The organism is Labedaea rhizosphaerae (assembly GCF_004362825.1).
In the GTDB taxonomy this organism is placed as follows: Bacteria; Actinomycetota; Actinomycetes; order Mycobacteriales; family Pseudonocardiaceae; genus Labedaea; species Labedaea rhizosphaerae.
In genome coordinates this window covers 454,317-498,874 of sequence record NZ_SNXZ01000006.1, presented here as the reverse complement: position 1 = coordinate 498,874, position 44,558 = coordinate 454,317, and the positions used below count along the sequence as shown (strand labels likewise).

51 protein-coding genes (1 of these 51 only partly in view) are annotated in these 44,558 nt (G+C 70.4%); 31 read left to right on the top strand and 20 right to left on the bottom strand.

Features of this window, described 5'->3' with window-relative positions; genetic code table 11:
* Nucleotides 1-126: 126 nt before the first annotated feature.
* Genes ligD through EV186_RS31385 form a run of 5 tightly spaced genes read right to left on the bottom strand, consistent with a single transcriptional unit; the run spans nt 127 to nt 4,603 of the window.
* Entirely contained in the window at nt 127-1,683 is a 1,557-nt protein-coding gene (gene ligD / locus EV186_RS31405) for a non-homologous end-joining DNA ligase (protein ID WP_133853073.1), read from the bottom strand.
* A gap of 20 nt (nt 1,684-1,703) precedes the next feature.
* Nucleotides 1,704-3,308 carry a phytoene desaturase family protein gene (locus tag EV186_RS31400; protein ID WP_133853072.1) on the bottom strand — a complete coding sequence of 535 codons (1,605 nt, stop codon included), beginning with the start codon at nt 3,306-3,308 and terminating at the stop codon, nt 1,704-1,706.
* A 9-nt stretch (nt 3,309-3,317) separates the two neighbouring features.
* Nucleotides 3,318-3,767 carry an SRPBCC family protein gene (locus tag EV186_RS31395; protein ID WP_133853071.1) on the bottom strand — a complete coding sequence of 150 codons (450 nt, stop codon included), beginning with the start codon at nt 3,765-3,767 and terminating at the stop codon, nt 3,318-3,320.
* Nucleotides 3,757-3,963, bottom strand: a complete 207-nt coding sequence (locus EV186_RS31390) for a CDGSH iron-sulfur domain-containing protein (protein WP_133853070.1) — start codon at nt 3,961-3,963, stop codon at nt 3,757-3,759. Before EV186_RS31390 ends, EV186_RS31395 begins: the two co-directional genes overlap by 11 nt.
* Nucleotides 3,944-4,603 carry a HemK2/MTQ2 family protein methyltransferase gene (locus EV186_RS31385; protein WP_133853142.1) on the bottom strand — a complete coding sequence of 220 codons (660 nt, stop codon included), beginning with the start codon at nt 4,601-4,603 and terminating at the stop codon, nt 3,944-3,946. The genes EV186_RS31390 and EV186_RS31385 overlap by 20 nt, the downstream gene beginning before the upstream one ends.
* Before the next feature lie 64 nt (nt 4,604-4,667).
* On the opposite strand from EV186_RS31385, the gene EV186_RS31380 reads away from it, so the two are divergent.
* Both EV186_RS31380 and EV186_RS31375 read left to right on the top strand, forming a co-directional pair.
* Nucleotides 4,668-5,801, top strand: coding sequence for a carboxylate-amine ligase (locus tag EV186_RS31380; protein ID WP_133853069.1), 1,134 nt, complete (start codon nt 4,668-4,670; stop codon nt 5,799-5,801).
* Complete coding sequence (locus EV186_RS31375; protein WP_133853068.1) at nt 5,798-6,805, top strand: iron-containing redox enzyme family protein; 1,008 nt, start codon at nt 5,798-5,800, stop codon at nt 6,803-6,805. The genes EV186_RS31380 and EV186_RS31375 overlap by 4 nt, the downstream gene beginning before the upstream one ends.
* Here EV186_RS31375 and EV186_RS31370 read toward each other — a convergent pair.
* On the bottom strand, nt 6,782-8,365 hold the full coding sequence (locus EV186_RS31370) for an MDR family MFS transporter (RefSeq protein ID WP_133853067.1): 1,584 nt from the start codon (nt 8,363-8,365) through the stop codon (nt 6,782-6,784). The genes EV186_RS31375 and EV186_RS31370 overlap by 24 nt on opposite strands.
* A 94-nt stretch (nt 8,366-8,459) precedes the next feature.
* Here EV186_RS31370 and EV186_RS31365 point away from each other — a divergent pair, with 94 nt between their 5' ends.
* From EV186_RS31365 to EV186_RS31330, 9 genes are all read left to right on the top strand, one after another.
* Nucleotides 8,460-8,909: a MarR family winged helix-turn-helix transcriptional regulator gene (locus EV186_RS31365; protein ID WP_208115869.1), complete on the top strand. Its 450-nt coding sequence runs from the start codon at nt 8,460-8,462 to the stop codon at nt 8,907-8,909.
* A 54-nt stretch (nt 8,910-8,963) separates the two neighbouring features.
* Nucleotides 8,964-10,373 carry a PI-PLC domain-containing protein gene (locus tag EV186_RS31360; RefSeq protein ID WP_133853066.1) on the top strand — a complete coding sequence of 470 codons (1,410 nt, stop codon included), beginning with the start codon at nt 8,964-8,966 and terminating at the stop codon, nt 10,371-10,373.
* Between the two features lie 66 nt (nt 10,374-10,439).
* A complete protein-coding gene (locus tag EV186_RS31355) occupies nt 10,440-10,961 on the top strand; it encodes a hypothetical protein (RefSeq protein ID WP_133853065.1) in 522 nt (173 codons plus the stop codon).
* A 52-nt stretch (nt 10,962-11,013) separates the two neighbouring features.
* Nucleotides 11,014-11,853, top strand: coding sequence for a DUF4097 family beta strand repeat-containing protein (locus EV186_RS31350; RefSeq protein WP_133853064.1), 840 nt, complete (start codon nt 11,014-11,016; stop codon nt 11,851-11,853).
* A gap of 3 nt (nt 11,854-11,856) precedes the next feature.
* The gene (locus EV186_RS31345) at nt 11,857-12,783 is read left to right on the top strand and encodes an ATP-binding cassette domain-containing protein (protein ID WP_133853063.1); all 927 of its coding nucleotides are present in this window, start codon (nt 11,857-11,859) and stop codon (nt 12,781-12,783) included.
* 1 nt (nt 12,784) lies between these two features.
* The gene (locus EV186_RS31340) at nt 12,785-13,552 is read left to right on the top strand and encodes an ABC transporter permease (protein WP_133853062.1); all 768 of its coding nucleotides are present in this window, start codon (nt 12,785-12,787) and stop codon (nt 13,550-13,552) included.
* Between the two features lie 8 nt (nt 13,553-13,560).
* On the top strand, nt 13,561-13,698 hold the full coding sequence (locus EV186_RS39150) for a hypothetical protein (RefSeq protein ID WP_166659407.1): 138 nt from the start codon (nt 13,561-13,563) through the stop codon (nt 13,696-13,698).
* A gap of 126 nt (nt 13,699-13,824) precedes the next feature.
* Nucleotides 13,825-15,219 carry a nitrilase-related carbon-nitrogen hydrolase gene (locus EV186_RS31335; protein WP_133853061.1) on the top strand — a complete coding sequence of 465 codons (1,395 nt, stop codon included), beginning with the start codon at nt 13,825-13,827 and terminating at the stop codon, nt 15,217-15,219.
* A complete protein-coding gene (locus EV186_RS31330) occupies nt 15,216-15,587 on the top strand; it encodes a VOC family protein (protein ID WP_133853060.1) in 372 nt (123 codons plus the stop codon). Before EV186_RS31335 ends, EV186_RS31330 begins: the two co-directional genes overlap by 4 nt.
* On the opposite strand, the gene EV186_RS31325 is transcribed toward EV186_RS31330, so the two are convergent.
* Entirely contained in the window at nt 15,560-16,162 is a 603-nt protein-coding gene (locus EV186_RS31325) for a TetR/AcrR family transcriptional regulator (RefSeq protein WP_133853059.1), read from the bottom strand. The genes EV186_RS31330 and EV186_RS31325 overlap by 28 nt on opposite strands.
* 445 nt (nt 16,163-16,607) lie before the next feature.
* Here EV186_RS31325 and EV186_RS39145 point away from each other — a divergent pair, with 445 nt between their 5' ends.
* From EV186_RS39145 to EV186_RS31265, 11 genes are read left to right on the top strand one after another with little or no spacing between them, the layout of a single operon-like run.
* The gene (locus EV186_RS39145) at nt 16,608-17,129 is read left to right on the top strand and encodes a hypothetical protein (RefSeq protein ID WP_166659406.1); all 522 of its coding nucleotides are present in this window, start codon (nt 16,608-16,610) and stop codon (nt 17,127-17,129) included.
* A 6-nt stretch (nt 17,130-17,135) separates the two neighbouring features.
* Nucleotides 17,136-18,260, top strand: a complete 1,125-nt coding sequence (locus tag EV186_RS31310) for an SRPBCC family protein (RefSeq protein WP_133853056.1) — start codon at nt 17,136-17,138, stop codon at nt 18,258-18,260.
* Complete coding sequence (gvpJ, locus tag EV186_RS31305) at nt 18,257-18,679, top strand: gas vesicle protein GvpJ (RefSeq protein WP_133853055.1); 423 nt, start codon at nt 18,257-18,259, stop codon at nt 18,677-18,679. Before EV186_RS31310 ends, gvpJ begins: the two co-directional genes overlap by 4 nt.
* 1 nt (nt 18,680) lies before the next feature.
* Nucleotides 18,681-19,445 carry a GvpL/GvpF family gas vesicle protein gene (locus EV186_RS31300; protein WP_243754394.1) on the top strand — a complete coding sequence of 255 codons (765 nt, stop codon included), beginning with the start codon at nt 18,681-18,683 and terminating at the stop codon, nt 19,443-19,445.
* A 3-nt stretch (nt 19,446-19,448) separates the two neighbouring features.
* Nucleotides 19,449-19,694, top strand: coding sequence for a gas vesicle protein GvpG (locus tag EV186_RS31295; protein ID WP_133853053.1), 246 nt, complete (start codon nt 19,449-19,451; stop codon nt 19,692-19,694).
* 3 nt (nt 19,695-19,697) lie between these two features.
* Nucleotides 19,698-20,048, top strand: coding sequence for a gas vesicle protein GvpO (gene gvpO, locus EV186_RS31290; protein ID WP_133853052.1), 351 nt, complete (start codon nt 19,698-19,700; stop codon nt 20,046-20,048).
* Entirely contained in the window at nt 20,049-20,462 is a 414-nt protein-coding gene (locus tag EV186_RS31285) for a gas vesicle protein (protein ID WP_424983730.1), read from the top strand.
* On the top strand, nt 20,459-21,217 hold the full coding sequence (locus EV186_RS31280; RefSeq protein WP_341815763.1) for a GvpL/GvpF family gas vesicle protein: 759 nt from the start codon (nt 20,459-20,461) through the stop codon (nt 21,215-21,217). The genes EV186_RS31285 and EV186_RS31280 overlap by 4 nt, the downstream gene beginning before the upstream one ends.
* On the top strand, nt 21,214-21,405 hold the full coding sequence (locus EV186_RS31275; RefSeq protein ID WP_208115867.1) for a gas vesicle protein: 192 nt from the start codon (nt 21,214-21,216) through the stop codon (nt 21,403-21,405). The genes EV186_RS31280 and EV186_RS31275 overlap by 4 nt, the downstream gene beginning before the upstream one ends.
* 4 nt (nt 21,406-21,409) lie before the next feature.
* Nucleotides 21,410-21,694, top strand: coding sequence for a gas vesicle protein K (locus EV186_RS31270; protein WP_133853051.1), 285 nt, complete (start codon nt 21,410-21,412; stop codon nt 21,692-21,694).
* Nucleotides 21,695-21,753: 59 nt separating this feature from the next.
* A complete protein-coding gene (locus tag EV186_RS31265) occupies nt 21,754-22,032 on the top strand; it encodes a GlsB/YeaQ/YmgE family stress response membrane protein (RefSeq protein WP_133853050.1) in 279 nt (92 codons plus the stop codon).
* Nucleotides 22,033-22,131: 99 nt separating this feature from the next.
* Here the strand turns inward: EV186_RS31265 and EV186_RS31260 are convergent, their stop codons facing one another.
* The gene (locus EV186_RS31260; protein ID WP_133853049.1) at nt 22,132-22,680 is read right to left on the bottom strand and encodes an NUDIX domain-containing protein; all 549 of its coding nucleotides are present in this window, start codon (nt 22,678-22,680) and stop codon (nt 22,132-22,134) included.
* The gene (locus EV186_RS31255) at nt 22,677-23,768 is read right to left on the bottom strand and encodes an epoxide hydrolase family protein (RefSeq protein ID WP_133853048.1); all 1,092 of its coding nucleotides are present in this window, start codon (nt 23,766-23,768) and stop codon (nt 22,677-22,679) included. Before EV186_RS31255 ends, EV186_RS31260 begins: the two co-directional genes overlap by 4 nt.
* A gap of 116 nt (nt 23,769-23,884) precedes the next feature.
* On the opposite strand from EV186_RS31255, the gene EV186_RS31250 reads away from it, so the two are divergent.
* Nucleotides 23,885-24,379 carry an ATP-binding protein gene (locus EV186_RS31250; protein ID WP_133853047.1) on the top strand — a complete coding sequence of 165 codons (495 nt, stop codon included), beginning with the start codon at nt 23,885-23,887 and terminating at the stop codon, nt 24,377-24,379.
* A 70-nt stretch (nt 24,380-24,449) separates the two neighbouring features.
* Here the strand turns inward: EV186_RS31250 and EV186_RS31245 are convergent, their stop codons facing one another.
* From EV186_RS31245 to EV186_RS31235, 3 genes are read right to left on the bottom strand one after another with little or no spacing between them, the layout of a single operon-like run.
* Nucleotides 24,450-25,079 carry a DUF427 domain-containing protein gene (locus EV186_RS31245; RefSeq protein ID WP_133853046.1) on the bottom strand — a complete coding sequence of 210 codons (630 nt, stop codon included), beginning with the start codon at nt 25,077-25,079 and terminating at the stop codon, nt 24,450-24,452.
* A 5-nt stretch (nt 25,080-25,084) separates the two neighbouring features.
* Nucleotides 25,085-26,737 (bottom strand): DUF885 domain-containing protein, encoded by a 1,653-nt coding sequence (locus EV186_RS31240; RefSeq protein WP_133853045.1) that lies wholly within the window; start codon nt 26,735-26,737, stop codon nt 25,085-25,087.
* 32 nt (nt 26,738-26,769) lie between these two features.
* Nucleotides 26,770-27,213, bottom strand: a complete 444-nt coding sequence (locus EV186_RS31235; RefSeq protein ID WP_243754382.1) for an SRPBCC family protein — start codon at nt 27,211-27,213, stop codon at nt 26,770-26,772.
* 208 nt (nt 27,214-27,421) lie between these two features.
* On the opposite strand from EV186_RS31235, the gene EV186_RS31230 reads away from it, so the two are divergent.
* The 4 genes from EV186_RS31230 to EV186_RS31215 all read left to right on the top strand — a co-directional run bounded on the left by EV186_RS31230 (nt 27,422) and on the right by EV186_RS31215 (nt 33,460).
* On the top strand, nt 27,422-28,753 hold the full coding sequence (locus tag EV186_RS31230) for a hypothetical protein (RefSeq protein WP_133853044.1): 1,332 nt from the start codon (nt 27,422-27,424) through the stop codon (nt 28,751-28,753).
* A 396-nt stretch (nt 28,754-29,149) separates the two neighbouring features.
* On the top strand, nt 29,150-30,298 hold the full coding sequence (locus EV186_RS31225; protein ID WP_133853043.1) for a ScyD/ScyE family protein: 1,149 nt from the start codon (nt 29,150-29,152) through the stop codon (nt 30,296-30,298).
* A gap of 79 nt (nt 30,299-30,377) precedes the next feature.
* Nucleotides 30,378-31,922 carry an ATP-grasp domain-containing protein gene (locus EV186_RS31220; protein ID WP_133853042.1) on the top strand — a complete coding sequence of 515 codons (1,545 nt, stop codon included), beginning with the start codon at nt 30,378-30,380 and terminating at the stop codon, nt 31,920-31,922.
* A gap of 11 nt (nt 31,923-31,933) precedes the next feature.
* Entirely contained in the window at nt 31,934-33,460 is a 1,527-nt protein-coding gene (locus EV186_RS31215) for an ATP-grasp domain-containing protein (RefSeq protein ID WP_133853041.1), read from the top strand.
* 63 nt (nt 33,461-33,523) lie between these two features.
* On the opposite strand, the gene EV186_RS31210 is transcribed toward EV186_RS31215, so the two are convergent.
* From EV186_RS31210 to EV186_RS31175, 8 genes are read right to left on the bottom strand one after another with little or no spacing between them, the layout of a single operon-like run.
* Nucleotides 33,524-33,760 carry a hypothetical protein gene (locus EV186_RS31210; protein WP_133853040.1) on the bottom strand — a complete coding sequence of 79 codons (237 nt, stop codon included), beginning with the start codon at nt 33,758-33,760 and terminating at the stop codon, nt 33,524-33,526.
* Between the two features lie 17 nt (nt 33,761-33,777).
* On the bottom strand, nt 33,778-35,046 hold the full coding sequence (locus tag EV186_RS31205) for an ATP-grasp domain-containing protein (RefSeq protein ID WP_133853039.1): 1,269 nt from the start codon (nt 35,044-35,046) through the stop codon (nt 33,778-33,780).
* A complete protein-coding gene (locus EV186_RS31200; RefSeq protein WP_133853038.1) occupies nt 35,046-36,281 on the bottom strand; it encodes an ATP-grasp domain-containing protein in 1,236 nt (411 codons plus the stop codon). The genes EV186_RS31205 and EV186_RS31200 overlap by 1 nt, the downstream gene beginning before the upstream one ends.
* Nucleotides 36,278-36,607: an avidin-fold protein gene (locus EV186_RS31195; protein ID WP_243754381.1), complete on the bottom strand. Its 330-nt coding sequence runs from the start codon at nt 36,605-36,607 to the stop codon at nt 36,278-36,280. The genes EV186_RS31200 and EV186_RS31195 overlap by 4 nt, the downstream gene beginning before the upstream one ends.
* A 2-nt stretch (nt 36,608-36,609) precedes the next feature.
* Nucleotides 36,610-37,896 carry a SidA/IucD/PvdA family monooxygenase gene (locus EV186_RS31190; protein ID WP_133853036.1) on the bottom strand — a complete coding sequence of 429 codons (1,287 nt, stop codon included), beginning with the start codon at nt 37,894-37,896 and terminating at the stop codon, nt 36,610-36,612.
* Entirely contained in the window at nt 37,893-38,966 is a 1,074-nt protein-coding gene (locus tag EV186_RS31185; protein ID WP_279538344.1) for an NAD(P)/FAD-dependent oxidoreductase, read from the bottom strand. The genes EV186_RS31190 and EV186_RS31185 overlap by 4 nt, the downstream gene beginning before the upstream one ends.
* 3 nt (nt 38,967-38,969) lie before the next feature.
* The gene (locus tag EV186_RS31180) at nt 38,970-40,343 is read right to left on the bottom strand and encodes a class I tRNA ligase family protein (protein ID WP_133853034.1); all 1,374 of its coding nucleotides are present in this window, start codon (nt 40,341-40,343) and stop codon (nt 38,970-38,972) included.
* Nucleotides 40,340-40,702, bottom strand: coding sequence for a cupin domain-containing protein (locus tag EV186_RS31175; protein WP_166659405.1), 363 nt, complete (start codon nt 40,700-40,702; stop codon nt 40,340-40,342). The genes EV186_RS31180 and EV186_RS31175 overlap by 4 nt, the downstream gene beginning before the upstream one ends.
* 611 nt (nt 40,703-41,313) lie before the next feature.
* Here EV186_RS31175 and EV186_RS31170 point away from each other — a divergent pair.
* The 4 genes in view from EV186_RS31170 to argH are tightly spaced (at most 17 nt apart) and all read left to right on the top strand, a layout consistent with a single transcriptional unit that may run on beyond the window.
* Complete coding sequence (locus EV186_RS31170) at nt 41,314-41,958, top strand: class I SAM-dependent methyltransferase (protein WP_166659404.1); 645 nt, start codon at nt 41,314-41,316, stop codon at nt 41,956-41,958.
* Between the two features lie 17 nt (nt 41,959-41,975).
* The gene (locus EV186_RS31165; protein ID WP_133853031.1) at nt 41,976-42,977 is read left to right on the top strand and encodes a GHMP family kinase ATP-binding protein; all 1,002 of its coding nucleotides are present in this window, start codon (nt 41,976-41,978) and stop codon (nt 42,975-42,977) included.
* On the top strand, nt 42,974-44,020 hold the full coding sequence (locus EV186_RS31160) for a PLP-dependent cysteine synthase family protein (protein ID WP_243754380.1): 1,047 nt from the start codon (nt 42,974-42,976) through the stop codon (nt 44,018-44,020). The genes EV186_RS31165 and EV186_RS31160 overlap by 4 nt, the downstream gene beginning before the upstream one ends.
* Nucleotides 44,017-44,558, top strand: partial view of an argininosuccinate lyase gene (gene argH, locus EV186_RS31155; protein WP_133853030.1) — the beginning only. It continues 898 nt past the right edge of the window; the window shows 542 of its 1,440 coding nt (coding positions 1-542); the start codon lies at nt 44,017-44,019; the stop codon falls past the right edge of the window. The genes EV186_RS31160 and argH overlap by 4 nt, the downstream gene beginning before the upstream one ends.

The following is a 44,558-nucleotide window of genomic DNA, read 5'->3' as shown; positions in this document are numbered from 1 at the left end:
CTTCGGATCATGCGTTCGACTGGGGACATCAGTCATGCCGGGCCCGGCGACCACAGCTCCTTGATCAGGAACCACGAAAAAGGTAACGGGGACACGCGCGGTCGGAACGGGGGACACGCGCGGAGGTCATAGTTTGGGGAGGGTTTGGGGTTTGCCGATGAGCGGGGCCAGGGGGTCGCCCCGCTCGGCCAGCCGGTCCAGGACCGTCCACAGTGTCCAGCCGTCCGGGCGCAGGTCCGGGTCGTCCAGCTCGTCCCAGGTGATCGGCACGGACACCGGCGCCCCCGGCCGGGGCCGGGTGCTGAACGGCGCGACCAGGGTCTTGTTGATCGCGTTCTGCGTGTAGTCCAGCCGCGCCTTCCCGCCGCGGCGGCTCTTCTGCCACTGCCAGCTGACCAGCTCGGGCACGGTGCGGCCGATCGCCCGCGAGACCTTCTCCACCCACGCCCGCGTGTCGTCGAAGGTGTAGCCGGGGCGCACCGGCACCCAGATCTGCACACCGCGCTGGCCGGTCACCTTCGGCATGCCTTCGACCTTCATGTGCTCCAACGCGGTGCGGTACAACCGCGCCAGCACGAGCACGTCGTCGAAGGTCGAGGACGTGCCCGGGTCGATGTCGATCAAAGCCCAGGTCGGCTGGTGCACGTCCGGCAGGGCCGAGGTCCACGGGTGCAGCTCGACGGCGCCGTAGTTCGCCATCCACACCAGCGCGGGCACGCTGTCCAGCACGGCGTAGCACTGCGTCTTGTCCGGATCGGCCTCGGCGTCGTGCCACTGCTTGAGCCAGTCCGGCGCGTGGTCGGGCACTTCCTTCTGCCAGAACCCGCCCTCGGTCACACCGTTCGGGAAGCGGTGGGTGTTGATCGGGCGATCGGCCAGGTAGGGCAACAGGTGCGGGCCGATCATGGCGTAGTAGCGGATCAGGTCCCTTTTGGACACCGGCCGCTCGCCGGGGAAGAGCACCTTGTCCAGGTTGGTCACCTTGACCCGGCGCCCGGCGAGCTCCCACGTGCCCGACCCGCCGAGGTCGTCCAGCGCGGCCAGCTCGTCGGCCGTCGGCGCCTCCCAGGGCTCCACCGGCTGGGCCGCCTCCGGGGCCGGGAGATCACTGCGCCACAACACTTCCGGCGCCGCGGCCACCTCGTCGTTGGTGCGGCCGGACTTCACCGACTTCGGCCGGTCCTCCGGGTCCCAGCCCCGCTCGGCGTGGTCGTCGTCCTTGTGGATGAGCAGCCACTGGTCGTCATCCCCGCGGCGCACCAGCACGAACCGGCCGGCCAGCTTCTCGCCGTGCAGGTCGAAGTGGAGCTCACCCTTCTTGATCGCCGCGGCGGGATCGCTGGTCTTGGCGGGTTCCCAGGTCCCCCAGTCCCACACGATCACGTCGCCGCCGCCGTACGAACCCTTCGGGATCACGCCTTCGAAGTCGTAGTACTCGATGGGGTGGTCCTCGACGTGCACCGCGAGCTGGCGGGACTTCGGGTCCAGCGTCGGGCCCTTGGGCACCGACCAGCTGGCCAGCAGGCCGTTGACCTCCAGCCGCAGGTCGTAGTGCGGGCGCCCCGCGCGGTGGCGTTGCACGACGAACCGGCCGGAACCGCCGTCGGCCCTCGAGCCGGCGGGTTCCGGGGTCACGCCGAAGTCCCGCTTGGCGTGGTAGCGCGCGAGCCGGTCCTGCGTCACGCGGAACGGATACCCGCGGCTCAGTCCGCGTACACCACCCGGTTCAGCGCCTGCACCACCTTCGCGTACACCGGCCCGGTCACCCCGTTGCGGGCCAGCGCGGCGCGGGCCGCGAACGCGCCGGGACCGCCGTGCACCGCGCCACCCGGGTGCGCCGACGCGCCCGCGAGGTAGAGCCGGTCGACCGGCGTGTCCGGCCGGCCGAGCCCCGGCACCGGGCGGAAGAACAGCTGCTGGTGGATGGCCGCGCTGCCCGCGTTGATGGCGCCCTCGACGAGGTTCGGGTTGTGCCGCTGGAAGTCCATCGGGCCCTGCACGTACCGGCCGCGGATCAGGTCGCGGAACCCCGGCGCGTGCCGCTCGACCAGATCTTCGAGCCCGGAAGCGACCACGCGCAGGGCGTCGTCCGTCCACTGCAGACCTCGCGGCACGTGCGTGTAGGCCCACGCCGTCTCCGTCCCGGCCGGCGAACGCGTCGGGTCCGTGGTCGTCATCTGGCCGAGGATCGCGAAGGGGTTCGCCGGGACGCGCCCGGCCGTGAGTTCGGCGGAGAACTGCGAGAGCCCCAGCATGTCCTGGTCGAGGTGGACCGTCCCGGCCAAGCGGACCTGCTCGTTGCGCCACGGGATCGGCCCCGAGAGGTTCCAGTCCACCTTGACCGTCGCGTCGTCCCAGTGGAACGCGGCGATGTCCTGCCGCAACCGCACGGGGAGGTGGTGCAGGCCAACGAGATCCTCGTACAACGTCGGCGCGGGCACGGCCGCGAGCACCGCCCGCCGGGCCCGCACCAGCCCACCTTGTTCGTCGGCCACCCCGAGCGCCTGACCGTCGGCCACCAGCACCGACGTCACCGGGCGGCCGCAGTCGATGCGCCCACCGGCGGCCCGCAGGCGGGTGGCCAGCGCCTCGGTGAGCACGCTCGCGCCGCCTTCGACGGCGGGGAACCCGACTTCCTGGGCGAGCATGCACAGCAACCAGCCGAAGATCGCGCTGCCGCCGTGCGCGGGGCCGAGATCGGTGTGCAAGGCGTTGCCTTCCAGCAACAACCGGGCGCCCTCGCCGCGGAACCGCTCCGCGCCGAGCGCGCGTGACGGCATCGTCACCATCCGCGCGAACCGCATCGCCTCGGCGACCCCGAGGTTGCGCAAGAGCCGGGCGGCCGGGCGGACCGGCGGGAACGGCGTGAACATCGCGTCGACGAGGTCGTCGCGCAGGTGCCGCCACCGCCCGTACTCGACGCGCCAGCGATCGCCGTCGCCCGGGTCGAACGCCGACACCGACGCCGCCGTCTCGTCCAGCGAACGCGACACGGCCGCACACCGGTCGTCGGGCATCAGGTGCGCGACCACCAGCGGCGCGTGCCGCCAGCGCAGGCCGTACGCGCTGAGGTCGAGCCCGGCCAGGATCGGGGACGCGGCGCCGAGCGGGTAGAACGCGCTGCACAGGTCGTTGACGAAGCCCGGCTCCATCAGCTCGGCGCTGCGCGCGGCGCCGCCGACCTGGTCGGCGGCCTCCAGGACCAGCACGTCCCAGCCCGCGTCGGCCAGGAGGTTCGCCGCGACGAGGCCGTTCGGTCCGGCTCCGATCACGACCGCGTCGACGGTGTCCGCCGGTTCGGGGTGCATGGAACCGTCTTACCTCCCCGCCGCCAGATCGCTGAGCCGGCGCACGGTTTCGCGGTTGCGCGGGATGAGCACGGCGCGCTGCAGCGGGTACGGGATCAGCCGGGCCGGGCCATCGACCAGGCTTTCCGCCATGGTGATCTCGGTACCGCCGTCGTGCGGTTCCAGGGTGAGCCGGATGTGGGCGACGCCCAGGCGCAGCAGGTGCGCCTCGAGCAGCAGCATCCGGTCCGGCTCGACCGCCAGCACGCTGGTCGAGTCCTGCATCTGCACCGGCCACGCGCCCGCGCTGTGGTGGATGCGGCTGCCTACGGCCGGCCAGTCGTCGTCGACGGCGCGGATGTGCGAGTTGCCGACCACCCAGCCCGCGTAGGACCAGCCGTCGGACAACGTCGCGAACACGGCGGCGGGCTTGTGCGGCGAGGCGAAGCGGACGGTGACCGCCTTCGGGTCAGCCGTCATCGCGCACCCGCTTGCGGTGGCTGGTGTCGCACAACGGGTACACCTTGCTGCGCCGGCACGTGCACACCGCGACCCGGAACCGGTCCGAGCGCACGGTCGTGCCGTCGGCGCCGACCAGTTCGACCGGCCCGTCCACCAGGATCGGGCCCTCGGACGTGATCGTCACGCGGGTCGGGTCAACTCGCTCGGTCGGCACGGATCACCACCAGTTCCTCGTAGTCCTGCCCGGGTTCGATGAGGCCACGCCGTTCGAGCAGCGCCTGGCGGCCGCGCATCACCGGACCGAACGGCTCGTCGCGGCGGGCGACCACCGAGGTCTTGAGGTCCCCGCCCCGCAGCTGCCGCAACGTCTTGTCCACATCGCACAGTGCGGAGTGGACGAGCAGCAGCATTCCCTCCGGGGCCAGCAACACCGGTGCCACCGCGCAGATCCGGTCCAGCAGGGCGCGGCCGTCGTGCCCGGCGTCCCACGCCCGCGCGGCCCCGCGTCTGGGCGGGTGCCGGTGGGCCGACGGCACGTACGGCGGGTTGGCCAGCACGACGTCGAACGGGCCGCGGTCCACGGCCAGGTCGAGCGCGTCCCCGACCGCCACCCGCACGCGGTGCCCGCGCACCCGTGCGTTCAGCCAGGTCGCGCACGCCGCGCGCCGGGACACGTCGATCGCGGTGACGTGACCGGCACCGGCTTCGGCCGCGGTCACCGACAACGCGCCGGTGCCGCAGCCGATGTCCAGCACCCGCGCGCCCGCCGGGAGCGCGGCATCCAACAGGGCCTCGGCCAGCAGCCAGGTGTCGCCTTGGGCCCGATACGCGCCAGGCGGGCGCAACAGGGTCAACATGGACCCGGGAATACCCAGGAACCGGCGTTCAAACCCGGACATCCGTGGGTAACACTCCCGAGTGGATGCGGACACCGCGCAAGGGCGCACGTTCGGCGTGGAGGAGGAATTCGTCCTCGTCGACGCCGAAACCGCCCGGACGCGTGCGGTCGGTCCCGCCGTGCTGGCCACCGCCAGCATGTCGCCGCCGGGCGCGGCGGACGCGACGTTGCAGGCCGAGCTCGCCGACGCCCAGGTCGAGGCGGCCACCGGCCGGTGCACCGACACCGGCGCCCTGGCCGAGCAGTTGCGCCATGCGCGGCAACGGCTTGCCGCGGCCGCCGCCGAACACGACACGCTGCTGCTGTCCACCGGATCGCCGCTCTGGGTCGGCGACCAGGTCAGCGCCGACGAGGCACGCGGCGCGCGGTTCAACCGGGTCGTCACCACCTACGTGGAATGTGCGCGGGACTACCAGGTCTGCGGCTGCCACGTGCACGTCGGCGTGCCCGACCGGGACACGGCCGTGGCGGTGGTCAACCACGTGCGTCCGTGGTTACCCACCTTGCTCGCCTTGTCGGCCAACTCGCCCACGCACCTCGGGCACGACAGCGGCTTCGCCAGCTGGCGGATGATCATGCAGTCGCGCTTCCCGGGCTCGGGCGTGCCGCCGTGGTTCGACTCGGCCGAGGACTTCGACGCCCAGGTCGCGCGTCTGGTGGACTGCGGCGTGCTCGTCGACGACCGGCAGTCGTTCTGGCTGGCCCGGCCGTCGCCGTGGCTGCCGACCGTGGAGTTCCGGGTCGCCGACGCCGTGCTCGACGTCGGCGAAGCCGTGCTGCAGGCCGCTTTGTCGCGGGCGCTCGTGCGCACGGCGTTGCGCGAGCTGGTCGCCGGGCGGCCGGGACCACCGGTCGACGACCAGGTGGCGGCGGCGGCCGTGTGGTCGGCGGCCCGCCACGGGCTCGCCGGGGCGGGCATCGACGTGCACGTGGCCAAGCAGGTGCCCGCGACCGACCTGCTGAACCGCCTGCTCGACTGGACCCGCCCGGCCCTGACCGAACTCGGGGATCTCGCCCTGGTCGAGGCCGGCCTGCAAGCCGTGCTGACGCACGGGACCGGGGCCGAGCGCCAACGCCGTGCATTGGCCGACGGACCGGACGCCTTGATCCGGATGCTGGCCGACCGAACCGTCGAGAGGAAAGCGAAGCCATGACGACACACCCGGCGGTGCGGCGGCCGTTGCCGACGCCCCGCGGCCCGATCTCGGCGACGGTGATCGAGGCGCTGGGCCGCCCGGCCGGTCACCTGCCGATCGTGGACGGCGATCCGTACGACGAGGACCACGCGCTGGCCCTGCACGTGTGCTACGAGCTGCACTACCGCGGCTTCACCGGTGTGGACGCGGAATGGGAGTGGGAGCCGGAACTGCTGCGGTTGCGGCGCGGGCTGGAGCTCGGGTTCCTCGACGCGCTGCGGTCCGATGTGGACGGTGGCGACGACGCGGCGAGCGCGCTGGACGGGTTGCTGGTGGAGGTCGTGCCCGGCAACGGCGTCTCGCACTTCCTGCGTGATCACGGCAAGTGGCAGCACATGCGCGAGTACTTCGTGCACCGGTCGATCTACCACCTCAAGGAGGCCGACCCGCACGCGTGGGTGATCCCGCGGCTGCACGGCCCGGCCAAGGCCGCACTGGTCGCGGTGGAGTACGACGAGTTCGGCGGCGGCCACGGCGAACGCATGCACGCCCAGCTCTACGCCGACCTGCTGCGCGCCGCCGGGCTCTCCGACGACTACCTGTCCTATTTGGACGACGTGACACGCCACACGTTGTTGCTGGTCAACCTGATGTCGATGCTGGGCCTGCACCGCAGCCTGCGCGGCGGCCTCGTCGGGCACTTCGCCGCCGCCGAGATCACCACGGCGCCCAGCGCGCACCGGATGGCGCAGGCGTTGCGCCGGCTCGACGCCGACCCCGCGTGCGTGCGGTTCTTCACCGAGCACGTCGAGGCCGACGCCGTGCACGAGCAGGTCATGCGCCGGGACGTGGTCGGCGGCCTGCTCGAGCGGGAACCGGAGCTGGCCGCCGACGTGGTGTTCGGCATCCAGGCCACGGACCTGCTCGAGCAGCGCTTCGCCGACCACCTGCTCGGCGCGTGGAAAGCGGGCCGCAGCTCGCTGCTACCGGACAGTTCCCTAGTCCAGCGCGGCGACGGGTGAGCCCGCCGGCTCGTCGGCTTCCTTCGGCGCCTCGGTCGGCGCGCCCCGCAGCGGCACGTGCTTGAGCGCGAGCGCGAACAGCGGCACCGCGACGGCGAACACGATGGCCCACACGAAGACCTCCGACAACGCCGTCGCCAGCGAGGCCATGAAGTCGTCGTGCACCTCGGGCCGCAACTGCTTGAGCGCCGCCGGGTCGACCCGGCCGCCACCGCTGGTGAACGCGGCGCCCTGCGGACCCAGGCGGTTGGTCAGCTCCTCGGTGAGCCGGTTGTTGAACACCGCGCCGAAGAGCGAGACACCGAACGAACCACCGATCGACCGGAAGAACATGGCGCTGCTGCTCGCCACGCCCATGTCCTTGGGGTCGACGCTGTTCTGCGCGATCAGCATGGTGGTCTGCATCAGGAAGCCCATGCCGAGGCCGAGCACGGCGATGAAGATGCCGGTCTGCCACGGCTTCGTGCTCACGTCCTGGGTGGACAGCAGGTACATGGCGACCGCCATGATCACGCCGCCGATCACCGGGAACGACTTGTAGTGGCCGGTCCTGGTGATCGCCTGCCCGACGAACAACGACACGACCATCGCCGCCGCCATCATCGGCAGCAGCAACAGCCCGGAGTTCGTCGCGCTCGCACCCTGCACGGTCTGCTGGAACAACGGCAGGAAGTTGATCGCGCCGAACATCGCGAAGCCGAGCAGGAAGCCGACCAGCGAGATCAGGGTGAAGTTGCGGTTGGCGAACAGGTTCAGCGGCAGGATCGGCTCGCGGGCCTTGCGCTCGACGAGCACGAAGGCCGTCAGCGTGATCACGGCGATCACGGCCAGCACCAGGATCTGCGCCGAACCCCACGCGTACTGCGTGCCGCCCCACGTGGTGATCAGCACGAGCGCGGCGATGCCGACGGTGAGCAACGCGGCACCCGGCCAGTCGATGCGGTGCTCGCTGCGCTTGCGCGGCAGGTGCAGCGTGGTGACCAGCACCAGCAGCGCGATGCCACCCAGCGGCAGGTTCACGTAGAACGCCCAGCGCCAGTCGAGGTGGTCGGTGATGAAGCCACCGACCAACGGGCCGGCGATCATCGCCAGCGACATGACCGCGGCCATGATCCCCTGGTAGCGGCCGCGCTCCCGGGGCGGGACGAGGTCGCCGATGATCGCCATGACGTTGACGATCAGGCCACCGGCACCCAGGCCCTGGATCGCGCGGAACGCGATCAGCTCGGTCATGCCGTCGGCCGTGCCGCCCAGCATCGACGACCCGGCCATGCCGCACAGCGCGGAGCCGACCAGGAAGATCACGATCGAGATGATGAAGATGGTCTTGCGGCCGTAGAGGTCGCCGAGCTTGCCCCAGATCGGCGTCGACACGGTGGTGCCGAGCACGTAGGCGGTGACCACCCACGACAGGTGCGCGAGCCCGCCGAGCTCGCCCACGATCCGGGGCATCGCCGTGCCCACGATGAAGTTGTCGAGCATCGCCAGCATCATGGCGAGCAGCAGGCCAGGTAGGACGACGAGCACTTCGCGTCGCATGCCGGGCGTGTCCTGCGACATCACGCTCCCCCTCGAAGAGAACCCCAGTAGTATTGCTTAAGGTAGCGCGAATAGTTTACGCGACGCAAAGTAGTTTACCGACCGGAGGGGCCTTGTGGCCGACCGTGACCAGCTGATCATGCACATCATGGAGACGCAGGCTGCGATGCGTGATGTGATGGCCGGGGCAAAGCACCCCCTGCTGGACCTGAACCTGACCATGCCGCAGCTCAAGGTCGCGCTCGTGCTCTACCGCCAGGGGCCGCTGGCGGCGCAGGACCTCGCGTCCCGCATCAACGCCAGCCCCGCGACGCTCTCCGGCATCGTCGACCGGCTGGTCGCCCAGGGTCTGGTGACCCGCAGCGAGGACCCGGCCGATCGCCGGGTGCGCAAACTGGAGCTGACCGAAGAGGGCCACGAGCAGATCGACCGGGTGACCCGGGCCGGCCAGGCGGAACAGCAGAAGCTCTTCCTGCAGCTGGAGGACCGGGGCCTGGAGATCGTCGCGGAAGCGTTCGACCTCATCCTGGCAGCCGCCAAGGAAATGCACGCTGAACAAGAGTGAAGTTCGTGCTTATGGCTGTTCCGTGGCACGAGCGCGCTGCGGTAAGCCAGTCGCATGACTTCGAAGCGCACGCTCGCCGTCACCTTCACGGCCGCCGCCGTCATCACCGGCGCGGTCGTCGCCACCACCCCCGCCACCGCGGCGCCCGCGTTCACCGCGTCGGTGTTCGCCGCGACGCACAACAGCTACTCCGGCGACGTCGACGGCGCGAAGGGGTCGATCACCTACCAGCTCGACCACGGCGTGCGGTTCATCGAGTTCGACATCCACGACAACGGCTACGCGACCAACCACGACTACTCGATCGGCCACTCGAGCCCGGGCGACCTCGTGGACCACGGCGGCGGCAACCCCGCGTCGAGCCTGCTGCACGACTGGCTCGCGGTCGTGTCGGCTTGGTCGGGCACGCACACCACCGCCGCCCCGATCGTGGTGATGCTCGACCTCAAGGACGACCTGACCGACAACCAGTCCTACGCCGCGGGCAACCTGACCGCGCTCAACCAGGAACTGCGTGCCGCGTTCGGCCCGAAGATGCTGGAGGCCAAGAACTACCTCAACGGCTCCACTGTGGATTCCTTGCGGGGCAAGGTGTTGCCGTTGATCTCCGGGGACGAGGGCACTCGCGCGGAGTACCGCCGCGACGTCGGCTACCACCCGGCGATCGCGCTCAACGGCCACGGCCAGGTGGTCGAGGTGCACGACTCCGGCGCGGGCGCGCTCTGGTACTGGACCGGTGCCTACGGCGCCGACGGCCGGGTGACCTGGCTGCGGCACGGGCGCTACGACAGCGGCGTCACGCCAGCGGTCGCGCTGAACGACAACGGCGACCTCGTCGAGGTGCACCAGTCCCAGAGCGCCACCACGCTCTGGTACCACGTCGGCCACCTCGGCGCGGACGGCGAGATCAGCTGGTCGGCGAGCCACCAGTACGACAACGGCGTGCTGCCGACGCTGGCGTTCACCGGTACCAGCACGCTGCGCGAGATCCACCAGAGCCAGAGCAGCAGCCAGAACTGGACGTGGACCGGCACGCTCAGCGGCTCGACGGTCACGTGGACCGGCAACGCCAAGACCTCCGCCGCCCGCTACGACAAGACGACCTCGGTGCGCGGCACGCAGAGCGTGCACGTCTACACCGGCGCCGATGGCGCCACTCCGGCGCAGACCCTGCGGGTGAGCACCGACCGGGTGGCCGGCGCCCGCATCCAGTACGACCAGGCGGCGTTCGACGAGTACCAGCAGGGCGACCCGGCCGAACTGCAGGACGCCTTGTTCTACGGCGCCCCGGCCACGGCCTCGTCGTTCATCGTGTCGGGGCGGCAGAACGGCCACCTCGTGCGTGGCTGGGACTTCGATTCCGCTGGTGAAGCCACCAACCCACCGGCCAGCTACCCGGCGTCGAACACCCCGTACGCGTCCTGGTACCAGACCATGATCGCCCAGCAAGGCGCCGTCTCGTAGCTCAATGGCGCCACTTTGGCGCCACTCTCGCTTGCATTGGCGCCACTCGTGTGCCAAAGTAGTCGCATGGACCTCGAGCCGTACGTCGAAAACCTCCGCTCCGAGCTTGCGGTGGCCGCCGAGGCAGGCGGCGCGGACAGCCGCGCCGTCGCCGAACGACTCACCGCCGCCCTGGAGTCGGCCACCCGGCTCACGCTGCTCAACGCCTTGTCCGCGGCCGCGGACGAGATCACGCGTGACCTGGCGCCGGGGTCGGTCGACGTGCGGCTGCGTGGTCTGAACCCCGATTTCGTCGTCACCTCGCCGGTGCCACCGGCCCCGGCCGAGGCGTCGGCGCCCACCGAGGCGCCATTGGCGCAACCGGTGGCGCCAAGTGGCGCCGATGATGGCGCCACCGCCCGGATCAACTTCCGGGTGTCCGAAGGCCTGAAGAACCGGGTGGAGGAGGCCGCGAGCCGCGAGGGGCTCTCGGTCAACGCCTGGCTCACCCGCGTCGTCGCGGCCCGGCTCGACGGGCAGACCACCCGCACGCCCAGCGCGAAGAGCGTCTGGGGCACCGGGGAGAGCTTCACCGGCTGGGTTCGCTAGCCGCTTCTGACCTGCGCAAACGCGCAACACAACACCTTTCGAGGGGACAGCCATGCCTGTTTACCAAACGCCTGAGCCCATTTCCGCCGTGCTGAAGCTGGTGGTCGGCGACACGAGGATCGTCGCGAGCGACCGCACCGACACCACGGTCGACATCCAGCCGCGCAACGCGGCCAACAACCTGGACGTGCGGGCCGTCGAGGAGACCACCGTCGAGTTCCGCAACGGCACGCTGACGGTGAAGGCGCCCAAGCCGAACCGGTTGTGGGGCCGCACCGGCGCGATCGAGGTGACCATCGAGCTGCCGAGCGGCTCGGCGGTGTCCTGCCAGTCCGCCACCGGCGACGTCACGACCGAGGGGCGGCTCGGGGCCTGCCGGTTCAAGACGGCGAGCGGTGACTTCCACCTCGGCCACCTCGGCGGGCTCGACCTGGACACGCCCAACGGCGACGTCGCGGTCGCGCTGGTCGACGGCAACGCCTCGGTCAGCGCGGGCGGCACCATGCGGATCGACGCGATCACCGGCACCGCGCACATCAAGAACATCTCCGGCGACACCTGGGTCGGCGAGTGCTCGGGCGAGGCCAGCTTCAACACGGCCAGCGGCGACATCGTCGTCGCGCGGGCCGAGCAGAACGTCACGGCCCGCACCGCGGCCGGCGACATCCGGCTGCTCGACGTGGTGCGCGGCACGATGTCGATGCAGGCGGCGAGCGGTGAGCTGGAGGTCGGCATCCGCCAGGGTTCGGCCGCGTGGCTGGACGTGAACACGCTCGTCGGCTCGGTGCACTCCGAGCTGGCCGTGGCCGACCACAGCGAAGGCGCGCCGGAGACCGTGAAGGTGAAGGCCCGCACCTTCAACGGCAACATTCTCGTGCACCGGGCGGGCTGATCAATGGCCGCGATCGAGGTGACCGGTCTGCGCAAGTCCTTCGGCGCCAAGACCGTGCTCGACGGGATCGACCTGGAAGTGCCCAGCGGCACCATCTTCTCGCTGCTCGGCCCGAACGGCGCCGGCAAGACCACGACCGTGCAGATACTGTCCACTTTGGTCCGGCCGGACGCGGGCACGGTCCGGGTCGGCGGGCACGACCTGGCCCGCGACCCGGCGGGCGTGCGCAAGCTCATCGGCGTGACCGGCCAGTTCTCCGCGGTGGACAGCCTGCTCACCGGCGAGGAGAACCTCCTGCTGATGGCGCGGCTGCACCACTACGACAAGCGCGAGGCGCGCGCCGTGACCGCGGACCTGCTGGCGACGTTCGACCTTGAAGACGCGGCGAAGCGGCCACTGGCGACCTACTCCGGTGGCATGCGCCGGCGCCTGGACCTGGCGATGACCCTGGTCGGGCGCCCGTCGATCATCTTCCTGGACGAGCCGACCACCGGCCTGGACCCGCGCAGCCGCCGGACGATGTGGGGGATCATCCGCAAGCTGGTGGCCGACGGCGTGACGATCTTCCTGACCACCCAGTACCTCGACGAGGCCGACGAGCTGGCCGACCGGATCGCCGTGCTGGACCACGGAAAGCTCGTGGCCCAGGGCACCGCGGCCGAGCTGAAGCGGATGGTGCCCGGCGGCCACGTGCGGCTGCGCTTCACCGACCCGGGCGGGCTCGACTCGGCGGCCCGCCTGTTCGAGGACACGACCCGTGACGACGAGGCACTGGTGTTGCGGGTGCCGGGCGACGGCGGGGTGCCGACCCTGCGCGGCGTGCTCGACCGGCTCGACGCGCACGGGGTCGACGTCGCCGAGCTGACCGTGCACACCCCCGATCTCGACGACGTGTTCCTCGCGCTCACCGCGGCGAAAGGCGGTGCCTGACATGGCAGCGATCGCAATCGATTCCTCGACGATGCTGCGGCGGGACCTGCAGCACGCCATCCGGTTCCCGATGCTGACGATCAGCGCGTTGCTGACGCCGACGATCATGATGTTGCTGTTCGTGTACGTGTTCGGCAACGCGATGAGCGCGGTGACCGGCCACGGCGACTACGTGAACTTCCTGGTGCCCGGCATCCTCGTGATGGCGATCGGCAGCAGCTGTGCCTCCACGGCCGTGACCGTGAACATCGACATGAACGAGGGCATCATCAGCCGGTTCCGCACGATGCCGATCGCGCGGAGTTCGGTGCTGATCGGACAGGTGGCGGGCGCGTTGATCCGCACGGCCCTGTCGCTCACGCTGGTGGTCTGCGTGGGTCTGCTGGCCGGTTTCCGCCCCAGCGCGGACTTCCTCGGCTTCGTGGCCTTCGCCGCGGTGACGTTGATGATCGTGTTCGCCATGACGTGGCTGGCGCTGGCGTTCGGGATGGCGACGCGGACGCCCGGCGGGGCGAACAGCACGACGCTGCCGCTGCAGTTCCTGCCGTTCATCTCGAGCGCCTTCCTCCCGCCGTCCGCGATGTCGGGCGGGCCGGCCTGGTTCGCCGCGCACCAGCCCTTCACGCCCATGATCGACACGATCCGCGGACTGCTCACCGGCGGGCCGGTCGCGCAGGCGCTGCCGTGGGCGATCGGGTGGTGTGTGGCGTTCACCCTGGTCGGCTACCTGTGGTCGCTCCGCTTGTACAACCGCGACATCTCCCGGTGAGGAAAGCGATGTTGGTCGCCCTGATCGCGCAGCGCACGGTCCTGAACGCCCGCTTCGCCTGGCACGCGGGCTGGCCGTCGACCCCCGGCGCACGCAACCCACGGCCGGCGGCACCGTCTCCCGCCAAGATCGCCCCGCCCAAGTGAAAGCCGAAGCCCTCCGAAGGCCCGCCATCCCGACCGGGATGGCGGGCGTTCGCCGTGCTTCGACTGCTCAAGGCTGGGTTCGAGGTGAGGTCTACACCGTAGACCGACTTGGTATACGGTGTAGACATGCAGCGTTGGATCACGGCGGCCGCGGCGATGCTGGGGACCGCGGTATTCGTCTACTTCGGCTTCGGCCTGGCACCGGTGGCCGCACTCGCCTGGCTGGTGCCGTTGCCCGCCCTCCTCGCGGCGCCGCGGTTGCCTGCGTGGCTGGCCTTGGCCGGCACCTTCGCCGGCTTCGTGCTGGGCACCACGCGGGACTGGGGCTTCTACTCGCGCTCGCACGACGAGCCGCTGAGCCTCGGCCTGACGATCAGCGCGGGGTTCGCGCTCACCCTGGGGCTCGCCGTCCTGCTCTTCCGTGCCCTGGTCAAGCGCAACCGCGCCATGCTCGCCGCCGCGGCGGCGCCCGCCGTCTGGGTCGGCGTGTTGTACCTGGTGGCCGTGCTCAACCCGGCGGGCATCGTCGGGACGTTCGCGGCCACGCAAGGCGATGTGCCCGTCGTGCTCCAAGTCGCGTCGGTGACCGGGTTCTGGGGCGTGGACTACCTGGTGGTGTTCGTGGCCGCGGTGCTCGCCGCCGTGGCGGCGCCGGGTGTCGCTCGCCTGCGGACCGCGGTGCTCGGAGTCGTGGTCGTGGCCGTGTGCCTCGGTTTCGGGATCGTGCGGCTGGCGCAGGACGACCCGGCACCGCAACGGGTTGCCATGATCGCCGACGACGCGACCGGGTGGGCGCCCACGGACCCGGCGGTCCTCAAGTCCTATGTGGACCGGATCGCCGCGCTGCCACCCGATGTCCGGACCGTCGTGCTGCCCGAAGGCGCGTTCGGTACCGACACCGCCGGGCTGCCGGGCATCACCACGCCGCTGCAGGCGGTGGCGCGCCGGCGCCACGTCGACATCGTGGCCGGCATCGCCCGCACCGACGGCACCACGAAATACAATGAGGCGTATACTTTTCCGGCCGACGGCGGCGCGCCGTCGGTCTACCTCAAGTGGCACGACCGCGTGACCAAGGCCGGTCACGACCTCGTCTTCCCACCCGTCGACGGCGCCCGGGCCGGCGTGGTGATCTGCGGCGACGTCGCGTTCCGCACCCCGTTCGACGGCTACGGTCGCGGTGGTGCGCGGATTCTGTACCTGCCCGCGTCCACGGAGAACGACAACGGCACGCAGATGAGCCGGAGCGCGTTGCTGCGTGGCGTCGAGAACGGGCTGGCCATCGTCTGGACCGGCCGGACCGGTGAGCTGATGGCCAGCGATGGGCGCGGCCGGGTGGCCGCCGTCGTCCACACCGGCGGTCCCTTCACGACGCTGATCACCGACGTGGCGCCGGGGCCGGGTGGGACGCCCTACAGCAGGCTCGGTGACTGGTTCGCGTGGCTGTGCGTCGCGGGTGCGCTCGTGAGCTGCCTTTTCACCAAGACGCGCCGGGCGCGGCCGCATACGGTCGAGGCATGATCGCGCAACCGTTGCTCGCCGTGCCCGATGTCGAGGCGTCCAGCCGGTGGTACCAGCAGGTGCTGGGCGCCGTCAGCGGGCACGGCGGCGCCGAGTACGAGGTGTTGCTGGTGGCCGGCTCCCCGGTGTTGCAGCTGCACCAGTGCGCGACCGGCCACCACCACGGCGTGCTGGCCGAACCGGGGGTGCCGCTGGGCAACGGCGTGGCCGTGTGGTTCCACACCGACGCGCTGGACGCGGCCGTCGCACGCAGCCGGGCGGCGGGGGCACGGGTCCAGACGGACCTGCACGTGAACCCGAACGCCGGGCACCGCGAGCTCTGGCTGCGCGATCCGGACGGCTACCTGGTGGTGCTGTCCGGGCCGTGAGCGCGGGCGCCGTCCAGGACGGTGAAGACGCTGCGCCGGCACAGTTGCCGGAAGTCCTTTTCGGACAGATCGATCCGGCCGCCGAGGTAGAGCTGCGCCAGGCCGAGACCGGTGGCGGCGAACGTCATCGCCAACTCCGCCGGGTCGCCCTCGCGCAAGAACCCCTTGGCCATCCCGTCTTCGACGGCCCGCAACATCGGCGCGAAGGACGGCGACCGCCCGGCCGCGTAGTCGGCCGGGAAGGTCCGCGTGCCCGCCCGCCGCTCGATCATGACGAGCGCGTAGAGGTGCGGTCGGCCGAGCGCGAAGTCGAGGAAGTCGTTGAGCAGTCCCAAAATCCGCCGCTCGAGATCGGGCTCGTCGTCGCGGCGACCCCACTGCTCGGCCAGCTCACCGGAAACCGCATCGGCGACCGCATCCAACATGGCCTCGCGGTTCGGGTAGTGCCGGTAGATGGCCATGGGCGTGATACCCACGGCGTCGGCCACCCGGCGCATGCTGACCGCCTGGGCGCCGTCACGCTCGAGGATCTCCCGTGCGACTTCGGCGATCCGCTGGCCCGTTCCACTAGTCACCCGTGAAGTCTACGGCGTAGACGGCGCGGCCGGTGGGTGAGCACTGCTCTCCGGCCGTTGATCCGGATGCGGGCGCGGATTACTCCGGCGCACAAGTGACGACGCGCGTCAGTGCGCCTACCGACCGCGTCGACGCCGGACCCCGGAGTGACCGGGTTGCGACCGTTTGGCGCAAAGCCACCCACCAAATAGGCGTCGCCCGAAACTCCTCGTTACCGGTCATGTTCTTGTGGTGAGGAACAAAGTTTCCGAACTCAATGGTAGGTAGTGATCGGTCGGCAATGACCGATCACTTTTATTTTCGACTTTGACGGTTGCCGCGCGTCCGTTGCGGGTACTGCCTTCACATGACCGTGTCACCGAAGCAGGAGGTCAGCCCGTGAAGACAGGAGCTCGGATCGCTGTGGGGGTGGGGATTGGTTACTTATTGGGGCGTACGAAGAAGATGCGGCTCGCGTTGATGCTCGGCGCCGCCGGCGCGGCCGGCCGGTCCGGCACGTCGCCGGGGGCCTTGGTGCGCGGCGGGCTGAAGCAATTGGGCTCGGTCCCGGAGTTCAGCAAGCTGACCGAGATGGCCCGCGAGGAACTGCTGTCGGCCGCCAAGTCGGCCGCCGTGAGCGCGGCGAGCCAGCGGATCGACCTGCTGAGCGAGCGCATTCAAGAAGGCGGCTTCAAGAAGAAAAAGGGGTCCACAGAGGACTCCGAGGCCGACGACCGCGAGGACGACCGGCTCGACGAGGAGGACGAGCCGGACGAGGACGCCGAGGAAGCCGACGACGTCGCCGAGGACGAAGCGGAAGAACCGGCCGACGAGGAGCCTGAACGTCCGAAGCGCCGGCGTTCGACCAGCCGCCGGGCCAGCGCCGAGGACTCGGACGACGACGAGTCGGACGAGGGCACGGCGCGGCCGCGCCGCTCGCGGGCCAAGACGAGCCGCTCGCCGGTTCGCCGGGGCAGCGGGAGGTGACGGACGATGGCCACCAAGCTCAAGAACGTCGCTGACAAGGCCACCGGCACCGTCGGCAAGACCGCGTCGAAGGCGACCGGTGGCGGCGGCTCGGGCGAGCTGGGCGACGCATTGCGCGGGCTCGGTCAGGCCGTGGCCAGTCGCGCCGCCGGTTCGCTCACCAAACGGGTGTCGTCGGTGTCCGGCAAGCTCACCGACTACGCCGACAGCGGCGGCGGTGGTGGCGGTCTGGTCGAGGCGGTCACCGGCGGGAAGTCCGGCGTCAAGGGCAAGGCCGCGGCCGGTGCCCTGCGCGGCGGGCTTTCCGGCATCGCCGACAAGGTCAAGGACAAGGTCAAGAGTGTCTTCGGCGGCGGCAAGGGCGGCAAAGGCGGCAAGGGCAACAAGGTCAAGATCACCAACATCGTCGAGGACATCGACATCGGTGCCCCCATCGACCTGGTGTACGACCAGTGGACCCGGTTCACCGACTTCCCGAAGTTCATGAAGAAGGTCGAGAACGTCGAGCAGATCAGCGACGAGAAGCTCGGCTGGAAGGCCCAGGTGTTCTGGTCCCACCGCGAGTGGGAGGCCACGATCCTGGAGCAGGTGCCGAACGAGCGCATCGTGTGGCGCTCCAAGGGCAAGAAGGGGCACGTCGACGGCGCCGTCACCTTCCACGAGGTCGGTCCGGACCTCACGACCGTGGTGCTCGTGCTCGCGTACCACCCGCAAGGCCTGTTCGAGCGCACCGGCAACATCTGGCGCGCACAGGGCCGGCGGGCCCGCCTGGAGCTCAAGCACTTCCGGCGGCACGTGATGACCGAGGCCTTGCTGCACCCCGACGACGTCAAGGGCTGGCGGGGCGAGATCCACGACGGCGAGGTCGTCGACGAGGCCGAATCCGACGAGTCGGACGAGCCCAGGGACGAGTCCGACGAGGGCACCGACCAGGCCGACGACACCACGGACGACACCGAGGACGCTGACGACGCGGACGACGCCGAGGACTTGGACGAGTCCGACGAGCCCGAGGAGACCGACGAAGAAGACGAGGCTACCGAGGAAGCCACCGACGAGACCGGTGACGACGAGCAGCCCGCACCTCGCAAGCGCACGCGTGCGGGCGGAAAGCGAAGGAGCGCCCGATGACGACAGCTGTGCAGCCCGCAGGCGGCGGCGGCCAGCTCGACCGCCCGAGTTCGAGCAGCCTCGCCGATGTCATCGACACGATCCTGGACAAGGGCTTGGTGATCGACGCGTACGTCCGCGTCTCCCTTGTCGGCATCGAACTGCTGACCATCGACGCGCGTGTGGTCGTGGCCAGTGTGGACACCTACCTGCGGTTCGCCGAGGCGGTGAACCGGCTCGACATCGCCGACTCCGACGAGAAGCAGGGCCTGCCCGAGTTGCTCGACGACATGAACGAGGGCGGCGCCAAGTCGAAGACCAAGGGCGCGCTCGAGGCGGCGGGAGAGAAGCTGCGCGACGCGTTCGGCGGCGATGACGAGGAAGAAGAGGAAGAGAAGGCGAGCAGCAGCCGGAGCAGGAGCAGGAGGGGCCGTGGCTGACGTGGCGGAGAAGACCGAGACCGTTGTCTACGTCTACGGGATCGTCCCGGCGGACGTGGAGATCGACTCCGAGGCTCGTGGCGTCGGCGACCCGCCCGCGAAGGTGACCACCGTGCGCAGCGGCGACATCGCCGCGTTGGTCAGCGAGATCGACCCCGACCGGCCGTTGGGCACGCCGGAGGACCTCGCCACGCACGCGCGTCTGCTCGACGGCGCGGCCTCGGAGGTTCCCGTGCTGCCGCTGCGGTTCGGCGCCGTCGTGTCCAATGTGGACGCCGTGTCCGAGGAGCTGCTGGAGGCGAACCGCGAGGGTTTCCTCGAGGCGTTGCAGCAGCTCGAGGGCAAGGCCGAGTACATCGTCAAGGGCCGGTACGTGGAAAAGGCGATCCTCAACGAGATCCTGGAGGAGAACCCGGCCCTCGCCGAGCTGCGCGAGTCCATCAAGGGCAAGTCCGAGGACGCCACCCGCAACGAGCGGATCGCGCTGGGCGAGAAGATCGGCCAGGCGATCGCCGCGAAGCGCGAGGCCGACTCGCGCCGGATGGCCGAGGCGCTGGCCTCGCTCGACGTGCAGCTCAGCCCGCGGGACGTGACCGAGGAGCAGCAGGCGGTGCACCTCGCGTGCCTGGCCGAGACCGAGCGGCAGGACGAGTTGGAGTCCGTTGTGGACGAACTCGCCGCGGAGTGGGAAGGCCGGGTCGAGATCCGGCTGCTGGGCCCGCTCGCGGCGTACGACTTCGTCGTCACCGAACAGGCTGGGGCCTGACCCATGGGCCTGGTCTCCGGCATCCTCGGCCTCCCGCTCGCGCCGATCCGCGGTGTGCTCGCCCTCGGCGAGCTCATCCGCCAACGGGTCGAGGAGGAGCAACGCAACCCCGCGGCGGTTCGGCGTGAGCTGGAGGCGGCGCAGGCGGCACGTGAAGCCGGCGAGATCACGCCCGAGGAAGAGGCGGAGGTGCAGCAGCGGGCGCTCAACCGGGTGACCCGCTCGCCGACGAAGGGACGAGGTGACTGACCAATGGCCACGGCGAAGACACAAGACGGCGACGGCCGCGCCGAGTCCGGCAGCAAGTCCTCCGGCAAGAGCCGCAAGGACAAGTCACTGACGGCGGCCACGGCTGCATCCGAAGCGCTCGCGCACATCAAGGAACTGGTCAGCAGCAAGCCGATGGGCATCACCTCGGTGGAGCCGACCGAGGACGGCTGGCTGGTCGAGGTCGAGGTGCTCGAGGAGCAGCGGATCCCTTCGTCGGCGGACCAGCTCGCGCTCTACGCGGTCGAGCTGGACCCCGAGGGCGAGCTCATGGCGTACCGGCGGACCAAGCAGTACGGGCGCGGTCGGTCGGGCAACGGGAACGGGGTGAGCTGAGTGACGAGCGGATCGTCGGTCTCCGCGACGAACGGGCAGACCGGCCTGGGTGCGGCGGGTGACCGCCAGCCCGCGAACCTCGGGGACATCCTCGAACGCGTGCTGGACAAGGGTTTGGTCATCGCGGGAGACATCCGGGTCAACCTGCTGGACATCGAGCTGCTGACGATCAAGCTGCGGCTGGTGGTGGCCTCGCTGGAGACCGCCCGCGAGGTCGGGATCAACTGGTGGGAGACCGATCCCTGGCTCAGCGGCGACAGCGACCGCCTGCAACGGGAGAACCGGCAGCTGCAGAAGCGGGTCGCCGAGCTCGAAGCGGCGGCCGGCGACCGTGACTCGCTCGAACCCGCCGAGGCGTCCGGCGACTCCGAAGCGGCGGAGGAGGCCGAACCGGCCACTGAGGACGGCAGATGATGGCTGCGGACACGGGTGTCTGGCTCTACGCGGTCACCGCCGGCGTCGAGAAGGTCGCCCTGGGCGACCTCACTGGCGTGGCCGGGGTGCCGCCGCGCTCCGTTGCGGACGGTGAGCTGACCGCGGTCGTCGGCGACGTGCCGCTCAGCAAGTTCGGCGAGGAAGCGCTGCACCGCAACTTCGAGGACTTCGACTGGTTGGCCGAAGTCGCCCGGGCGCACGACGGTGTGATCGCCGCGCTGTCCGCGGCCGGGCCGGTCGTTCCCATCCGGCTCGCGACCGTCTACACCGATGACGACGGCGTGCGGCTGGTTCTGCGGGAGCGTGCGGCGGAGTTCACCCGGGCACTGGAGCACGTCACCGGCCGAACCGAGTGGGGCGTCAAGGTCTTCCTCGTGGCGAAGGCCGAGCCCGACCCCGGGGAGCAGTCGTCGGGGAAGGCCTATCTCATGCGTCGCAAGGCCGCCCTGGCCAATCGGGAGGACGGCATGCGACGCGCCGTGGGTCAGGCGAACGCGGTGCACGCGGCCCTCAGCGAACTGGCCACCGACGCGCGCACCCACCCGCCGCAGAGCCAGGCCCTCGCCGGTGACGACGCACAGATGGTGCTCAACGCGGCGTACCTGGTGGACGACGGCGACACGCAGCGGTTCGCCGACGCCGTCGCCGCGTGCGACGACGACAACGACGCGATCCGGCTGGAGTTGACCGGACCGTGGTCGCCGTATTCTTTTTCGTCCGTGGAGGAAACATGACCGCACCACTGACCGAACCGGCCACCGGCGCCGTCGCGGAACGACCGGTCGCGCTCATTGATTTGCTCGACCGCGTGCTCGCCGGCGGCGTGGTGGTGACCGGTGATCTGACATTGTCCATCGCCGACGTCGACCTCGTGCGGGTGTCACTGCGCGCGTTGCTGGCGTCCGTCACGGCATTGCCCTGACGCCATGGCCGAACAGCGACCCCGCATCGACGCCGACCCCGAGACCGCCGAACGCAGTCTGGTGAGCCTCGTGCTCACCGTCGTGGAACTGTTGCGGCAACTCATGGAACGCCAAGCGCTACGGCGCGTGGACCGCGGCGACCTGCCCGACGAGCAGATCGAGGAAATCGGGCTCACCCTGATGGGCCTGGAGAAACGCATGACCGAAATGTGCGAGTACTTCGGGATCGAACAGAAGGACCTGAACCTCGATCTGGGCCCGCTCGGTCGTTTGCTGCCGGACGAATGACGTTTACCCGGCGAGATTTCCGGGTAACTAAAGAACACCCTTTGAACAAGGAGGCGGAAATGACCGTCACCGGAATAATCAGTGCCATACTCGTTGGTTTGGTCATCGGCGTGCTCGGCCGTCTGGTCGCGCCGGGCAAGCAGAAGATCCCGATCTGGCTCACGATCGTGATCGGTATCGTGGCCGCGCTCGTGGGTACCGCGATAGCGCGCGGTGGCGGCTACGCCGACACCAACGGCTTCGACTGGCTCGAGCTGATCACGCAGATCGTGCTGGCCGCGATCGGGGTGTCGATCGCCGCGCTCGCATACGGCCGTCGCCGGCGCATATTGCACTGACGACCTGATGGCTTCGACCACCGGCCGAACCATCCGGCCTTCCTCGCCACCCGCCCCGCTGTACGTGCACGCGGGACGGGTGGCGCCGTCATGACCCGGTCAGAGCAGGTCCAGGAACAGGTAGGCCAGCAGTTGCCGGGAGCGGGCTCGTGCCTCGTCGAGCGAAACGGGGCGGCACTCCAGTTCGTAGTTGTCGACGTCCTCCCAGGGCGCGTCCTCGGCGACGTCGCGGCTGGTGGCCACGCCGTGGTAGACGACCTGCAAGAAGTCGGGGTAGGGAGAGGCTTCGTCGGCCCGGCGCGGCGCCTGGTGGCGCAAGTGCAGCCACCCCAACGGTCGCAGGCTCGCCGGGTCGACGCGCCACCCGGTCTCCTCGTGCACCTCCCGCACCGCTGTCTGCGCGTGCGTCTCCCCCGCCTCACGCCGCCCGCCCGGCCACGGGTGTGAGCCGCCGGCGTTGGTGCACAACAGAACCCGGTCACCCACCGAGGTCACACAGCGGATCGACGTGATCAGGTCGTCGGGCAGCGCGGCGGGGGACGTGTACGCCGCCACGGACAAGGGCATCGCGCCGTCGAGCCACGACACCGAGGTCGTCCCGGCGGGAACGCAGGAGGCGAGCAGCGCGGCCAGCCGTGGGTCGGTCACGCGAGCTCCTCGAAGAACGCCGAGATGTCCGCGGCCAGCAACTCCGGCACCTCCATCGCGGCGAAGTGCCCGCCACGGTCGAACTCCGTCCACCGGACGATCCGGTCGGACAACTCGGCGATCTTCCGCACCGGCTGCGCGTCGCGCGGGAAGACGGCCACGGCGGTCGGCACGGTCAAGGGCGCCAACGGACCCCAGTCGGCCGCGCTTTCCTTGTACAGCCGCGCCGACGACCCGGCCGTGCCCGTCAACCAGTACAGGGTCACGTGATCGAGCACGGCGGCACGGTCGAGCACCCCGACCCGCGCGCCGTACGCCTCGAACCACTCCACGTTCCACGCCAGCTGCCCCACCGGCGAATCCACCAGCGCGTACGCCAGCGTCTGCGGTCGCGTCGCCTGGATCGCGCGGTAGCCGGCCCGCGAGGTGTCGCCCAGCAGGGCCAGCCGGCGCCGGTCCTCATCATCCAGATCGAGCGGCGCGGACTCCGACGGCGGGAACGTGACCAGGAAGTTGCGGTGCACGCCGACCACGCCGTCCGGATCGGCGACCGCCGTCTGCCGGGCGATCAACGATCCGAAGTCGCCGCCCTGCACGCCGTACCGCGAATACCCCAAACCGTGCATGAGCCGCGCCCAGGCCCGCCCGACCCGCACGGTGTTCCAGCCGGTCTCGGTTGTGGGGCCGGAGAAGCCGAACCCCGGGATCGACGGGATGACCAGGTGGAACCGGTCGGTGAGCAGCGGCACCAACCGCCGGAACTCGAACACCGAGCCGGGCCAGCCGTGGGTGATGAGCAGCGGCAACGCGCCGGCGCGGGGCGAGCGGACGTGCAGGAAGTGCACCCGCTGCCCGTCGAGCTCGGTGACGAACTGTCCCAGCTCGTCCAGGGAGGCCTCCGCCACACGCCAGTCGTACCTCGTGCGCCAGTGCTCGACCAGGTCACGCAGGTAGTCCCCCGGCACGCCGTACGACCAGCCGACCCCGGGCAATTCGTCGGGCCACCGGGTGCGTGCGAGCCGTTCTCGCAGGTCATCGAGTTGTGAATCGGTGACAGGGCTGCGAAACGGGTCGATCGAGGCGGTCATGGCCCACACGGTAGGGCCGCTCACTGACAATTCCAGGCGGACCGGTTGACGCGACCGGACGGTGACATGGCACCATCAGGCCACTCGCGCGGGACGCGGATGGAGGAACGATCCGGTTGGACAGCCAGACCCAGCAGGTCGACGACCTTCGACTCGTTGCGCTGCCTAGCGCAGTCAACTGTGCCGAGATCTTCGTCCAGTTCACGCTGGCCGAGTGGTCGCTGCAGGCGTTGAAGGAAGACGCGATCCGCCTGGCGCGGCACCTGGTCACCGGCTCGGTCGAACTCAGCGACCCGGACCGGCCCGGCATGATGACCGTGCGGTTGCGCCTGACCGGCAACGACCTGGTCGTCGAGGTGGAAGCCGACCGGGCGGGCCCACCGCCGCAGGGCGCGGGCCGCCGCGCCGGCCTGGCCACCCTCACCAACGGCCAGGAGCTCTCCTGGTGCACGGTCGCGCTCCCGCCCGGGCTGTCCGCGCCGTCGGTGCCCTTGCCCCGGCGCACCCGCAGGCCCTCGCCCGCCGCGGCGGAGCTGGGGCCTCCGGATGACGTCGACGACGACGTGTTGCGCCGGATCATGTTCGGGCTCGGTGGCCAGGACGGTCACTGACCACCCGCCCTCACTGACCACTCAGGACCGCACTGCCCACCCAGAACCTCACCGACCACCCAGGACCGAGTCAGGCGGGAACCTGTTCCCCGTCAACGTAGACAGCGACCGCCGGACCGTAGAACGACACGTGGTCCTTGATCGCGGCCACGCTCGCCATCGGTTCCGTGTAAGCCCACGCGAGGTCCGGCGGCTCGGTGCCGTCGCCCCCGGTGAACGACCAGTACGACGCGAAACCCTTGTAGGGGCAACCCGTTCGGGTCGCCGTCGGGGTCAGCACCGAGAAGTCCACATCGGCCGGTGGGATGTAGTAGCGGTCCTGCAGGCTGCCCTCGAACACGACGACCGGGTGCTCGGTCTCGGCCACGACGCGACCGCTGACCTCCACCCGCACCTTCCGGCTCGACCGGATCGCGTCCACCCGCCAGAACGGGTCGCGAGCGCCGACGAACACCTCTTCCTCCTCCTCGTACCAGTGGTCCACGGCGTCCCAGCGGACCACCACGTGGTCGTCCAGCCCGGCGGCCTCGGACACCGCGTCCGCATCGAGCAGGTCGGTGCGGACGTCGCCCTTCGGGAACGCGTACACCGGACCGTGCGTGCCCGGCGCCCAGAACAGCTTGGCGTGCTTGCTGTCCACGACGGTGCCCGCGTCGGTCACCGCGCGTACCCAGCGCCCGGTCGGTCTCACCTTGCCCATGAAGCTCAGCTCCCGTTGGTCGAGTCGGCCGACGGCCCGAACGCCGCCCCCTGCAGCGACTCACTCAGGGCAGACAGTCCGACCGGGCCGATGGCCAGCACCTTGGCGTGCCAGTCCCGCAAGGTGAAACCCGGCCGCGCCGTCGCTTCTTCCCGTGCCGCGAGCCAGGCCCGCTCGCCGAGCTTGTAGGAGATCGCCTGACCCGGCCAGCCCAGGTAGCGCACGACCTCGGCGGGCACCCGGTGCCACTGCGCCAGCCCGCGTTGGTGGAGCACCTCGCACGCCTTGTCGTAGTCCCAGCGCGAGCCGTCGGGCAGCGGGAGGTCCAGGTGGCAGCCGATGTCGATCACCACGCGGGCGGCCCGCATGGCCGAGCCGGCCAGCATGCCGAGCCGGCTGCCGGGCGGGGTGAACCAGCCCAGTTCGTCCGCCAGCCGCTCGGCGTAGAGCGCCCAGCCCTCGGCGTGCCCGCTGACCGAGCGCGACCGGGCGTAGCGGCTGATCCGGTCGGCCAGCACCTTGGCCGTGCCGATCTGCAGGTGGTGGCCGGGCACGCCCTCGTGGAAGACGGTGGTCAGCTCGCGCCACACCGCGAAGCGCTCACGCCCGCCCAGCGGCCACCAGGTGCGCCCTGGCCGGGTGCCGTCCTCGGACGGGCCGGTGTAGTACGGCGCACCGGCGCCGGAGCCGTGCGCGATCGTGACGTCCAGGGTGCGCAGCTCGTCCGCGATGTCGAAGTGCGCGTCGATGCGGTCCAGCGCCTCGGCGTGGCGGGCCCGCAGCCAGTCGAGGTAGGCGTCCACGCCGTCCACCTGGTGCTCGGCGTCCAGCAGCGCCATCGCCTCGGCGACGCTCGCACCCGGGCGGACCTGGTTCGCCTCGGCGGCGAGCTCGGCCTCGATGCGGTGCAGCTCCGCCCAGCCCCACTCGTAGGCCTCGTGGGCGTCGAGGTCCGCGCCGAGGCTCAGCCGGGCGCCCACGGCGTAGCGCTCGGCGCCGACACCGTCCGCCTCGACCGCCCGCGGCGCGTACTCCTCGCGCAGGTACCGGGCCAGTTCGCCGTAGCCGCGGTGGGCCGCGTCGATGCCCGCGCGCAGGGCGTCGGCGTGCTTCCCGTCAACCTGGGCCGCGTAGTCCGCGACGAGCCCGTCGTGCACGCCGACGTACCGGTCGGCCTGCGCCGCCAGCTCCACCGCCTGGCGCCGGGCCGCGGCGAGCCCGCGGGACAGCCCGTACTCCAGGGACTGGCGCCATGCGGCGAGCATCACGGGCACGTTGCTGAGCCGGGCCGCGATGCCGTGCCAGTCGTCGTCGGTGGCGCGCGGCAGCATGTCCACGTTGTCGCGGATGTTGCTGACCAGGCCGAAGTGCGCCTTGACGGTGCGCAGCGGCTCGCCGAGGTCGTGCCACGCGGCCGTCGCCTCGAGGCGTTCCTTCAGGTGGGCGCCGGCGATCCGGTCGGCGTCGGAACTGGGGGTGAGCGTCGCGAGGGTGGCGAGGGTGGCCTTCACGTGCTCGGCCCGCGCGGCCCACCCGTCGGGGCTGTAGTCGGTGGTCTCGGCCGGGTCGACGGTGATGCCGCGGTGCGTCGCACCGATGGGGTCGAGCTCGGCCTCACGGGTCACGAAGTCGTCGCTGAGCTGGAAGATCGGGGTCACACCTCGACGCTACCCGCAACTCGTTAGCCTCGCTAAACTTCTTCGAGGACCTTCTTGAGGTTCGCCAGGTCCTTGCCACTTGCCCGTTGCATTGCCGCGGCCATCAAGGGCGAGGCCATCCGGCCGAACTCGTTGGGCTCGCCCGCGTTGCGCATGGTCATGCGGGTGCGGTCACCCTCGAGCGGCTGCCAGGTGTACGTGGTCTCCATGGGGAACGCACCCTCGCTGGTGCGCATCACCAGCTTCTCGCCGGGCACCAGCTCGGTGACCTCGTAGGTGTAGGCCAGTTTGCTGCCGAGCACGTCGGCGACGAACGACATCCGCGAACCCACCTCGACCGGTGGCGCCGTGAGCCATTCGACGGCGTCGACGTTCGCGTACCAGGTCGGCGCGTTGGTCGGGTCGGCCGCGAAGCCGGAAACCTCGGCACACGGCCGGTCGATCACGATGTCGTTGCGCACGTCGACACCAACCACGGTCCCTCCGTTCCCCCAAAGGCCCGCGAGGCAGCTTACGGTGACGATCTTGGTTCGGACACCGCGCGGGGCGCATCACCCACGTTTGGCCTAATCGAGCGAATGGTCCGGCTGCTCCCGACCGGCCCGCTGCTCCGAATGGCGGCACCGGCCATTCCGTTGCGGTCAAAGGGTTTCCGTGTCGACGTCGGCGGATTATCGTGCGGCGGTGCCCCACCACAACGCCATCACGGACAGCTACCTCGCCGAGTTCGCGAAGACCGGGATCCGCCCATCGGAACTCAAAGAGGCGGTGCGCGAGAGCACCGAGGACACCACGTTCCAGGGGCGTAGCCTGTCGCGCCCGGTGTTCCTGACCAAAGCGCAGGTCACGCTGCTCGCCGACGACCTGGAGCGGCTGCATTCCGCGCTCACCGGCCTGCCCGACCGCATGTTCGGCGGCGACATGGCCGCGTTCGCCCACGCCGTCGGGACCACCGCCGAGCAGGCCGCCGCGGCCGTGCGCGGGCGGATGGAGCGGCCGCCGCGGATCGGGCGCGCCGACTTCTTCCTCGACGAGACCGGCTTCAAGCTGATGGAGATCAACTGGGGCAGCGCGGTCGGCGGTCTGGACTCCGGCCCGCTGAACAAGGCGATGCTGGCCCAGCCGTTCGTCGGGGACTTCGTCCGCGAACACGGGCTGACCTATGTGGACCCGATGGAAGCGCTCGTGGACACGCTGCTGACCGAGTGCGCCATCCCGGCGGGCACGCGCCCGGTCGTCGCACTGACCGACTGGCCGAAGAGCTTCGAGAAGCTGGAACCCCAGCTGCACAAGAGCGCCGCGGGGCTCGCGCCGCTCGGGCTCGACTGCTACCCGTGCCACGTCGGGCAGCTGGAGTACCGCGACGGCGCCGTGTGGCTCGGCGAACGCAAGATCGACGTGGTGTACCGGCTCTTCCTGATGGAAGACCTGATGGACCCGACCGGGCCCGGGCTGATCGAACCGGTGCTGCGCGCGGCCGAACGCGGCGAGGTCGGCATCTTCGCGCCCATGGACGCGGAGTTGTACGGCAGCAAGGGCGCGCTCGCGTTGCTGTCGGACGAGGCGAACCGGCACCTGTACTCGGTGGAGGAACTCGCCGCGCTCGACCGGATCCTGCCGTGGACCCGGATGGTGCGGCCCGGACCGGTCACAGTGGACGGCAGCAGCGTCGAGCTCACCGACTACGCGCTGGCGAACCGGACCGAGCTGATCCTCAAGCCGACCCTGATGCACGCGGGCCAGGGCGTGCTGCCGGGCTGGACCGCCGATGCGGGGACGTGGCAGGACGCCGTGCGGGACGCGATGGGCGAGCCGTTCGTGCTGCAGCGCCGCGTGCGGTCGGTGCCCGAGGTCTTCCCCACCGACGACGGGTCGGAGGAGTGGACGCTGACGTGGGGCGCGTTCATGGTCTCCAAGGGCTACGGCGGCATGTTCATGCGCGGCACCCTCGACCCCAACGCGACGGTGAACATGGCCACCGGCGCCACGGGCACCTGCTGCTTCCACGAAGCCTGACCCCGCCCTTCCACCCGGGCGTGTCCCCCGTTCCAGCCGGGTGTGTCCCCCGTTCCGGCAGGGTGTGTCCCCCGCTCCGGCCACGGGAATGTGGGACACACCCGACGCGAGTGTGGGACATACCTGGCGGGAACGTGGGACACACCCTTTGTGGGCTCGCGTGTTCATTCGACGACGCGTGACCAACGCATTCCGATTGGTTACCAAGTCGGTTCAATAACAACCGTACTGCTGCAATTCTCGCTACCTCTCGACACCATCCGTGACAATTAATACTCAGCTAAGCATTCGGCTGACTCGCCTTCACCCAAATGGCTCTGATCAACGGCACTTCATCACGCTTAGTGTTTGGCCCCTGGGTCGGAGAGTTTCCCTGGAGGTATACGGGTGAAGAGAATGCTCAGACCGGTGCGCGTCGCCGCACTGACCACCGCGTTGTGCACCGCTGTGGGCACCGCGGTCCTGCAACCAGGCATTGCCGATGCGGACCCGGCATCGCAAGCGCAAGTGCAGACAACGATCACCGTCGTCGCCGACGGCCTGAACGTCCCACGCGGCATCGCCTGGGACGCGGCGAACCACCGGGTGCTCGTCGCCGAAGCGGGAACCGGCGCCGAGAGCGCCGCCGCACCGTGCGGGCACGCGAGCGGCGGCTCGCTCTACTGCTTGGGCGCCACCGGTTCGATCTACGCCTGGGACGGCCACCACGGCAAGCGGGTCGTCACGGGCCTGCCCTCGATCAGCCACGCCAACTCGGCGGGCGTGAAGACCGCGGTGCTCGGCGTGCACGACGTGACCGTCGGGCGCAACGGGATCCAGGTCGTCTTCGGCCTCAGCGGTGACGGCCCGTTCCGCACCGCGCTCGGCCCGGGCGGGACGGCCCTGGGGCAGACCGCGGTCATCGGCAAGCACGGCAACGTGAAGACGGTCGGGGACCTGCTCTACTTCGAGATGTTCAACAACCCGCACCCGTCGCAGTTCGACTCGGACCCGTACGGCCTGGCCCAGACCAGCCGCTACGGCACCGTCGTGGCCGATGCGGCGGGCAACGACATCCTCCAGGTCAAGCCGGACGGCACGGTGAAGCTGCTCGCCGAGTTCCCGACCCGGGTCCCCGAGGCCAACCCCGACGACATCATCGAGGACGTGCCGACCTCGGTCGTGCAGGGCCCCGACGGCGCGCTGTACGTGGGTGAGCTCTCCGGCTACCCGTACTACAAGGGTGAGGCCGTGGTCTACCGCGTCGTGCCCGGTCAGGCACCGACCGTGTACGCCAAGGGCTTCACCAACATCTCCGACATCGGATTCGACGCCCAGGGTCGGCTTCTGGTGCTGGAAATGGCGAAGAACGGTTTGCTCGACCCCGACCAGACCGGGCGCTTCGTCCGGGTGGAGAGCAATGGCACCCAGACCGATCTCGCGACCACCGGTTTGACCAACCCGGGTGGTTTCGTTTCGGCCGGTCACGGCGTTTACTACGTGACGAACGGTACCAACACCGTCGGCGGCGCCGGGCAGTTGTTGAAACTGACCGTGAGTGGCTGACCATAACCAGTGACACAGATGGCGGGACGCCGAGCGTCCCGCCATCTGTCGTGTCTTTTCCGAGGGGATCCATCCAGCAATGCGTGCTCTCTTGCTCGTCCGGCGCGGCGCGCCACTGACCGCGGCCCTCGTCGACGTGATCCGGAAGAAGGGTTTCGAGCCGGTCGTGCTCTCGTCCCTGCCCGCCGACGGCGGGACGAAGTTCCGCGCCATGTGCGCCGGCCTCGACGTGCGGTGCGTGGTGTCGGCCGGCGTCGCGGTCACCTCCGAGGAGGTGATGGCGACCGTGCGCGACATCGAGGACTGCGCGTTCGCCATCACCATGGCCGACTCCCAGCGCACCGTGATGGCCGAGGCCAACGGGCTGCTCGGAGCCCACGACGTGACGCCGGGCGCGTTGCGCCACGCGCTGGACAAGCACCTGATGCGCAAGCGGCTCTTCGAGTTGGGCCTGTCCCGGCTGCGGCCGCTGCGGGTGGCCGATCCCGAACTGCGCAGGCGGATCGAGGCGGGCGAGCAGTACGTGGTCAAGCCGCGTCGCGGGGTGGCGTCGCTCTGCGTCGGCCTGGTGCGCACGTGGTCCGACGTCGAGGCGCTGCAGGCGGTGTACGAGCGCGGTCCCGGCGACGGCGACATGATGGCCGAGTACTTCACCGACAACGAACTGATCGCGGAAGGCTTCTGCGACGGCCGGGAAGTCAGCTTCGAGGTGATCCGCCAGGACGGCCACGACCGGGTCAGCGTCGACCACGAGAAGACGCTGCTGGACTTCGCCGACGGCACCGTGCTCGAGCGCGGGCTGGCCTCACCGGTCGTCGGCATCACCGCCGACGAACTCGACGCGGCCCGGGGCGTGGCCGACGAGGCGATGGACGCGCTCGGCCTGGACAACGGTTGCTACCACGTCGAACTGCGCATCGACCAGACCGGCCGGCCCGAGGTGATCGAGATCAACCCGCGGGTCGGCGGCGCCCTGGTGTGGGACTCGGTCCGGCTGCAGTACGACCGTTCGCTCATCGACGACTGGATCGACGTGCTGGCCGGCAAGCCGGTCGCGCCGATGGCCCCGCGCAAGTGCGGGACGTACATGCAGCTCGCCTTTCCCGTGGTGGGCAAGCAGGTCACGGGCATCGACCAGAACCCGGACCTGCCCGAGCCCGAGGTCTACGGCGAGTCGATCGCACCGGGCGCGGTGGCCCTGGCCAACCGCGAGTTCTTCGGGGCGGACGCGTTGTGGACGACCGAGCTCGCGACCCACCGCGACCAGGTGGCCCGGCTGGTGGCCGAGGAGTACTGCTTGTTCGCCTACGCGCGCGGGCTGACCGGGAAGCCGGTGCTGCTGGCGCTGGAACCGGACGCGAGCACGTGGAACGCGATCGCGGCAGCGCCCGAGGACGTGGACGTCGTGGTGTGCCACCAGGAACGGATCGAGGCGACCGACGAGTACCGGGCCGCGCGCGACCGCATCGGCAGGCTGGTGGCGGTCCCGTCCTGGGATTCGCCGGACGCCTTGGCCAGCGTTCTGGAGTCCTGTGACGGCGCCCCCATCAGGGATATCCTTGGCCCGCGCACCACCCACGTCGTGGCCGACCAGGTGCGGAACGCCATGCAAGCGCCTGCCTGACGGAGGTCCAGATGCGTGCGATGTTGTTGATGCGGCGCGGTGCGGCGCTCGCGCCCGCGTTGGCGACGGCCATCCGCGACAAGGGTTTCGAGCCGTTCGTGTTGTCGTCGCGGCCGGCCGACGGCGGCGCCCGGTTCCACAAGATGATGGACGCCATCGGCGTCGAGCACGCCGTCTCACCCAACGTCGGGCTGACCGTCGACGAGGTGGCCGAGCGGGCAGGTGCCATCGCGGACTGCGCGTTCGCGCTGAGCGTCGCCGACTCGCAGCGGGTGCCGATGGCCGCGGCCAACCGCGTGCTCGGCGCCCACGACATCAGCCCCGCGGCCGCGACTTTGGCCCTGGACAAGCACTTGCTGCGCACGAAGCTGCAGTCGTGCGGGCTGTCCCGGTTGGACCCGTACCGGCTGGGCGACCCGGAACTGCGCGCGCGCCTGGACGCGGGCGAGAAGTTCATCATCAAGCCGCGCCGCGGGGTCAGCTCGTTGTGCGTGGGGATCGCGCGCTCGTGGGCCGACGTCGTCCCCTTGGCCGCGGCGTTCGACCGCGGCCCGGGCGAGGCCGACATCCTCGAGGAGTACTTCGCGGGCAACGAACTCGTCGCCGAGACCTTCTTCGACGGCGAGGAGCTGTCGATCGACGTGGTGCGCCAGTCCGGCGTCAACCGCATCACCGTCGCCCATGGCAAGGCGGGTCTCGAATTCCGCGACGGCACGGTGCTGGAACTCGGTCACGTGTCGCCGCCGGTCAACGTGACCGACGCGCAGACCGCGCTCGCCACCGAGTTCGCGACTTCCGTGCTGGACACGCTGGAGCTGACCGACGGCTGCTACCACGTCGAGGTCCGCGTGAACGACCGCGACGAGTGCGAGCTCATCGAGATCAACCCGCGGGTGCCCGGTCACCTGCTGTGGGACTCGATCCGCCTGCAGTACGCCAACCGCTCGATCATCGACGACTGGATGGACGTGCTGACCGGCACCGAGGTCGGCGACCCGGGCGAGCCGGTGTGCGGCACGTACATGGAGGTCTCGTACCCGGCCAACGACGGCAGGCAGGTGGTCGGGGTCCGGTTGAACCCCCATCACCCGGCGCCGGCGGTGGACTCGATCGACGTGACGCCCGGGATGCCGGAGATCTCCTACCGCGAGGAACCGGCGGCCGAGGTCGTGTGGACCACCGATCGCGCACGGCACCCGGAGCAGGTGGCGGCGCTGATGGCGCAGCCGTACACGCAGTTCGTCTACGCGAAGCCGGTTTCGGGTCCGGTGACCGTCGCGTTGCAACCGACCGCGGCGACCTACGGCGAAGCGTCCGATGTGGACTGGTTGATCGTGAACCAGGGTGACGTCGAGGCCACGCCTGCGTACGAGCAGATCATGGACCGGGTGACCGGCATCCACCACGTCGACGACTGGTCGGACACGGCGGTGGCCGCGGTCCTCGGCGCGATCGGCGACACCCCGGTGGCGCAGGTGCTCGCCGGGACACCGGAGGCGGCGGCGGTGGCGGAGGCCGTCCGCGCCAAGCTCGGCTAGGACCAACCGCAGCAGAGCACCGCCACCAGCGAGGCCAAGCCGCACCCACCAACCGAAGGTCGGTCAGCTGTTGAACAGGGCGTCGGCGACCGCGTTGATGACCACGCGGTCCACCGGCAGGTCCGACTCCAGGCGCTCGTACACGTCGTCGCGGGTTGGTTCCAGGGCGTTGTCGCGCATCTCGGTGAACACGGCCCAGGCGAGCCGCGCCGTCGACTCGACCTGGTCCTGCAGGTCGGGCCGGTCGGCGAGCCGTTCGGCGGCCGTGTGGGTGATGCCGGCGATCGGGTCGAATGTCACCTGGGCCTCCCGGCCCCTTACGCGATGTCCATCCTGGGTTCCAGGGCCTTGACCCGACGATAGTCCGCCATCATGGTTTTGTGGTCGTCCGAGGTGAGCACGACCCAGCCGACCATGCTGTCCAGGCTGGTCGCCTCCGGGACCTCATCCCCTTCGCCGTAGTAGAAGTGCTTCATGTGGAAGGTCGCGAGGTCGTCCACGGAGTCGAACAGCGACGGGTTCAGCCAGCGGCCGGGCTTGGGCGACATCAGCACGACGCTGCACACGTACTGGCGCAACGGGGTCACCGGGGTGAACCGGCCGTGCACGCGGTGTTCGACCGTGCGGATCAGCTGGTTGGTGCCGGTGGCCAGCTCGGTGATCATCTGGTGCCCGCCGCCCGCGGGGCGGGCGCCGATCTCCACCAGCACCGGGCCGTCGGCGGTCACGATCACCTCGGTGTGCCCGCAGCCGTTGCGGATGCCGACCGCGTCGAGCACGCGCTGGGCGTACGCCCAGACCTCCTGCACGTCCGGGTCGTCGGGCGCGGCGAAGTCGACCAGGTCGTAGATGCCGATCCGGTCGCCGCGCTGGACCTTGGTGTAGCGGCACACGTCGACCAGCCCGTGCTCGCCGTCGACCGAGTAGCTGTCCACCAGGTACTCGGGCCCGGACGCGAACTCCATCACCATCACGGCGTCGTTGCGGATGCCGTCGATGTTGATCTTGCCGAGGATGCGGTCGAACCACGGCCGCCAGTCCTCGCCCGGCAGCACCAGGTGCACGTCGTCGGTCCCGCCGCTCTTCGGCGGCTTGACCACGAGCTTCGCCGACGCCAGACCTTCGGCGTCCAGCCACGCCGCGATCTCGGCGGGATTGGCACTGCAGAACTGGCGGATGTGCGGCACCCCCGCCGCCCTCATCGCCTGCGCCATCGCCCACTTGTCCCGGCGCGCGGGCGCGAGCGACGGCACGTTCCCGGTGCCCGGCAGGACCATCTCGACCAGGGCGTCCGCGAGTTCGACCCCGATCTCCGAGCCGGCGATCACGCACACCGGGTCGAACGCCTTGAGCTTGGCCGCCAGCACCGGCAGGTCGCCGTCGTGCACGAGCACGTGCTGGAACAGCTCCGGCGACCAGCTCGGCGCGAACGGCTTGGCCATCCGCTCCGGCGGCTCGGTCAGCACCGCGACCACCTCGACACCCGAGGCGGCGAACACCGCCGGGTAGTCGCGGCCGGTGGACATCGGGTCGACCACCACGGCGTACTTCGACGAGCGTTCGCTCGCCAGCTCGCGGGATCCCATCACACCCCCACCGCGGTCCGCACCCGCAACGCCTCCTGCGCCGAGTCCAAAGCCGCAAGGCAGGACTCGGCCGATTCCGCTATGGCCGTGGCGAAGGCGATCCGCCCGAACGTGCTGCCCTTCGGCGGCGGGGACACCACCGAGCCCGGCTCGGCGATCGCCACCGCTTTGTCCACACCGGACGGAACGTGCTCGAAGGTCACCGACGCCAGTTGCGTGTCGTCCTCGTCCACGTAGAAGAACCGCACGGCACCGACCAGCGAGCGGTCGGTCGTGATCGCCGGCCGCACCCCGCAGGCCACGGCGGCCGCCGCCAGCCCGGGATCGGCACCGCTGGCCCGCATCCCCAGGTACGGGATCAGGTCGCCACCGAGCCGGGCGTTCACCTCGACCAGGCGCGGCCCGGCCGGGGTCAGCTTGAACTCGCTGTGGGTCATCCCGTCGCCGTAGCCCAGCGCCGTGTGCACCCGCTGCACCATGTCCAGCAGCTCCGCGTCACGCAGCAGCGGGTCGTCGGCGGCCACGACGTGCCCGACCTCCTCGAAGTACGGCGCGTACCCCACTTCCTTGCGGGCCACGAACATCGGGAACACCCGGCCGTCGTGCACCGCGGCGTCCACGCTGATCTCCGCGCCGGTCAGCAACTCCTCGACCAGCACGACCGTCTCGTAGGTCCACGCGCCGGGCACCGTCGTGTCCCGCGCGAAGCCGAACTGCGCCCGCAGCTGGTCCGGGTCGTCCACCCGGACCACGCCGAGCGAGGCGGCCATCGCCCGCGGCTTGAGCACCACCGGGTAGCCGATCGACTCGGCGGCGGCGAGCGCTTCGTCCACTCCGGACACCAGGATCGACTTGGCCTGCGGCACGCCGGCCTGGTCCAGGGCGACGCGGGTGAGGTGCTTGTCGCGGCAGCGCAGCACGGCGTCCGGGTCGCCGCCGGGCAACCCGAGGTCCTGCGCGACCTTCGCGGCCTGCAACACCCGCGCCTCGTCCCAGGTGAGCACCCCGGCGACCCCGGGGACCTTGCGCGCCGCCTCGATCAACCCGCCGGCGCCGATCGTGTCCGTCAGGTCCACAGTGGACGAGCCGACGATGTACTCCTGCTCCCAGCCCGGCTCGTGGTCGAGCAGCAGGTGCACCCGGTACTCGGTGGCGATCGAACGCAACAGGTACTCGCGGTAGTCCCGCTTGCCGGTGGCGATCACCAGGACGAGCGGGCGGGCGTCCTCGGTCAAGGCAGCTCCTCGATGTGCGACACGCCGCTGGACCCGTCCAGCCGGCGCCAGTGCTCGGTCAGCGCCACCCGCCCGTCCGTCAGGGTGGCCGGCGTGCTCGTGCACTCGCCCGCCACGGTGGCGCCGGACGCGGTGACCATGCAGTACACGGCCGAGATCACCCCGTCGGGCCCGCAGGTGCCGACCAGCCGCCCGGCCTGGACGCTGGTGCCCGCGAACTCGGCCCAGATCAGCGAGCCGTCCTGGTGGTAGGTGCCGACGGACGACCCGGCGGGCGCACCCACCGGGCCGAACCGCTTGCCGTCGTAGGACAGGGCGAGCGTCACGATCAGCCCCAGTTGACCGGGCAGAGGTCGTCCTGGATGTGGTACATCTCCCGGCCGAACATGGAGTTCAGCACGGCCGCGGCGCGCACCGGCAACAGCGTCAGGTTGGCGTCGGTGAGGCCGTGGTTGAGCCGGGCCCGGTTCAACGCGAAGATCTTGTTGCCGTTCATGCCCTTCCAGCGCACCGAGTAGTCCGAATCGATGGCGAGCTCACCGTCCTCAGTGGTCTCCACGCGCTCGCGCAGGTCGTCGTCGAACGGAACGTCCACATTGGCCCGTCCGGTGGCGATGACGATGTGCTTGGCGGTGTACTCCTCGCGCTTCTCCGGCGTCTGGCAACGCAGCACCACGTTGCCGTCGTCGTCGATGCCGGTGGAGACGACGTCGCGGGCCGGGTAGAGGCCGATCGGGAACCGGTCGAGCTCCAGCATCGCGTCGTAGTTGGCCTGGTAGAGCCCGCGCATCGCCCCCGGGGTGAGCGCGTCGCCGGTCGGGTTGAGCCGCTCGATCACCTGGCGGCGGGTCACCGGCGACATGCGCTGCAACGCCCGCAGGTGCGCGGGGCGGTACACGTCGTTGGCGGTCGGCGAGTCGTCGATGGTCTCGAACCACAGCCGGCGGCCGAACCACTTGATGTTGGTGAACCCGGCGTTGAGCAGGGTCAGGGTGGCCTCGAGGCCGGTCTGCCCGCCGCCCACGACGGCCATCGGGGCGTCGAGGTCGGCGTTGATCGACGGCAGCCGCTGGGTGAGCTCGTCGGCGATGAACGCCCGGTCGTCGGGCAGGCCCGCGAGGGCGGGCGGCACGACCGGCGCGCTGCCGATGCCGATCACCAGGTGCTCCGAGCGCGCCTTGGCCACGCCGTCGGAGTAGACGGTGAACCCGCCCTCCCCGAAGCTGATCTTGTCGACGGCCACGCCGTAGTTGATGTTGGGCAGCTGCGCGGCCGCCCACGCCAGGTAGCGCACGTACTCCTTGCGCGGCATGAAGTCGAACTGCGCGTTCATCAACGCGTACATCCGCCCGGTGGTGACCAGGTAGTTGGCGAAGCTGAGGGGGTGCGTGGGGTCCACCATCGACACCAGGTCCTTCAGCCACGACGTCTGCATGCGCACCCCGGGGTGCAGCAGCTGGTTGTGCCACGACGGCCCGGGCTGCTTGTCGAACAGCGCCAGCTGCTCGCCGCTGCCGGACAGCCCAGACTGGAACAGCGCGGCCAGGCTCAGGTTCGCCGGCCCCGCGCCGACCCCGACGACGTGGTAGTACGGGGTGTCCGTTTCCTCGATCATGATCGACCTTTTCTGCGTCCGACGGTTGTTTCCTGGCTTGTGGCTCCGAAGTCGCCGAGGGCGGTCGCCGCGGCGGTGCTCGCCGCGAGTGCCGTCTTCACCGATCCCCCGGAGCCACCGGTGAACGTGAACAAGTTCGTGGTGCCCGGTACCGCGGCCAGGGCGAGCCCGGGATCCGCGCGGTAGCAGTCCGCGGCGGCCACCCGCCGGGTGGCCCGGCCCAACCGCAGGCGCGGCAGCATGGCGGTGAGCAGCCCGGCCGCGCGGTCGAGCAGTTCCTCGTCGAGCGGTGGGTGGTCGGGGTCGACGTCCCACTTCTGCGCGGGCAGGCCCACCAGCACCCCGCCGCCCGCGGTCGGGCGGGCGTAGAGCCCGCTCACCTCGTCGGAGAAGGACGGCGGGCGCCACCCGGCGCCGGGCACCAGGTCGTGCAGGGCGTACTGCACCGACTTGGTCCGGTAGCCGGATTCGGAGAACCCGTTGGCGCGCAGCACTTGTGGTGTCCACGGCCCGGTGGCGAGCACGACGAGGTCGTAGTCGGTGCCACCGCACCGCATCGATCCGTCCGGACGCTCGGTGATCGGCCCGGCCACGCCGGGCACGATCGTCACCCCGCGCTTCGCGCAGTCGTCCAGCACGCGGTCGCGCCAGGCGCCCGGCGTGGTGTACCCGGCGTGGTGCTCGATGACGACCGTGCGCTCGCCCTGCAGGTGCCAGTCGGCAAGCGCGGTGCCGTCGGCCAGTTCGATGCCGCCCGGCAGGCGCGCGTCGATCGCGGCGACCGCGTCGTCGAGCCCGTCCGGGACCGCGCGCATCGACAGGAAGCGGGAGCGCTGGTAGCCCGACCAGGTCTGCAGGGTCGGGCTGGACAGCAGTTCGGCCAGGCTTTCGGTGGCCAGTTCCCGTTGCCGGGCATCGCCTTCGAACGCCTTCACCGCCCCGCCGGAGGCCGCCGTCGCGTCCGCCGTGTGGTTGACCCGCAGTTCCAGTGCGGGCGCGCCCGGCAGCTGCGCCAGCCGCCAGGTCAGCATCGACCCGGCAAGCCCTCCGCCGACAACACAAACCCGCACGAGCTACCCGCCGAATGCCTGGCTGGACGTGACGTCCCGCCCGGTGAGGGCCGCGAGCGCGGCGGAGTCGAGGCCCTGGCCCGCGCCGAGCGCGCCCAGCAGGCCGCGCACCGACAGCGCGGGGTCGAAGCCGATCAACTGCAGCGCGCGCTCGGCCCGCTCGACTTCGGCGGCGACCAGGGCGTCCGGCAGCGGCGACGCCATGCGCTCGCCCTTGAGCAGCGGTCCGACCCACTGGCAGAACGCCGTGTACGCGTCGTGGCGGAAGTCGGTCTCGTAGAAGTCCGGGCGGTCCCACGCCAGGAACAGCCGCACCAGCTCCGGATCCTCGGTGGCCAGGAACTCGTCGGCCCAGATGGCGTGGTTGCGGCTGGTGGAGAACTTCTTGCCCTCCAACAGGTACAGCTCGTTGACCGTGGCACCGAGGGCGGTGGGGCCGGCCACCCCCGCGGCCGCGAGGATGGCCGGGTACAGCACCGCGAAGTAGAAGGTGTTGTCCATGCCGTTGAAGTGCCAGACGCCGTCGATCTCGTCCCACGCCTCGACCCGCTCGGCCAGCGTCTTCGCCTCGGGGCGCAACGACTTGGCCGGGCCGTAGAGGTAGGACAGGCCGAGCTCGCTCGGGAAGTCCACGCGCAGGCCGGCCAGCCGGCCGCCGCACTCGATGCCCCAGTTGGTCGGGTAGGCCAGCGGGATGTCCGGCAGCGGGTTGTCCCGGTACTGGGCCAGCACCGAGCGGACCCGGTCCGGCCAGTCCGCCTGCAGCCACTCGGCGACGAGCCGCTCGCGGTACTGCTCGAGGTGCAGCACGGGAATGGTGACCTCGAAGGCCTCGGGGCTGCCACCGCAGCGCGCGCAGCTGGGGTCGACCAGGTTCTGCGCCGAGGTGAAGCCGCCGCAACCCTCGCAAGAGGTGCCGTTCGCGCCGGTGCCGCAGACCGCGCACTTGCCGACCACGTAGGAGTGGTGCAGCGTGCGGGCGCAGTCCGCGCAACGGTGCAGCGTGTACTGCTCCATCGGGATCGTGCCCGCTTCGACCAGTTCCTCCAGCAGGGTCGCGATCGACGCGCGGTAGTCGTCGTCCTGCGGGTCGAGGAAGAAGTCCCAGCCGATCCGGGAACGCTCGAACGCGGTGAGGATCTGGGCGCGGTAGTGGGCGACGGTCTGGTCGACCGCCTGCTCGAGGATCTCGGCCTTCGTGAGCACGTAGTTCGGGTCGACGTCGATGCCCGCCAGGGTCAGCACACGCTCGCCACGGGCCCGCGCGGCGCGCGCGGCGATGTCGCCGGCGAGGTACGGGCCGGACAGGTGCCCGATGTGCAGCGCGCCGTTGACCGTGGGCTGGGGGATGACGATGACGGTGATGCCGTCGCTCATCGGGTGCCCTCCCCGGCCACCACCGCGTCCGGCGTGCTTCCCAGCGGCATCCAGTAGGTGGTGAACACCATGACCGGCTCGTCGGTCGAACGGTTGTGGATCACGTGTGCTTCCTCGCTGTCGAGCAGGAAGCAGGAACCCTTGGCCACCTCGGTGATGGTCCCGCCGGTCTCGACCGCGGCCGTCCCGCTGATCACCACGGAGAGCTCGAGCTCGGGGTGGCAGTCGCGTGGGCTGCTGACGCCGGGCGGCACCGTGTACCACATGGCGTTGAACGGCATGACGTCGCCGAGCCCGAACTGCTCCCACCGGGCCACATCGACCTCGCCGACCACGTAGGACTCGGCCGACTCACTCACGAAATGCCGCATAGACCATTCTCCGACCTTGGTGACCATCGGGGATCGAACGAATACGAAGCGCAGCCGAATAACGCCTCCCCGGGCCAAGACCATTCGGCCACCCGGCATGGGCCGAATGGGCTAACTCAAGACTTGGGCCGATGAAATCGAATTTCGACTACCGCGGGCCGGAGGATATGACGATTGGCAGCCTTTTGTCATCACCCATCGCGTCGGCGTCCCCTGAATGCAGGCACGGCTCGCGGGAACGGTCGCTCTCCGTGCGCGGCTCTCGACAACCAGACAACAAGTGAGAGGGGGCTGGCCAGGCGAAGGCCCGGCCAATCACTGGTATACCGAATGAAGCCTCGTTAGGGGGCTCGGCACGCCGTCACTCGTTCGGAGCAGCGGGGTCGGCACAGCTACGCCGAACGGCCGATGGCGCTTTATAAAGCGCCGACGGAACATATTGTGGCGCGATGCCCCCCAGCTATAACCTGCTGCCCGGCTGGTAAGCGCCCTTACAAATAGCGCACGGCTGAACGAACGGAGCAGGAGTGACCACGAGTCTCCCGTCGCGAGATGAAGCATCCATTCCTTTGTGGGACGGTGCGTATCGGACACAAGAGGTGAAACAGGAGGGCAACCTCTGGGGCGATCCGCCGGTGCCGCACGCGGCGAAAGCAGCGGCGTTGTTCGCCCAGGCGGGCGCCAAGGTGGTGCTGGACGTGCCGTGCGGTGACGGCCGCAACCTCCCGCCGCTCGCGCAGGGCGCGCCGATCCTGCTCGCCGGCGACACGTCGGCCAGCGCCATGGGCATCGCCGAACGCGTGGCGCGCAAAGCCGGCATCCGCGACAAGACGGTCTTCCTGGAGGTCGACGCGTTCCGCACCGGCCTGCTGGACAACTCGATCGACGGCATCTTCTGCTGGGACCTGCTCGGCCACCTGACCGAGCCGGAGCCCGCGCTGCGTGAGCTGTGGCGGATCCTCGCGCCCGGCGGCCGGCTGGTGGCCAACATGTGGACCATGAACGACTGCCAGGTCTCCGACCCGCTGATCAAGGAGATCGCGCCGAAGGAGTACATCGACCACTTCGACTTCTACTGCCGCTTCTACGACCTGGACGACCTGGCCAAGCTGCTCGCGTCGGCCGAGCTCGAGGCCGAGTCGGTGGAGACGTCGAGCTGGTGGGAGCCCCCGCACGCCGGGTACCGCGACTACGAGCACGAGCACGAGAGCCACATCTTCACCATCGCCAAGCCGGCGACGTGACGCCCTGACTGTCCACAATGGCCGACCTGGGGTTCAAGGGGAACACGGTCCGCCGGCTGCGTGAGGTCCACGTGGTGGCGGCGGAACTCGGTGTGGCGCAGGGGGTCGGCTGGGCTCCCGCGCACCACGGCGAGCTGCTGCAGGGCACCTTCGCCGACGACGGCACGACGTCCGAAAGACGGACATACCGTGCGTTGGTGACGTTGCCGCTGCCGCACCTGGGCAGCCGGGCCGTGTTCCACCCGAGCCAGGACCACTGGGGCGTGATCGGCACCCCGGAGCTGGCCAAGGTCCGCCGTGCCGCGGTGCGGGCGCTGCGCGAGTTCGGCGGCCGGCCCGGCACGGCCAAGGGCGGCCAGATCGAGATCACCAGCGACGTGCCGCGCGGGATCGGGATGGGCTCGTCGACCAGCGACGTCACCGCGACCATCCGCGCGGTGGCCGACTACCACGGCGTTTTCCTGACCCCCGAGGAGGTCGGCAGGCTCGCGGTGGCCGCGGAGTGCGCGTCGGACTCGATCATGATCGACGACCGGGTGGTGCTCTTCGCCCACCGCGACGGCCGGGTGCTCGAGACGTTCGGCCCCGCGCTGCCGCCGATGATCGTGCTGGGCTGCGACACCGATCCGGGCCGCGAGGTCGACACGCTGGCCATGCGCCCGGCCGAACACGACGACCACGAGGTCGCCGTGTTCGGGGTGTTGCGGGCGGCGTTGCGCCGGGCGATCGCGCTCGGCGACGTCGGCCTGCTCGGCCGGGTCGCCACGGCGAGCACGGTGCTCAACGAGCGCTACCTGCCCAAGCCGCGGCTGGCCGAGCTCCACGCGCTGCTGCGCAAGCACGGCGGGTGCGGCATCCAGGTCGCGCACAGCGGCACGGTGGCCGGGCTGATCTTCCCGCCGGACGCGCGCGACGCGGCCCTGCGCTGCCGGGATGCCGTGCGGGCCATGGGTTTGCCGATCACCTGCCTGATCGGCCTCGACGAGACGACGACGGAACGGGAAATGGTGACGGCGTGACTGTTCGGTCCGCGTTCGAAGAGGCCACCGACGCCTACCGGTTGCCCCGGCTGGTGCGTCTGGGACCCAACCTGTACGGCGCCGCGTTCACCCTGATGAAGATGGTCCCGGCCCGGCACATCATCCGCAAAGCCTTGGCGGACGGGCAGATCGGGCCGGACACGGTGATCATCGAGACCACCTCGGGCACGTTCGGGCTGGCCCTGGCCATGCAGGCCGTGCACATCGGCCGCCGGCTGGTGCTGGTCAGCGACCCCGTCATCGACGAGCGGCTCTACCGGCGGCTGACCGCGCTCGGCGCCGTGGTGGACCGGGTGCCCGCCGAGGCGGGTCTGGTGCCGGGCGGGTTCCAGCGCGCGCGGCTCGACCGGCTCGACGAACTGCGCGGCGAGCACGAGTCGACCTTCTGCCCGGAGCAGTACACGAACCCGGAGAACCCGCGCTCCTACGCGTCGGTGGCGGAGCTGATGGTGGAGGCGCTCGGCCAGGTCGACTGCGTGATCGGGCCGGTCGGCTCCGGCGGGTCGATGTCGGGCACCACGCGTTACTTGCGTTCGGTCACGCCGGAGTGCCGCGCGGTCGGCGTGGACACCCAGCACAGCATCCTGTTCGGCCACCCCGACGGCAAACGCGAGCTGCGCGGGCTCGGCATGAGCCTGATGCCCGCGAACCTGGACCACACCACGTTCGACGACGTGCACTGGGTCTCGGCGGCGGCCGCGTACCAGTCCACGCGCGCGCTCTACGCACAGCACGCGTTGTTCATGGGACCGACGAGCGGCGCGTCCTTCCGGGTGGCCGACTGGTACGCGCGGACCAACCCCGACCAACTCACGGTGGTCATGCTGCCCGACGAGGGCTACCGCTACACCGACACCGTCTACAACGACGAATGGCTTGCCGCGCAAGGGCACCTGACGCCGTCGTTGCCGCCCGAGCCCGACGTCGTGACCGACCCGACGGTGCCGGCGGACGGCGGCTGGCAGACCTACCATTGGGGGCGCCGCGAGCACCCCGACGTGATCGCCCTGGCGGTGCCGTGACGAGCACCGGACGGCTGACCGGCACGATCGGACCCCGGACCCGCCGCGTCGTGTACGGCGAGGTGAGCCTGGACGAGCTGCCGCTGCACGTGCGGGTGGACCGCGCGCACATCGCGATGCTCACCGCGCGGGGGCTGATCTCGCCGCACGCGGCCGCGGAGTTGTTGCGCTGCATGGACGAGCTCACCGCCGAGGGCTTCACGCAGCTGCGCGACCGGCCGGCGCCGCGCGGGCTCTACCTGATGTACGAGGGGTACCTGATCGAGCGGCTCGGCCCGGACATCGGCGGCGTGCTGCACTCCGGTCGCTCCCGCAACGACCTCAAGGCGACGATCACCGCGCTGCGCCTGCGCGACTGGGTGCTGGAGTTCGGCGAGCAGGCCGTGCGGCTGCTCGGCGTGCTGCTGTCGCGCGCCCGCGCGCACCGCGACGTGCTGATGCCGGTGCACACGCACTTCCAGGCCGCCATGCCGATCACCTACGGCCACTACCTGCTCGGGGTGGCCACGGCGGTGGCGCGCGACCTGGACGCCCTGCG

Excerpts from the sequence above, each read along its gene's own strand:
- EV186_RS31340 (WP_133853062.1), top strand. The coding sequence starts at position 12,785 with ATGGCAGCGATCGCAATCGATTCCTCGACGATGCTGCGGCGGGACCTG.
- EV186_RS31375 (WP_133853068.1), top strand. The coding sequence starts at position 5,798 with ATGACGACACACCCGGCGGTGCGGCGGCCGTTGCCGACGCCCCGCGGC.
- EV186_RS31395 (WP_133853071.1), bottom strand. The coding sequence starts at position 3,767 with ATGACGGCTGACCCGAAGGCGGTCACCGTCCGCTTCGCCTCGCCGCAC.
- EV186_RS31370 (WP_133853067.1), bottom strand. The coding sequence starts at position 8,365 with ATGTCGCAGGACACGCCCGGCATGCGACGCGAAGTGCTCGTCGTCCTA.
- EV186_RS31245 (WP_133853046.1), bottom strand. The coding sequence starts at position 25,079 with ATGGGCAAGGTGAGACCGACCGGGCGCTGGGTACGCGCGGTGACCGAC.
- EV186_RS31215 (WP_133853041.1), top strand. The coding sequence starts at position 31,934 with ATGCGTGCGATGTTGTTGATGCGGCGCGGTGCGGCGCTCGCGCCCGCG.
- EV186_RS31280 (WP_341815763.1), top strand. The coding sequence starts at position 20,459 with ATGATGGCTGCGGACACGGGTGTCTGGCTCTACGCGGTCACCGCCGGC.
- EV186_RS39145 (WP_166659406.1), top strand. The coding sequence starts at position 16,608 with ATGCGGCTCGCGTTGATGCTCGGCGCCGCCGGCGCGGCCGGCCGGTCC.
- EV186_RS31345 (WP_133853063.1), top strand. The coding sequence starts at position 11,857 with ATGGCCGCGATCGAGGTGACCGGTCTGCGCAAGTCCTTCGGCGCCAAG.
- EV186_RS31165 (WP_133853031.1), top strand. The coding sequence starts at position 41,976 with ATGGCCGACCTGGGGTTCAAGGGGAACACGGTCCGCCGGCTGCGTGAG.
- EV186_RS31355 (WP_133853065.1), top strand. The coding sequence starts at position 10,440 with ATGGACCTCGAGCCGTACGTCGAAAACCTCCGCTCCGAGCTTGCGGTG.
- EV186_RS31335 (WP_133853061.1), top strand. The coding sequence starts at position 13,825 with ATGCAGCGTTGGATCACGGCGGCCGCGGCGATGCTGGGGACCGCGGTA.
- EV186_RS31400 (WP_133853072.1), bottom strand. The coding sequence starts at position 3,308 with ATGCACCCCGAACCGGCGGACACCGTCGACGCGGTCGTGATCGGAGCC.
- EV186_RS31225 (WP_133853043.1), top strand. The coding sequence starts at position 29,150 with ATGCTCAGACCGGTGCGCGTCGCCGCACTGACCACCGCGTTGTGCACC.
- EV186_RS31360 (WP_133853066.1), top strand. The coding sequence starts at position 8,964 with ATGACTTCGAAGCGCACGCTCGCCGTCACCTTCACGGCCGCCGCCGTC.
- gvpJ (WP_133853055.1), top strand. The coding sequence starts at position 18,257 with ATGACGACAGCTGTGCAGCCCGCAGGCGGCGGCGGCCAGCTCGACCGC.
- EV186_RS31205 (WP_133853039.1), bottom strand. The coding sequence starts at position 35,046 with ATGGGATCCCGCGAGCTGGCGAGCGAACGCTCGTCGAAGTACGCCGTG.
- EV186_RS31180 (WP_133853034.1), bottom strand. The coding sequence starts at position 40,343 with ATGAGCGACGGCATCACCGTCATCGTCATCCCCCAGCCCACGGTCAAC.
- EV186_RS31255 (WP_133853048.1), bottom strand. The coding sequence starts at position 23,768 with ATGACCGCCTCGATCGACCCGTTTCGCAGCCCTGTCACCGATTCACAA.
- EV186_RS31270 (WP_133853051.1), top strand. The coding sequence starts at position 21,410 with ATGGCCGAACAGCGACCCCGCATCGACGCCGACCCCGAGACCGCCGAA.
- EV186_RS39150 (WP_166659407.1), top strand. The coding sequence starts at position 13,561 with ATGTTGGTCGCCCTGATCGCGCAGCGCACGGTCCTGAACGCCCGCTTC.
- EV186_RS31265 (WP_133853050.1), top strand. The coding sequence starts at position 21,754 with ATGACCGTCACCGGAATAATCAGTGCCATACTCGTTGGTTTGGTCATC.
- EV186_RS31330 (WP_133853060.1), top strand. The coding sequence starts at position 15,216 with ATGATCGCGCAACCGTTGCTCGCCGTGCCCGATGTCGAGGCGTCCAGC.
- EV186_RS31190 (WP_133853036.1), bottom strand. The coding sequence starts at position 37,896 with ATGATCGAGGAAACGGACACCCCGTACTACCACGTCGTCGGGGTCGGC.
- gvpO (WP_133853052.1), top strand. The coding sequence starts at position 19,698 with ATGGCCACGGCGAAGACACAAGACGGCGACGGCCGCGCCGAGTCCGGC.
- EV186_RS31220 (WP_133853042.1), top strand. The coding sequence starts at position 30,378 with ATGCGTGCTCTCTTGCTCGTCCGGCGCGGCGCGCCACTGACCGCGGCC.
- EV186_RS31275 (WP_208115867.1), top strand. The coding sequence starts at position 21,214 with ATGACCGCACCACTGACCGAACCGGCCACCGGCGCCGTCGCGGAACGA.
- EV186_RS31310 (WP_133853056.1), top strand. The coding sequence starts at position 17,136 with ATGGCCACCAAGCTCAAGAACGTCGCTGACAAGGCCACCGGCACCGTC.
- EV186_RS31350 (WP_133853064.1), top strand. The coding sequence starts at position 11,014 with ATGCCTGTTTACCAAACGCCTGAGCCCATTTCCGCCGTGCTGAAGCTG.
- EV186_RS31295 (WP_133853053.1), top strand. The coding sequence starts at position 19,449 with ATGGGCCTGGTCTCCGGCATCCTCGGCCTCCCGCTCGCGCCGATCCGC.